The organism is Treponema saccharophilum DSM 2985 (assembly GCF_000255555.1).
GTDB lineage: Bacteria > Spirochaetota > Spirochaetia > Treponematales > Treponemataceae > Treponema_D > Treponema_D saccharophilum.
In genome coordinates this window covers 56,060-109,989 of the sequence record NZ_AGRW01000041.1, presented here as the reverse complement: position 1 = coordinate 109,989, position 53,930 = coordinate 56,060, and the positions used below count along the sequence as shown (strand labels likewise).

The 53,930-nt window shown below is 47.9% G+C and carries 63 protein-coding genes, 1 tRNA gene and 1 pseudogene (1 of these 65 cut by a window edge); 34 read left to right on the top strand and 31 right to left on the bottom strand.

What is annotated here, in order from left to right:
- Positions 1-21 precede the first annotated feature (21 nt).
- The gene (locus TRESADRAFT_RS05100) at positions 22-876 is read right to left on the bottom strand and encodes an NUDIX hydrolase (RefSeq protein WP_002703473.1); all 855 of its coding nucleotides are present in this window, start codon (positions 874-876) and stop codon (positions 22-24) included.
- 331 nt (positions 877-1,207) lie between these two features.
- Here TRESADRAFT_RS05100 and TRESADRAFT_RS05095 point away from each other — a divergent pair, with 331 nt between their 5' ends.
- Both TRESADRAFT_RS05095 and TRESADRAFT_RS05090 read left to right on the top strand, forming a co-directional pair.
- Complete coding sequence (locus tag TRESADRAFT_RS05095; RefSeq protein WP_002703471.1) at positions 1,208-1,753, top strand: HEPN family nuclease; 546 nt, start codon at positions 1,208-1,210, stop codon at positions 1,751-1,753.
- Between the two features lie 18 nt (positions 1,754-1,771).
- The gene (locus tag TRESADRAFT_RS05090) at positions 1,772-2,977 is read left to right on the top strand and encodes a hypothetical protein (RefSeq protein ID WP_141607172.1); all 1,206 of its coding nucleotides are present in this window, start codon (positions 1,772-1,774) and stop codon (positions 2,975-2,977) included.
- A 180-nt stretch (positions 2,978-3,157) separates the two neighbouring features.
- Here TRESADRAFT_RS05090 and TRESADRAFT_RS05085 read toward each other — a convergent pair whose 3' ends face one another.
- The 8 genes from TRESADRAFT_RS05085 to TRESADRAFT_RS05050 form a co-directional block, all read right to left on the bottom strand.
- Positions 3,158-3,586 carry a hypothetical protein gene (locus TRESADRAFT_RS05085; protein WP_002703465.1) on the bottom strand — a complete coding sequence of 143 codons (429 nt, stop codon included), beginning with the start codon at positions 3,584-3,586 and terminating at the stop codon, positions 3,158-3,160.
- 9 nt (positions 3,587-3,595) lie between these two features.
- Positions 3,596-4,231 carry a DUF3990 domain-containing protein gene (locus TRESADRAFT_RS05080; RefSeq protein ID WP_002703464.1) on the bottom strand — a complete coding sequence of 212 codons (636 nt, stop codon included), beginning with the start codon at positions 4,229-4,231 and terminating at the stop codon, positions 3,596-3,598.
- 318 nt (positions 4,232-4,549) lie between these two features.
- A complete protein-coding gene (locus TRESADRAFT_RS05075) occupies positions 4,550-4,774 on the bottom strand; it encodes a type III toxin-antitoxin system ToxN/AbiQ family toxin (protein WP_040842302.1) in 225 nt (74 codons plus the stop codon).
- 336 nt (positions 4,775-5,110) lie between these two features.
- Positions 5,111-5,842, bottom strand: a complete 732-nt coding sequence (locus TRESADRAFT_RS05070; protein ID WP_002703462.1) for a leucine-rich repeat domain-containing protein — start codon at positions 5,840-5,842, stop codon at positions 5,111-5,113.
- Positions 5,843-5,893: 51 nt separating this feature from the next.
- Entirely contained in the window at positions 5,894-6,556 is a 663-nt protein-coding gene (locus TRESADRAFT_RS05065) for a leucine-rich repeat domain-containing protein (RefSeq protein ID WP_002703461.1), read from the bottom strand.
- Positions 6,557-6,730: 174 nt separating this feature from the next.
- A complete protein-coding gene (locus TRESADRAFT_RS05060; protein WP_002703460.1) occupies positions 6,731-7,327 on the bottom strand; it encodes a 2'-5' RNA ligase family protein in 597 nt (198 codons plus the stop codon).
- A gap of 88 nt (positions 7,328-7,415) precedes the next feature.
- A complete protein-coding gene (locus TRESADRAFT_RS05055; RefSeq protein ID WP_002703459.1) occupies positions 7,416-7,829 on the bottom strand; it encodes a hypothetical protein in 414 nt (137 codons plus the stop codon).
- 157 nt (positions 7,830-7,986) lie between these two features.
- On the bottom strand, positions 7,987-8,352 hold the full coding sequence (locus tag TRESADRAFT_RS05050; protein ID WP_141607170.1) for a hypothetical protein: 366 nt from the start codon (positions 8,350-8,352) through the stop codon (positions 7,987-7,989).
- 149 nt (positions 8,353-8,501) lie between these two features.
- Here TRESADRAFT_RS05050 and TRESADRAFT_RS16800 point away from each other — a divergent pair.
- Both TRESADRAFT_RS16800 and TRESADRAFT_RS16590 read left to right on the top strand, forming a co-directional pair.
- Positions 8,502-8,747 (top strand): annotated as a pseudogene (locus tag TRESADRAFT_RS16800) (SbcC/MukB-like Walker B domain-containing protein); the annotation flags it as partial.
- A gap of 27 nt (positions 8,748-8,774) precedes the next feature.
- The gene (locus TRESADRAFT_RS16590; RefSeq protein WP_245534331.1) at positions 8,775-8,915 is read left to right on the top strand and encodes a hypothetical protein; all 141 of its coding nucleotides are present in this window, start codon (positions 8,775-8,777) and stop codon (positions 8,913-8,915) included.
- A 235-nt stretch (positions 8,916-9,150) separates the two neighbouring features.
- Here TRESADRAFT_RS16590 and TRESADRAFT_RS05045 read toward each other — a convergent pair whose 3' ends face one another.
- From TRESADRAFT_RS05045 to fucO, 8 genes are all read right to left on the bottom strand, one after another.
- Positions 9,151-9,453, bottom strand: coding sequence for a hypothetical protein (locus TRESADRAFT_RS05045; protein WP_002703456.1), 303 nt, complete (start codon positions 9,451-9,453; stop codon positions 9,151-9,153).
- 150 nt (positions 9,454-9,603) lie between these two features.
- Positions 9,604-9,861 carry a hypothetical protein gene (locus TRESADRAFT_RS05040; RefSeq protein WP_002703454.1) on the bottom strand — a complete coding sequence of 86 codons (258 nt, stop codon included), beginning with the start codon at positions 9,859-9,861 and terminating at the stop codon, positions 9,604-9,606.
- Positions 9,862-10,074: 213 nt separating this feature from the next.
- Positions 10,075-12,378: a coiled-coil domain-containing protein gene (locus TRESADRAFT_RS05035; protein WP_141607168.1), complete on the bottom strand. Its 2,304-nt coding sequence runs from the start codon at positions 12,376-12,378 to the stop codon at positions 10,075-10,077.
- A gap of 67 nt (positions 12,379-12,445) precedes the next feature.
- Positions 12,446-12,835, bottom strand: coding sequence for a hypothetical protein (locus TRESADRAFT_RS05030; protein WP_002703452.1), 390 nt, complete (start codon positions 12,833-12,835; stop codon positions 12,446-12,448).
- Between the two features lie 1,245 nt (positions 12,836-14,080).
- Positions 14,081-14,224 carry a CsgG/HfaB family protein gene (locus TRESADRAFT_RS15940; protein WP_141607165.1) on the bottom strand — a complete coding sequence of 48 codons (144 nt, stop codon included), beginning with the start codon at positions 14,222-14,224 and terminating at the stop codon, positions 14,081-14,083.
- A 12-nt stretch (positions 14,225-14,236) separates the two neighbouring features.
- Positions 14,237-14,494, bottom strand: a complete 258-nt coding sequence (locus TRESADRAFT_RS15935; RefSeq protein WP_141607163.1) for a hypothetical protein — start codon at positions 14,492-14,494, stop codon at positions 14,237-14,239.
- A gap of 6 nt (positions 14,495-14,500) precedes the next feature.
- Complete coding sequence (ppdK, locus tag TRESADRAFT_RS05025) at positions 14,501-17,191, bottom strand: pyruvate, phosphate dikinase (protein WP_002703451.1); 2,691 nt, start codon at positions 17,189-17,191, stop codon at positions 14,501-14,503.
- Between the two features lie 281 nt (positions 17,192-17,472).
- The gene (gene fucO / locus TRESADRAFT_RS05020) at positions 17,473-18,624 is read right to left on the bottom strand and encodes a lactaldehyde reductase (RefSeq protein WP_002703450.1); all 1,152 of its coding nucleotides are present in this window, start codon (positions 18,622-18,624) and stop codon (positions 17,473-17,475) included.
- 250 nt (positions 18,625-18,874) lie between these two features.
- Between fucO and TRESADRAFT_RS05015 the strand changes: the two genes are divergently transcribed.
- From TRESADRAFT_RS05015 to TRESADRAFT_RS04985, 7 genes are all read left to right on the top strand, one after another.
- Entirely contained in the window at positions 18,875-19,393 is a 519-nt protein-coding gene (locus tag TRESADRAFT_RS05015) for a GNAT family N-acetyltransferase (RefSeq protein WP_002703449.1), read from the top strand.
- A 37-nt stretch (positions 19,394-19,430) separates the two neighbouring features.
- Positions 19,431-19,730 (top strand): hypothetical protein, encoded by a 300-nt coding sequence (locus TRESADRAFT_RS05010; RefSeq protein WP_040842300.1) that lies wholly within the window; start codon positions 19,431-19,433, stop codon positions 19,728-19,730.
- 158 nt (positions 19,731-19,888) lie between these two features.
- The gene (locus TRESADRAFT_RS05005) at positions 19,889-20,635 is read left to right on the top strand and encodes a ParA family protein (protein WP_002703446.1); all 747 of its coding nucleotides are present in this window, start codon (positions 19,889-19,891) and stop codon (positions 20,633-20,635) included.
- Positions 20,635-20,991, top strand: coding sequence for a hypothetical protein (locus TRESADRAFT_RS05000; RefSeq protein WP_002703444.1), 357 nt, complete (start codon positions 20,635-20,637; stop codon positions 20,989-20,991). Before TRESADRAFT_RS05005 ends, TRESADRAFT_RS05000 begins: the two co-directional genes overlap by 1 nt.
- 5 nt (positions 20,992-20,996) lie before the next feature.
- Positions 20,997-21,521 (top strand): hypothetical protein, encoded by a 525-nt coding sequence (locus TRESADRAFT_RS04995; RefSeq protein WP_002703442.1) that lies wholly within the window; start codon positions 20,997-20,999, stop codon positions 21,519-21,521.
- Between the two features lie 479 nt (positions 21,522-22,000).
- Positions 22,001-23,305 (top strand): helix-turn-helix domain-containing protein, encoded by a 1,305-nt coding sequence (locus tag TRESADRAFT_RS04990; RefSeq protein ID WP_002703440.1) that lies wholly within the window; start codon positions 22,001-22,003, stop codon positions 23,303-23,305.
- A gap of 300 nt (positions 23,306-23,605) precedes the next feature.
- The gene (locus TRESADRAFT_RS04985; protein WP_002703437.1) at positions 23,606-24,262 is read left to right on the top strand and encodes an MmcQ/YjbR family DNA-binding protein; all 657 of its coding nucleotides are present in this window, start codon (positions 23,606-23,608) and stop codon (positions 24,260-24,262) included.
- Here TRESADRAFT_RS04985 and TRESADRAFT_RS16480 read toward each other — a convergent pair.
- Positions 24,238-24,435 (bottom strand): NUDIX hydrolase, encoded by a 198-nt coding sequence (locus TRESADRAFT_RS16480; protein ID WP_217169670.1) that lies wholly within the window; start codon positions 24,433-24,435, stop codon positions 24,238-24,240. The two genes, TRESADRAFT_RS04985 and TRESADRAFT_RS16480, sit on opposite strands and share 25 nt — an antisense overlap.
- A gap of 210 nt (positions 24,436-24,645) precedes the next feature.
- Here TRESADRAFT_RS16480 and TRESADRAFT_RS04975 point away from each other — a divergent pair, with 210 nt between their 5' ends.
- From TRESADRAFT_RS04975 to TRESADRAFT_RS04955, 5 genes are read left to right on the top strand one after another with little or no spacing between them, the layout of a single operon-like run.
- On the top strand, positions 24,646-25,152 hold the full coding sequence (locus TRESADRAFT_RS04975; protein ID WP_081478492.1) for an Eco47II family restriction endonuclease: 507 nt from the start codon (positions 24,646-24,648) through the stop codon (positions 25,150-25,152).
- Positions 25,149-25,652 carry a GNAT family N-acetyltransferase gene (locus TRESADRAFT_RS04970; RefSeq protein WP_002703433.1) on the top strand — a complete coding sequence of 168 codons (504 nt, stop codon included), beginning with the start codon at positions 25,149-25,151 and terminating at the stop codon, positions 25,650-25,652. The genes TRESADRAFT_RS04975 and TRESADRAFT_RS04970 overlap by 4 nt, the downstream gene beginning before the upstream one ends.
- A 59-nt stretch (positions 25,653-25,711) precedes the next feature.
- Positions 25,712-26,188: a GNAT family N-acetyltransferase gene (locus tag TRESADRAFT_RS04965; protein WP_002703431.1), complete on the top strand. Its 477-nt coding sequence runs from the start codon at positions 25,712-25,714 to the stop codon at positions 26,186-26,188.
- A gap of 19 nt (positions 26,189-26,207) precedes the next feature.
- Entirely contained in the window at positions 26,208-26,564 is a 357-nt protein-coding gene (locus TRESADRAFT_RS04960; protein WP_002703430.1) for an arsenate reductase family protein, read from the top strand.
- Positions 26,565-26,566: 2 nt separating this feature from the next.
- Positions 26,567-26,926 (top strand): arsenate reductase family protein, encoded by a 360-nt coding sequence (locus TRESADRAFT_RS04955; RefSeq protein ID WP_002703428.1) that lies wholly within the window; start codon positions 26,567-26,569, stop codon positions 26,924-26,926.
- A gap of 57 nt (positions 26,927-26,983) precedes the next feature.
- On the opposite strand, the gene TRESADRAFT_RS04950 is transcribed toward TRESADRAFT_RS04955, so the two are convergent.
- A complete protein-coding gene (locus TRESADRAFT_RS04950; protein ID WP_002703427.1) occupies positions 26,984-27,403 on the bottom strand; it encodes a (deoxy)nucleoside triphosphate pyrophosphohydrolase in 420 nt (139 codons plus the stop codon).
- The gene (locus TRESADRAFT_RS04945) at positions 27,400-28,806 is read right to left on the bottom strand and encodes an AAA family ATPase (RefSeq protein ID WP_002703425.1); all 1,407 of its coding nucleotides are present in this window, start codon (positions 28,804-28,806) and stop codon (positions 27,400-27,402) included. Before TRESADRAFT_RS04945 ends, TRESADRAFT_RS04950 begins: the two co-directional genes overlap by 4 nt.
- 305 nt (positions 28,807-29,111) lie before the next feature.
- On the opposite strand from TRESADRAFT_RS04945, the gene TRESADRAFT_RS14970 reads away from it, so the two are divergent.
- From TRESADRAFT_RS14970 to TRESADRAFT_RS04920, 5 genes are all read left to right on the top strand, one after another.
- Positions 29,112-29,552: an HU family DNA-binding protein gene (locus TRESADRAFT_RS14970; RefSeq protein WP_002703424.1), complete on the top strand. Its 441-nt coding sequence runs from the start codon at positions 29,112-29,114 to the stop codon at positions 29,550-29,552.
- A gap of 788 nt (positions 29,553-30,340) precedes the next feature.
- Positions 30,341-31,588: a DNA cytosine methyltransferase gene (locus TRESADRAFT_RS04935; protein ID WP_002703422.1), complete on the top strand. Its 1,248-nt coding sequence runs from the start codon at positions 30,341-30,343 to the stop codon at positions 31,586-31,588.
- Positions 31,585-32,670 carry a DNA (cytosine-5-)-methyltransferase gene (dcm, locus tag TRESADRAFT_RS04930; protein WP_002703421.1) on the top strand — a complete coding sequence of 362 codons (1,086 nt, stop codon included), beginning with the start codon at positions 31,585-31,587 and terminating at the stop codon, positions 32,668-32,670. Before TRESADRAFT_RS04935 ends, dcm begins: the two co-directional genes overlap by 4 nt.
- Before the next feature lie 5 nt (positions 32,671-32,675).
- On the top strand, positions 32,676-34,256 hold the full coding sequence (locus tag TRESADRAFT_RS16415) for an AAA family ATPase (RefSeq protein WP_002703419.1): 1,581 nt from the start codon (positions 32,676-32,678) through the stop codon (positions 34,254-34,256).
- A gap of 3 nt (positions 34,257-34,259) precedes the next feature.
- On the top strand, positions 34,260-35,549 hold the full coding sequence (locus TRESADRAFT_RS04920; RefSeq protein WP_002703418.1) for an LlaJI family restriction endonuclease: 1,290 nt from the start codon (positions 34,260-34,262) through the stop codon (positions 35,547-35,549).
- A 38-nt stretch (positions 35,550-35,587) separates the two neighbouring features.
- Here TRESADRAFT_RS04920 and TRESADRAFT_RS04915 read toward each other — a convergent pair whose 3' ends face one another.
- Positions 35,588-35,803 (bottom strand): hypothetical protein, encoded by a 216-nt coding sequence (locus tag TRESADRAFT_RS04915; protein WP_002703416.1) that lies wholly within the window; start codon positions 35,801-35,803, stop codon positions 35,588-35,590.
- 157 nt (positions 35,804-35,960) lie between these two features.
- Here TRESADRAFT_RS04915 and TRESADRAFT_RS04910 point away from each other — a divergent pair, with 157 nt between their 5' ends.
- From TRESADRAFT_RS04910 to TRESADRAFT_RS04900, 4 genes are read left to right on the top strand one after another with little or no spacing between them, the layout of a single operon-like run.
- Entirely contained in the window at positions 35,961-36,164 is a 204-nt protein-coding gene (locus TRESADRAFT_RS04910; protein ID WP_002703414.1) for a hypothetical protein, read from the top strand.
- Complete coding sequence (locus TRESADRAFT_RS04905) at positions 36,161-36,547, top strand: type II toxin-antitoxin system death-on-curing family toxin (protein ID WP_040842297.1); 387 nt, start codon at positions 36,161-36,163, stop codon at positions 36,545-36,547. The genes TRESADRAFT_RS04910 and TRESADRAFT_RS04905 overlap by 4 nt, the downstream gene beginning before the upstream one ends.
- A 9-nt stretch (positions 36,548-36,556) precedes the next feature.
- Positions 36,557-36,709, top strand: coding sequence for a hypothetical protein (locus tag TRESADRAFT_RS16475; protein ID WP_217169669.1), 153 nt, complete (start codon positions 36,557-36,559; stop codon positions 36,707-36,709).
- Complete coding sequence (locus TRESADRAFT_RS04900) at positions 36,696-37,037, top strand: phenylpyruvate tautomerase MIF-related protein (protein WP_002703412.1); 342 nt, start codon at positions 36,696-36,698, stop codon at positions 37,035-37,037. The genes TRESADRAFT_RS16475 and TRESADRAFT_RS04900 overlap by 14 nt, the downstream gene beginning before the upstream one ends.
- A gap of 191 nt (positions 37,038-37,228) precedes the next feature.
- On the opposite strand, the gene TRESADRAFT_RS15925 is transcribed toward TRESADRAFT_RS04900, so the two are convergent.
- Positions 37,229-37,426, bottom strand: coding sequence for a hypothetical protein (locus TRESADRAFT_RS15925; protein WP_141607160.1), 198 nt, complete (start codon positions 37,424-37,426; stop codon positions 37,229-37,231).
- A 25-nt stretch (positions 37,427-37,451) separates the two neighbouring features.
- On the opposite strand from TRESADRAFT_RS15925, the gene TRESADRAFT_RS04895 reads away from it, so the two are divergent.
- From TRESADRAFT_RS04895 to TRESADRAFT_RS04875, 5 genes are all read left to right on the top strand, one after another.
- Positions 37,452-37,691 (top strand): zinc-ribbon domain-containing protein, encoded by a 240-nt coding sequence (locus tag TRESADRAFT_RS04895; protein WP_002703410.1) that lies wholly within the window; start codon positions 37,452-37,454, stop codon positions 37,689-37,691.
- A 13-nt stretch (positions 37,692-37,704) separates the two neighbouring features.
- On the top strand, positions 37,705-38,220 hold the full coding sequence (locus tag TRESADRAFT_RS04890; protein ID WP_002703408.1) for a very short patch repair endonuclease: 516 nt from the start codon (positions 37,705-37,707) through the stop codon (positions 38,218-38,220).
- A gap of 174 nt (positions 38,221-38,394) precedes the next feature.
- Positions 38,395-38,577 carry a hypothetical protein gene (locus tag TRESADRAFT_RS04885; protein WP_002703406.1) on the top strand — a complete coding sequence of 61 codons (183 nt, stop codon included), beginning with the start codon at positions 38,395-38,397 and terminating at the stop codon, positions 38,575-38,577.
- A complete protein-coding gene (locus tag TRESADRAFT_RS04880; RefSeq protein WP_002703404.1) occupies positions 38,564-39,163 on the top strand; it encodes a 2'-5' RNA ligase family protein in 600 nt (199 codons plus the stop codon). Before TRESADRAFT_RS04885 ends, TRESADRAFT_RS04880 begins: the two co-directional genes overlap by 14 nt.
- A 107-nt stretch (positions 39,164-39,270) precedes the next feature.
- Positions 39,271-39,344: transfer RNA gene (locus TRESADRAFT_RS04875), tRNA-Ala, on the top strand.
- Positions 39,345-39,402: 58 nt separating this feature from the next.
- Here the strand turns inward: TRESADRAFT_RS04875 and TRESADRAFT_RS04870 are convergent.
- From TRESADRAFT_RS04870 to TRESADRAFT_RS04850, 5 genes are all read right to left on the bottom strand, one after another.
- Complete coding sequence (locus TRESADRAFT_RS04870; RefSeq protein WP_002703402.1) at positions 39,403-41,301, bottom strand: EAL domain-containing protein; 1,899 nt, start codon at positions 41,299-41,301, stop codon at positions 39,403-39,405.
- Between the two features lie 346 nt (positions 41,302-41,647).
- The gene (locus tag TRESADRAFT_RS04865) at positions 41,648-43,759 is read right to left on the bottom strand and encodes a methyl-accepting chemotaxis protein (RefSeq protein ID WP_002703400.1); all 2,112 of its coding nucleotides are present in this window, start codon (positions 43,757-43,759) and stop codon (positions 41,648-41,650) included.
- A 321-nt stretch (positions 43,760-44,080) separates the two neighbouring features.
- Entirely contained in the window at positions 44,081-44,380 is a 300-nt protein-coding gene (locus TRESADRAFT_RS04860) for a hypothetical protein (protein WP_002703399.1), read from the bottom strand.
- Between the two features lie 147 nt (positions 44,381-44,527).
- Positions 44,528-45,628, bottom strand: a complete 1,101-nt coding sequence (locus tag TRESADRAFT_RS04855; protein ID WP_141607155.1) for a TIGR04133 family radical SAM/SPASM protein — start codon at positions 45,626-45,628, stop codon at positions 44,528-44,530.
- Positions 45,615-46,004, bottom strand: coding sequence for a radical SAM-associated putative lipoprotein (locus TRESADRAFT_RS04850; protein WP_002703396.1), 390 nt, complete (start codon positions 46,002-46,004; stop codon positions 45,615-45,617). The genes TRESADRAFT_RS04855 and TRESADRAFT_RS04850 overlap by 14 nt, the downstream gene beginning before the upstream one ends.
- Positions 46,005-46,175: 171 nt before the next feature.
- Here TRESADRAFT_RS04850 and TRESADRAFT_RS04845 point away from each other — a divergent pair, with 171 nt between their 5' ends.
- The gene (locus tag TRESADRAFT_RS04845; RefSeq protein ID WP_050985033.1) at positions 46,176-46,820 is read left to right on the top strand and encodes a master DNA invertase Mpi family serine-type recombinase; all 645 of its coding nucleotides are present in this window, start codon (positions 46,176-46,178) and stop codon (positions 46,818-46,820) included.
- 3 nt (positions 46,821-46,823) lie between these two features.
- On the opposite strand, the gene arfB is transcribed toward TRESADRAFT_RS04845, so the two are convergent.
- Complete coding sequence (arfB, locus tag TRESADRAFT_RS04840) at positions 46,824-47,237, bottom strand: alternative ribosome rescue aminoacyl-tRNA hydrolase ArfB (protein WP_002703394.1); 414 nt, start codon at positions 47,235-47,237, stop codon at positions 46,824-46,826.
- Positions 47,238-47,405: 168 nt separating this feature from the next.
- Here arfB and TRESADRAFT_RS04835 point away from each other — a divergent pair, with 168 nt between their 5' ends.
- From TRESADRAFT_RS04835 to TRESADRAFT_RS04825, 3 genes are all read left to right on the top strand, one after another.
- Entirely contained in the window at positions 47,406-48,188 is a 783-nt protein-coding gene (locus TRESADRAFT_RS04835; RefSeq protein ID WP_002703393.1) for a ZIP family metal transporter, read from the top strand.
- A gap of 569 nt (positions 48,189-48,757) precedes the next feature.
- Positions 48,758-50,332: a peptide ABC transporter substrate-binding protein gene (locus TRESADRAFT_RS04830; protein ID WP_050985030.1), complete on the top strand. Its 1,575-nt coding sequence runs from the start codon at positions 48,758-48,760 to the stop codon at positions 50,330-50,332.
- 48 nt (positions 50,333-50,380) lie between these two features.
- Positions 50,381-52,495, top strand: a complete 2,115-nt coding sequence (locus TRESADRAFT_RS04825; protein WP_002703390.1) for a methyl-accepting chemotaxis protein — start codon at positions 50,381-50,383, stop codon at positions 52,493-52,495.
- 69 nt (positions 52,496-52,564) lie between these two features.
- On the opposite strand, the gene rbr is transcribed toward TRESADRAFT_RS04825, so the two are convergent.
- The 3 genes from rbr to TRESADRAFT_RS04810 all read right to left on the bottom strand — a co-directional run.
- Positions 52,565-53,101, bottom strand: coding sequence for a rubrerythrin (rbr, locus tag TRESADRAFT_RS04820; RefSeq protein ID WP_002703388.1), 537 nt, complete (start codon positions 53,099-53,101; stop codon positions 52,565-52,567).
- 76 nt (positions 53,102-53,177) lie between these two features.
- Positions 53,178-53,501: a hypothetical protein gene (locus tag TRESADRAFT_RS04815; protein WP_002703386.1), complete on the bottom strand. Its 324-nt coding sequence runs from the start codon at positions 53,499-53,501 to the stop codon at positions 53,178-53,180.
- Between the two features lie 17 nt (positions 53,502-53,518).
- Positions 53,519-53,930, bottom strand: the 3' portion of a protein-coding gene (locus TRESADRAFT_RS04810) for a M30 family metallopeptidase (protein ID WP_002703384.1). It continues 1,340 nt past the right edge of the window; the window shows 412 of its 1,752 coding nt (coding positions 1,341-1,752); its start codon lies beyond the right edge, outside the window; the stop codon is at positions 53,519-53,521.

Sequence of the window (53,930 nt, the reverse complement as noted above, 5' to 3'; positions counted from 1 at the left end):
ACACCTCTTGTCGATTTTTCGTCATTCCGAACTCGTTTCTGCCCCCATAGCTCTGGAGGAGCTGTCGTAGACATACTCCGCCGACATTTTTCCGCTCGTCATGGATTTGCGCTTTTCGCCGGTCGCCCGGATTTTGTCCGCCACCATCGCGCGGAAATTCGTCTTGTAGAGTTTTTTTCCGAGGACAAGCTCGTAGAGCGACTGCAAATCCGGAAGCGTGAAGAAGTCGCCAATCATGTTGAACGCGAGGTCGGAGTTGTAGAAGTTCGATTTCAGTTTGAGGAGGGATTCGATTACGATTTCGATGTGGTCGAACGCGAGTTTTTCGCCGCCAGAACTTTTCGCGACCCAGTTTTCGTAGCGGATTTTTCCGTTCTGGAAGATTCCCCGCTCGATTTCATAGAAGATTTCCACACCGCGCTCGGCCGAGAAAATCCTGATTCCGCTTTCGCTCACGGTCATGTCGAACCACGCGGCATCCGCTGCGTCGTCGCTTCCCGCCACATCCTCAAAGCCGCAGACGAGCGCGAGATAGGCGATGCTCATGACGCGCGTCCTGGGGTCGCGGCGGGGGTTCGTGAAAGCGTAGATTTGTTCGAGATAGACGTTTTGAAGCCCAGTCTCCTCCGAAAGCTCCCTCGCCGCCGCCTGGTACGCGGTCTCGTCTTTCCTTATGAACCCGCCGGGAAGCGCCCACGAGCCGAGGAACGGATGTCCGCCCCTCTTCACGAGAAGAATCCTGAACCCCGAAAAATCCGAGTTGGAACCGAGCACCAGAATGTCCGCCGTGACCGACGGCTTGTCGTACCCTTTGTCGCTGTACCGCGCAAGGAATTCTTTTTCGGTAAGCCCGTTCTTGTCTTTAAGTTCTTCCATAAAGCACCTCGGAAGGATTCTACCATTTTTCCCGCCATTCCGAACCAGGTTCGGAATCATTCGTCCATAATCGACCAAAATCCGCAACTTGTACGGTTGAAACGTACAAAAATCGCCATAGGCTCGTTTTTTTTCCGCTCCGCCAGACCGCGCCCGTGGCGCGCACTAATGGTATACCATTAGTGCAGTTGACTAGACTGCACTAATCCGATTTTCTGCGCTTCGCTCGAAAATCGGATTAGAAAAAGGCGTTTTTTTGACGGGTTTTAACTTTTGAAAACAGCAAAAGTCAAAACATCGCTTTTTTTAAGTTACCTTGAGCAAAAAAAGTATGATTACCGAGAAGCTATCTGAAAACTACGCGAAAGAATTTATCTCTCGAACAGAAACTATACTTTCACAGTACAACGAAATCGTAGCAACAAAATTGGAAGCGGAACATAGAGAAAGTGAATTTTATGATGTTTCGCTTTTTATAAACTGCCTGTACGGGCTTTTGATGATGCCCTCCAAATTAAACAAATCAGTTTTGGAAAAATATGAGAATGCAACAGATTTCCTTTCAGAACATGGTTTTTCCGATGCGATTTTCTTTACAACAGAACCGAAAAGAGAAATTAACCTTGAAGAATTCGTGCGCTCAATCAGAAACGGCATGGGACATTGGAAGGAAGACGAAATAGAGAAATTGAAGAACCAGGGATTTGACTACGAGCCAAAAACAGAAGGTGCTCTTATTGAAAAAATAATCATCCATGGCTCTTTTGGATATAAAAGTAAGACTATTCTTACTACGACGGTGTTGAATATCGCTTCAGAAGCAAACAGAAATAAAATTTTAGGATTCCTAAAATTTATATATAAAACAGAAAAATAGAAAAGGAAGGTAGACACAATGACAAAATGTGCTTGGTGCGGAAGAGAATTTGAGGGTAGCGGGTATGGCAGGTATGATTCTACAGGGCTGACTATAGCGTCTATGTTTCTAGGAGATCCTTGGTGTTCAAGAAGATGCTATGAAGAAAACATGGCACAAAACAGTGCAGACAATGCTGCTATTGCAATTCGCCAGCAAGAAGAAGAAGAGGAAAGAGAAGCCAAGCGGGAGGAAGAAGAAAGAGAGCGAAGGGAATTTGAAGCGTATCTGAGAGAGGAAGAAGAAAGGGAGCGAAGGGAAAAAATCGCCAAACTCGACCGGCTCGATAATCAGGCTCAAAAAGAGGGATTTAAGTCTCATTTTGATATGAACGAAAAAGCATTCCAGAAAGGGTATAATGAGTTCATTGCAAAAATCAAAGAAGAGTACAAGCAGGAGCTGGAAGAAACAAGCAAGGAAGAGGCAGATTTCCGCCTTGCATCATTTTTTGAGAAGGCAGTAAACAATTCCAGCAAGCAGTATAAGCTTGCAGAAGCCGTTTTTTTGGAACATTCGTCTGATATATCGTATTACCTTGCAAAATACAGCAAGGGACATTTTGATGCACCCGTGGGTATCAGAAATTCAGATGTTGAATTTTTGTTCGCCTATTATCCGTCGCTCGTTTCTTTCAAGAATGAAAACGACAGAACAGAACTGGATTGGGACGATGGAAAATGCTACTATGCGCTTTCTTTCAATAAAGTCCATGAATATCTCAGCCGTGCCGCCGACAAGGGCAACTCAAAAGTTATGGAAGTTCTTTTGAGAATCGTAGCTTGGTATAGGGCAAAAACGAAGGCTGCAAAAATCATGAAAATCACCGGCGCCGCAGTAGGTCTTACGGTCGGGCTTTTGCTAGGCTTGATTCTTGGAAGATTCCTCTTCAATCTTCTTATGACCTCGCCGGATGCAAAAGATTATGTAACGGGAACATTCGGGCTTATCGGCATAATCGGCGGTTTCTGTGTCGGAAGTATTGTGGGCGCAATCGGAGGTCTTATCATACTCGGACTGATTGGTCTGGGACTCGGAAAGATTTTTACTGCTTTTCTTTTTGAACTTCCTTTGCCTTTGTTCGGCTACATCCCAATTTCAGTCGGCTCGGCAATCCTGACTATTCTCCTAGCAATCGGGCTTTGTTTTGCGGGCAAGGCAATCCTTAAAGACAAGAAAGTCGGCTAAGTGCCAAGGATTCATCGTCTTAAAAGCCTTACGGTTTTGCACATGGTATAAACACATATCGGGAACGAAGCAACTCGTTCCCGCTTTTTTTTGCGTCTCCGCATTTTGACAGGCTGGGCGCACTGTCGCTTCGCGTGGAAAAACAGAAGCGGTGAGAAACCGACATTGGCTGGATGCTGCTCAAAGGCTTGAGGACATATTCTTAAAAACTTTTTCGACAGCCAAATCCAAATCCAAATCATGCAGGCCTGCATAGGCGGCAATCATGAAATCTGGGGGAACAAGCGAAACCAACTTTGCGCTGGAAATATTTTTCTGCCACTGGCTCCGGGCATAAAACTGGCCTATCCAGTCCGGCGCAAAGCCTGAAGGCGAATCGCCTTTTTTAGGGGTGAATCCGTCAATCCTGCAAAAATAGTCAAACAATTCTTTTTCATCAAGATTGCTCAAATAGGCATCCGCCCTATCCAGATAGCGGCGTGTTTTTCCTGTCATATATCGTTTGACAAAATCATCAAAATCAACGGAAGTCATATCGGCAACAAGCTCAAACAGTTTTCCCTGGGTTTCCACAATCTCATTTACATAACATTCAAGATAAGCGTTCATAGTCTCCCCCTAAACAAGCGTGCTAAAGACTTTTTCGACATTGTTCTTGTCAGAATCAATCAGAGCCATCATGTTGATTCTTGCTTTTGAGTCTCGCTCGTTGTATTTAGCGTTGAACTCGTGATAGTCCACAGGAATGATTTCATCAAGATTCTTCAAATGCGCATACGCCTTTTCCGACTTGAGGCACCATTGAATGCCAAGTCCGCCAAGCTGCATGAGCTCCTCAAGAATATCAATATCAACTTCGTCACGAACAAAAGCCTTCGCAATATAGAAATATGACGCATTTGCCCGCCAGCCTTTTATGACATCAGCATAAGAAGTGTCCCTTCCGTATTTTGCGATGAACTTTTCAGCAAGGACCCGATATCGTTTTGAATCTGCGGCTGCACGATGCTTCATAAGTTCGCTGAGCCAGCACAAGATATTTTCTTTCTCAAAATCGAAAATTTCCAGGCCGTCTGTATCCAATTCAAAAGAATGGACGAATCCACTTTCCGATTCTGGACGGCAGACTGCCCATTCCTTGGCAAGGTTCAAATCCGCGGTCAAATAAAAGCCCTTTCCATAATCGTGGCGTTCTTCACCAAGACCGAAAGTCGGAACAACGATTTTATTGGGACTGCCGTGATACAGAATCATAATTCCACCTCGCTCTAATTTAACATGCGCACCAACTCTTGTCATTCCGCCCCAGATTTTTTTTGCGTCTCCGCATTTTGCTAGGCTTCACCCACAGTCGCTTTACGGGCAAGGCAATCCTCAAAGACAAGAAAGTCGGCTAAGTGCTGCGGATTAATTTTTTGCACATACTATAACCACAAAATCGGGAACGAAGCGAATCGTTCCCGACTTTGAATTCCGGCGAAGCACCTTGCCGATGAACCGGGATTCAGCCGTTGTCATTTTTCCTCGATTTCTGGCACGACAAACTACGATATTATCGGCATTGAACCTTTGTTAAGTTTTATTTGCAGGAATTTTATATTCCTTACACTTTTCTTCTAATAGCTTAAAATCATTGCAACGCTGGCTTAGTTTAGATTTACCATCATTCGTCATCTTGTGGTTATATACAGCTTTTGCATTGGTTATAATCTGTTCTTCTTTTTGTCTGATAATACGAATTTCGTTATTAAGCAAGGTTTTGTATTGAATATCAGATTCTTCTGCCGGATTTTTCAAAGTAAATACACCGTCTATAATATGTATTTTCCTGAATAGTTCTGAGTTATTTTTGCATTATGAAACAGATGCTCAGAAAATTTAGAGAGAAAATCTATATATTTGTTGTCAATTTCGTAGAAAAGTAACTTGTCCATAAATAAAAACGAGGCCGTAAGAAAACTTACGACCTCCGTATAACACTCGCGATTAAAGGCGCGATTTCCTTATGCTCAAAATCTATACGTATATAGCATTGTCAATATAATAAAAACGTTCAAAAATTGCGAGCTTGACATGCTGGCGACACAAAATGAATCCCAAAAATCCGCTCCGGCATGTTCTCCTCGATATTTCCTACAACTTGACTTTTCCGTCCGTGCATATCACGCTCTTTGCAGGAGAATCTTTGTGCCAGCCCCGTCCTTTATTGACTGATTTCCATTCCGCTATTGTTCCTCCGAACTTCACATCCGAAAGCGTTTCGCACTCACGGAACGCATCCTTGCAGATTTCCGTGACGCCCGACGGAATCGAGAGCGACGAAAGGGAATTGCAACGGACGAACGACGACTCGCCGATTTTCGTGACGCTTTCGGGAATCGACACGGACGAAAGCGAGTGGCAATCAAGGAACGCCTCCTTGCCGATTTGAGTGACGCCTTCTGGAATCACCACCGACGTAAGATAGTAGCAATGCAGGAACGTCTCCTTGGGGAGTTCCGTGAGGTTTTCCGGAATCGAAACCGACGAAAGCGAGTGGCAATAATAGAACAAACTTGTGCCGAATTCCACGACGCTTGACGGAATCTCCACGGCTGTAAGAGACTTGCAGCTAAGGAACGCGTAATTGCCGATTTTTGTGACGCTCGTCGGAATCGAGAGCGACGAAAGCGCAGCGCAGTTATGGAACGCAAACCTGCCTATTTCCGTGACGCTTTCCGGAATCAGCACCGAAGAAAGAGAGGTACAATCCTTGAACGCCTTCTCTCCGATTTGTGTGACGCCGTCTGGGATTGTCACGCTCGTCGCGCCCTTGTCCGTGCAACTTATCAGCACGCCGTTTTCAATCTGCAAAATCCCTTCCATCGTTTATTCTCCTCGTATATTTTTCACCTAACTTCACCGACGCAAGCGCATCTAAAGACGGACTTTTCCGTCCGCGCATATCACGCTTTTTGCGGGAACGCCACGACGCCAGCATCGTCCTCTTTTTATTGATTTCCATTCTGCTTTTGTTCCGCCGAACTTCAACTCCGAAAGCGCCACGCATTCCATGAACGCGCCCTCGCCGATTTCCGTAACCCCGCCCGGAATCGTCACGGACTCAAGCGATTTGCAATAGCCGAACGCATACTTGCAGATTATCGTGACGCTTGGCGGAATCGAAAACGACAAAAGCGACTCGCAATCCCAGAACATCTGGTAGCCGATTTTCGAAATGCTTTTCGGAATCGACACCGACGAAAGCGAGGTGCAACCGTAGAATGTACCTGCGCCGATTTCCACGACGCTGTCCGGAATCGACACGGATGCAAGCGACTTGCAGCCGTCAAGCACATAATTGCCCATTTTTGTGACGCTTTCTGGAATCGAGACCGACGAAAGCGACTCGCACTTCATGAACGGGTCATCGCCGATTTCCGTGACGCCCGACGGAATCACCACCGACGAAAGCAGATTGCAAAAATGGAACGCAAAGTTCCGGATTTTTATGACGCCGTCGGGAATCGTCACGCTCGTCGCCCTTCTGTCAAGGCATTCCACTAGAACGCCGTCCTCAATCTGCAAAATGTCAGACATTTTTCTCCTCTCTTCTGCTTTTTAAAAATGCAATATGGTAGCGTAGCACGGACAGAGATTTTTCTCACTCGACTTCGAGAATCACGATTTCAGGGCGATTGAAGAATCTCGGGAGCGGAGTGCTTTCCCGCGCAAGGCCGCGGCTCACGACGAGGATGCTTCCGTTGTCGCTCTTCAAAATGTAGTTCGGAGCGTCGTCGTATCGGACGATGAAATCGGAACCGTGGCAGCCGCCTCCCACCTTCCGCCGTTCCGCTCGAAAACCGTTATCCCGTCGACGGGGAATTCCTCGCGCAAGCCCATCCCGTTCAGCGCCTCGAGCGCTTTCGTCGATGCGCCTTCCGGAATGTCCCGGTTCGCGACCGTCGCGTGCGGCTGGAACGGACGACTGTCCTTTTTCGCGCATCCCGGGCAGACGCGCAGGACGCATTTCAGCGTCTCATCGCGGAGATTCGTCCATTTCTCCCCGCAAACGACCTTCGCGAAAATCGTCCTGTCGCCGAACGCGTCGAAGTTGTCGATTTTCGCCGCAAAGCCGAGCCCTTTCGTCGCGACGGTATCAGCAATCGCCTCCGCGATGTCGGATGTCGAATACTCTTTTGGAAGGCGGAACGGCGGGACAAGCGTGACGTGGACAGGAGTCCCGTATCCCGATTTGCAGCCGTAGGATTCGCGCATGTAGCGCCGGCAATCCTCAAGCGTAAGCGTTATGTCTTCTGGAAGCAGCACGCCGATAAAATGCGTCTGCTCGGAAAAAGTGTTTCTCTTCATTTTTCGGTTCGGCAGTTTCTGCAGATGCCGCTGCGAAATGGTGCAGGGGAAACGCGCGTTTCCCCTGTTTTTAATTGCGGAACGGATTTCAGTCGTATTGCGTGTCCAAATCCTTTACGAGCTCGTAAATCTCGGCTTTGGACGGCAGTTTTTTTCCGGTGCTGAAATACGAGCTTCCCGCATACCACGAATCCTGCTCGCGCTGATACCCTCGCATGCTCGGGTTCGGGGGCGGTGCACTGTCACCGATACCGTCATCTGGCGGAACATAGCTGCTCCACGACTCCGCAGAAGCAAATCCGTCCGAAAACGCCGAAATCTTCATTTCCTCGCGATTGGTGTACGTTTTCTTCACCGCCATTTTCTTTTTGCTCGTCGCAGATTTCTCGGCAGGCTTTTTCTGGAGTTCCTTTTTCTGAACAGCCTTCGGAGCGGCGGCAACCGTCATGCCCGCAAAAAGCGACAGCGCGACAAAAGCCGCGACAACCTTGAACCTCTTCATGCGTTCCTCCTTTTTTTACCGGATTTTCATCCGTATGAAGTGCGAAAGATGATATGCATTATAACACGGTTTCGCGGCAAACACGGGAAAATGCGATGGATGCCGAAACACACACCTGGCGGAAGCGTTCGGCATGACAATTTTTCCGGTCAACCTGCTATTCCGCTCCCCCTTTCTTCCTGCCTGCGCCTACCTCGAAAAAGTCGCGCATGAACGAGCCGATGTCGTAGGACGCGTGGTTGTATTCCCCAACCATCTTTTCAAGAACGCGGTATCCGTCATGCAAAGTCGGATTTTCGAATTCCTGCATGAGCGCATCGAACTCCGAAAACCAGGCGGAATCCGCGCTTTTCGAATCCGAAAATATGTCGGGGCTCATCTGCCCCAAAATGATTCCGAACGAATTGTATTTTTCTTTGTCCGAGAAATACAATTCCTCCATTTTTTTGAAAATCTCTTTGTAAATTCCAAAAATCCGCTCCGGCATTTTCGCCTCGATTGTGTCAAAACTACTCGCGCTCATCGGCAAAGTTTATTGCAATCCCCGGCATTTTTTCTACAACCTGACTTTGCGGGAATGTTGCGGTGCCAGCCTCGTCCTTTTTTGATTGATTTCCATTCCGCTTTTCGGAATCAGCACCGAAGAAAGCAAAGCGCAAGTTCGTACTTGATATTCGTAACTGGTTCTCCTTTGCGGCAAGCGAAAACTACTCTTTCGACAAAAGCCAAAAGCAGTACTATTCCGACAGTGCTAGTCTTTCTGGTGGAGAAAAGGCAAAGCTCACTTATACAATTCTTGCTTCCGCTATAGCCTACCAGTTTGGAATCAACAACGGAAAAGGTTCTTCTTTCCGATTTGTCATTGTTGATGAAGCATTTAGCAAAAGCGACTCTTACAACAGTGAATATGCAATGCGACTTTTCAAGCAAATCGACTTACAGCTTATGGTTATTACTCCTCTCGACAAAATTAACATCGTCGAAGATTATATATCATCGGTTCACCTCACCGAGAACAAGAACACCCATAATTCCCGCCTCATCTCTATGACCATAGACACCTGCAAGGCAAAACAACAAGAATAGCCTGTATTATAACAAAAAGGGCAGTTAAAAAGGCAAATTACAAAACCTTTTGAACTGCCCTTTCTTTATATATCTATATAAGCGATGTAAGGCGGCTATTTTTTTTGCTCTCACGCTATGTTTGCGAAAAGAGGCGCGCACAAATCGAACTGATAAAAAAATTGCGCTAAATATCGTCGCTGATAGTACAAACACAACGCAGGCTCTTTTTGCGCAATTTCAACATATTTATGTTTTAACTCAATCGCACCTTTTTACTATTGGTCGAGAAAAATAAATATTTGCCATCAAATTTCATATTAGATAAGTAATTCATATCTATTTGAACATTTCCAAGATAATCCCTAACAATATCGTTCATAAAAACAAATGTAAAATCATCCTTAGGAATATTATTTTCTATAATTAAATCTGTCTTAATTGGAGTCCAATTATTAGCAATATTATGAATTTCTAACTTAACCTTAAATTCAATTCCAAAAGTTGCATTCTTATATTGCATAAATTCGCTAACAACATTTGCTTTGCTAAAATCCATAAAAACACCTCATGTTTTGTTTTAAAATTTTTCAATAAAAACTCCCCTTTTTATAGGGGAAGTTTGTGAATAAATTACATGTGAGCAATGCTAACATAATAGCACTGCTCACATGACTGATTGTTGAATATTACAGCTATAGTATGGTAATTACTGACCTGCAAGTCGTTTTGCTAAATCGATAAATTCGTTTGCATTTCTTCTGTAATTTTCCCAATTTGTCCTTTTTATTGAAGATGAGTTTTTTAAATCTTTGCAATTCTGAATAAACAATTTTATCGGAGCGTATAGCTCATTGAAGACTTCAACTTCTGATTTTTCATTGTTTAACCCTTCTTTTACAATTATTCGAGCCAAAATTAAAGAAGCAATCTCATACGCTTCGCCTGCTTTTTCAATGTCTTTCATTTTTTTTCTCCATTTTTATAGAAATTTATAGAATAATAAAAAACGCCACACTTTACATATTGCCCACCTCCCAAAAAACTCTTTTTTCACCATGCATCAGCACTCGCAGAACAAAAAGCCCCCTTGTTCCGCGACATTGAAGTGCACTTCAACATTATCCACAGAACAAAGAGGAAATATTCTAAAGCAGACTTGTTTTTCTGTCAACTTTCTTTAATAATACCGATAATACCGATATTTTTCTAACCACCGTTCCAAACCGCTTAATCCAACATTAAAACGAATTCCCAATGTGACAGAATGTACATTTTCCAATTCAGAAGAAAAAGGCAAGTATAGTTTGTACTTTAAATCTATCGCAACAGCTTCTTTAACGATTGGAAAACTTGCCCCAATTGCATGAACTTGTGTCCAACTGCCATCAGCACCGTATGTTACACTTTTAGAACTTGAAGAAGAATATAAGTAATAAGTGGTGTATAAGTACCCCATATCAAAGTTGTAGTAAAGAGCCATAGGTGATGCAAAAATTGGAATATTAAATCTTTTGTTGAGTCCTAGTCCCAAAAAAGCACCAAAAGATAATCTCCTATCGTCTTCGTATGATTTATTTAATCTATAATCGTCTTCGTATGATTCATTGTAGTATCTGTAGGTTTCATAGTTGTAATCTATATCCATACAAGACGAACCAATTGGTGTTGATATATCGATAAACAGCCAATGTGTTATAGCTATATTGACATGCGGGTCAAATACAAACTTCCAATTCCAGACTCCAAAATCAAAACATGCCCCTGCCATGCTGTCTTGTTCTGATATTGATTTAAAAAACGCTGTTCTTGCCTGTTTTATAACTTCCTTTTTTTCTGCTTTTATCATTTCCTTTTCTATACGCCAATCCACCAAAGTTGGAGAACGATAACTAAAAGTGCCAACATAATTCGGAGAGTTCGTTCGTATAGTTTTGTTATTCTGCAAGTTTATAAACTTAACGCTGTCAACAGAAACAATATATTCAGATGGTCTTTTTACATCGGCTGCCTTTATAGAATATGCCAAAACCACTCTTATATACGGAACATTCAAACGGAAAAAACTGTCATAAGCCTCAACATTATCAAGATATTCATTATATTTGTCTTTTTCCTCGATTGAAGGAACAGAATTTCCTGTAATCTCGTTGTAGTTTAAAGTTCCTTGCTCTGAAAATATCTCGATTCCTGCAAATATAAATGACAGATTATAAAGCCAAGCGTTTTGCGAACCGTCATAATTTCCTACTCTAAAGCAGCAATCTATATCCTGCAATGAATCCACTGTAACTTTATTTGACTCAAGTTTTTCTAAGTCTTTTATAATTTTTTCACGCAGATTTTCTTGAGAACTTTTCGCGGATTCTCGTAGTTGATTTTCATTGTCGATTTTGATTTTTTGATGTTTTAAAGTAATTTGCTCAATGTCGCTTTCAAGAAGTTTTTTCGCTTCAGATGTCATATTCCCTGATGCATCTTTTTCGGCTGTTCTAAGAGGTCTTTTCTTTCTTTCAGCAATTTCTTTATTACAAATAGCGTCTTGATTTTCATTGAATAAAGAAATGCTTTTTTCAATTTCTTTTTCATTAGCTAGAAGAACTTGTTTTTCATTTTCGATTATTTCAATCTGCTGCAATATTGTCATATTTTCGATTTTCTGCGACCTTATTTTTGCCGCTTTTTCTTCGATTTCTTTTGACAAGTCTATAATCTTTTTCTGCGCTTCCGCGCTTCTCTCTTTGCTTATGCGTTCCTCTTCTGCTTTTCTTTTTTCGTCTTCCAAAAGCCGTGCAAGGCGTTGCTCTTCATTCTTTTGCTGTTGAATAAGAGTTGCTTTCTGAATTTCAATTCTAGCCCGCATTGCTTCTCTTCCAATTTCTGTGGTATTTTTTTTAAGCATATCCATTTGCTCTTTTTCTATTCTTGCAAGTTCGGCTTTTATTGCTTTTAGATTTTCCTCTGATTCCGTTGCAGTTGCTGTTGTTTGCGAAACCGAGCCATATTTTAGGATTCTCTTTCCAGCAGCGGTGAGTTTTACACCAAGTGTTTCAAGAAGTTTTTCTGTCGCTTCGCCATGAACTTTTTCCAAAAATTCGTTGTCGCTGTAAAATTGCGATGAAAAACTCCCCTCTGTCGCTCCTGTTTCGATGTTTGTGATTGTTGCCGAGAGGCTTATTGAATTTTTCATTCTATGGCTGACAAGTTTTATATATGATTCTGCTTGAATCGCTTTTCCCAGTTCAATCGGGTTTTCTCCTGAATAGTATTCGTTCTCTGAATCCTTCTGTAGATTGATGATTGTAGTTTTTTCATCCGAATCAATAACATTGATGTTTGAAAAACTGACGAAATCGTCTATCAATCGTCTTTTTATTAAATTTGGAATATAGTTGTCTTCCTTTTTTCCATTTTCAATTGTTGATGTGTGAAAAAGAACTCTTCTGCCTTTTCCGCCATCGCCAATAAAATATCCGTTGTCCACGGCAAATACCAGCGTCTGAGCAAAAGAAAGACAAAAATAAAAGCAGTTTGTATGTGTTTTTTCATGATTAATTCCTGGTAAATGTAATAGTTTCGCCTGATGCCGATACAAAAATTGCGGTTTTGGCATCCCAATTAGCAATTGTTAAAGTTCCAATCAATGTACTTTTGGAAGAATCGGTAAGTGTTGCGGTATATCCGCTACCATTTTTTGTTACACTGCTCTTGAAATCGTGATTACCATAACCAGAGTTTTTTGAATAAGAATAGTATTGTCCATAAACTCCTGATTCATAAAAATATATATTGTATATTTCGTAAGAATCGTTTTTCCATACGCTTTCAGAAAACACCACTTCGAGATTAACTTCTTCAACGGTACATGAAATTAGGGTTGTTCCAAATGTCATTGCAAAGAAACAAAGCAATATCATAAGAACAGTTAGTTTCTTCTTCATTTCCTCTTCTCCTCAAAAAAGCGAAGCCGAAAACGCAAAAATTCCGTTATGAAAATTTGATATTTCAACTTCGCTCTCTTGTCTATACTGAACTGAACTGAAAATAGTTTTTCCGAAATTTCCCCGCATTTTTTTCGTTAGCTCCGCAGTTAAGATTGCTTTCATTAAAAAATGACATAGCAAACGCAAGCGGTTTTGCAATAGGAGAATCAGGAAGCATAGTTTCCTCAACAAAAAAAGAACGCCAACAGTTTCCGCCTCCCCTCTCGGCTAGATATTTTCCTGCATCTTCAAATTCATCAAATCAAAAAACATAAGTTGAGTAGGTTTATCATCTTGTTTTGTAAGAAACTCAAATCCGTTTTTCTCATAAAAAGGAACTGCGGCAGTGTAGGACTTCATTTTTTATAAAGTCGTCTAAGTCCTCATCCTCACAGTTGAAATCACCAGTCGGTATGTCGCTCTCGAATTTCTGAATGTTTTATTTTTCAAAGAAATCAAATGTCACTTTGGCGCAGATCCTGATTTTTCTGAGAAACGAACTTTTCTTGCCGCTTCCCCACGTTCAAGAGCAGCCAAAACTGAATTGTAATGAGAATACATGAGTGCATACTGTTCTGGCGCAACTGTACATTTTGCATTACGCATTTTTTCTTCAAAACGCCTGTCTTACTAAAAACTCAAGAGCCTTGCTAAACTTTTCAATATCAAACTGCATTTCTATTTATCCTTCTATTTTATTATAGGACTTACACTGCAGAATTTCGCATTTTTGAGCACAAATATTCCCATTTTTCTTTCATTTTTTACTATGCCACAAAAACACAAAGATTTTTTATAAATTACACAATCACCCTACTGTTACAAAACGTCTCCGTGCTAGAAGAGCGAACAAGATTCGCAATCATTCCAGATTCTCTGCCAAAGCAAAAAAAAAGCGCTGATGAAAAACTCACCAGCGCAAGCACCGACACAAAACTCGCTCAGCCGCAATGCAGTTTTACGCGCCGAAGCAAAAATTGAGAATAATTCGTCGCAATTTTGAACTCTCAGCATTTCTCTTTTATATTAAAAAAGTCGGCAGCAGGCTGCCGCATTGAACTGACAGGGACAGGCGTCCTATCGGGGATTTCGGGCTCGGCAGCTGCCCAAGGAGCGGGAGCTGTCATTTTCGCCGGCGGTCGTCTTTGTCTCGCCTGTCTCGATGTCGATGGTATTGAACAGCAGGGCGTAGCTCGCGCTTTTTCATGTAATTGAGCCTGTGACGATGAGGCGGGCATGCGCCAAGTTCCCGAGCTCTATTGCGTCCTCGTCTGAATAAATCGGGCTTTCTCCGAATTTCTGCTCTGCCCGAACCATATCGTCGTTCTGTCGGTCTATGATTTTCAAGCCAGAATACTGCTAGAAGTTCGACGTAATCACGCCCTGCACAAAAAACGGAATCCACTCGTTGCCCTCGCCGATATTCACAGCTTTCGGCGCAGGAACTGCAATCACGTTGTCCGCCACAAACGCGCCCGTCAATGCCGAGATGCAAAGCAGCAGAACACCTACTATTTTTTCATCTAAGAGAAACAAGGAATTTTCACGCTTCCAGATTCCCCACAAAAAAACTCCCCGCACCTTTCCGGCACGGGGAGTTTCCAAGTCATGCGTCAAGACGCATTATTTTGAAGCCTTGATGACGGCCTGCGCACCGGCAAGGCGGGCGAGAGGCACGCGGAACGGTGAGCATGAAACGTAGTTCAGGCCGATTTTGTAGCAGAGCGCGATTGAAGCGGGGTCGCCGCCGTGCTCGCCGCAGATTCCGAGGTGGAGGTCGGCCTTCACGCCACGTCCCTTTGCCTCGGCGATTTCCATCAAAGCGCCCGGACCATCAGCGTCGAGCGTAGCGAACGGGTCGTCCTCAAGAACGCGCTGGTCGAGGTAGGAGTTAATGAACTTGCCGTAGTCGTCGCGGCTGAAGCCGAACGTCGTCTGCGTGAGGTCGTTCGAGCCGAAGCTGAAGAAGTCGGCGACGGAAGCGACCTTGTCGGCAGAAAGAGCCGTGCGCGGGAACTCGACCATCGAGCCAATCTGGAACGCGAGGGAAGTTCCGCAGTCCTTGTTGACGGCGGCGATGACGGCCTCCGCCTGGGCGCGAATCTGCTCGACTTCCTTGTATGTGACGACGTTCGGAATCATGATGCGCACGTCGTGCTTCACGCCTTCCTTGTCGAGCTGGGCAGTCGCGCGGGCAATCGCCTCAACCTGCATCTCGTAGATTTCAGGATAAGTGATTGCGAGGCGGCATCCGCGGTGTCCGAGCATCGGGTTGTGCTCGTCAAGGGCGGCAACCTTCGCGACGAGGGCGGCTTTGTCCATGCCAAGCTTTGTCGCAAGGGCGGCTGCAGCTCCGTCGCTCTCCGCCTGAATGAACTCGTTGAGCGGCGGGTCGAGGAGGCGGATGGTGACCGGACGTCCTTCCATCGTCTTGATGATTTCGTAGAAGTCCTTCTGCTGGTACGGAAGAATCTTCGCGAGGTTCTCTTTTCTCTGCTCGGTCGTGTCCGAGACAATCATTTTCTGGAACGCGGTGAGCTTTGGCTCGTCGAAGAACATGTGCTCGGTGCGGCAAAGACCGATTCCCATAGCGCCGAAGCGGAACGCGTCCTTCGCATTCTGCGGAGTGTCTCCGTTCGCGAGGACGTTGAATCCCTTGACGGTCTTTCCGCTCGCGGTCGTGCGTACGGAAGCATTGCGGACTTCATCAGCCCAGCCGAGGAACGTCTCGAGGTCGCCTGAAATGGCGGCCGGTTTTACCGCAACCTGTCCCTCGAAGACGCGGCCCGTAGCGCCGTCAATCGTGAGGAAGTCACCCTTCTTGTATTCCTTGCCTTTCACGACAATCGTGTTCTCGTCCTTGAATGCGACGTCAGCGCATCCGCAGACACAGGGCGTTCCCATTCCGCGCGCGACGACAGCCGCGTGAGAGGTGCGTCCGCCCGTTGAAGTGAGGATTCCCTGAGCAACAGCCATTCCGGCGATATCGTCGGGAGAAGTCTCCTTTCTGACGAGAAGAACTTTCTTTCCGTCCTTTGCCCATGCCTCAGCCTCATCAGCTGTGAAGACAATCTGTCCGCAACCGGCTCCCGGAGAAGCGTTCAAGCCGCTTGCAATTTCGATTGCCTTTTTGACGGCATCCTTGTCGAGCTGCGGGAGGAGAAGCTGGTTGAGCTGCTCCGGCTCCACGCGAAGGAGCGCCTGCTCTTTTGTGATGAGACCCTCGGCAACCATGTCGACGGCCATCTTGACGGCAGCAGCGCCCGTCCTCTTTCCGTTGCGGCACTGGAGCATGAAGAGCTTTCCTTCCTCGACGGTGAACTCCATGTCCTGCATGTCGTGGTAGTGCTTCTCAAGGCGGTCGCGGATTTCGCAGAGCTGGTCGTAGATTGCCTTGTTCGTCTGCTCAAGCTGAGAGAGTTTCTGCGGAGTGCGGATACCGGCGACGACGTCCTCGCCCTGCGCGTTCATAAGGTACTCGCCCATGAACACGTTCTCGCCCGTTGACGGGTCGCGGCTGAAGCAGACGCCCGTTCCGGACGTCTCACCCTTGTTTCCGAAGACCATCGCCATGACGGAAACAGCAGTTCCCTTGAGCGCGCCTTCCTTGATGTTGTTGAGCTTGCGATATTTGATTGCGCGGGGGTTCATCCAAGAACCGAAGACGGCGCCGATAGCTCCCCACATCTGCTTTTTCGCATCCTGCGGGAAGTCCTCGCCCTTCTCCGCCTTGTACATCGCCTTGTATTTCTCGACGATTTCCTTGAGGTTCTCCGTCGTAAGCTCGGTGTCTTCCTTAACGCCGGCCTTAGCCTTCACCTCGTCGATGATTGCCTCGAATTTGTCGTGGTCAACGCCCATAGCGACGTCGCCGTACATCTGGATAAAGCGGCGGTATGCGTCCCATGCGAAGCGCTCGTTGTTCGTCTTCTTCGCCAATCCGACGACAGCCTTGTCGTTGAGACCGAGGTTGAGGATTGTGTCCATCATTCCCGGCATAGAAATCGCCGCACCGGAGCGAACCGAAACGAGAAGCGGGTCGTTCTCGTCACCGAGCTTCTTTCCCATCGCCGCCTCGAGCTTCGCGAGATACTCGTCGACCTGTGCGGAAAGTCCCTCAGGATAGTTGCGGTTGAGCTTGTAGAATTCCTGACATACGTCCGTCGTAATCGTGAATCCCGGCGGAACAGGAAGGCTCAACGGAGCCTTTGCCATCTGCGCAAGGTTCGCACCTTTGCCACCGAGCTCAGCGCGCATCGACTCATCGCCGTCCGCGTCTCCATTTCCAAAAAAGTACACATACTTAGCAGCCATTTCTTCTTTCTCCAAAAGATTTATGATTTTTAAAAATAACGTTATTTTATCGACGTGTCAATCAAGAAGAACGGTATTTTAAAAAAGTCATGCGGTTTAGGAAAATGGAAGCAAAACGGGATTCCGATGCAGAAAACATGGCGGGCGCCATAAGCATATAATATAGAAGAAAAGCGCATCCCGAAACAAACGCGCCCCAAGCGGATTGCAGAAAAAAAATCCCGGGAATCTGGGCAGGCTCCTCCAAATTCCCGGGGAATAATTCAAAAACCGGACTGAAGCTACAGAACCGATTTATAAATCTCGACTATATCCGCCTTGCTCGGATCGCGCGGATTTCCGGGCGTGCAGGCATCTGCCATGGCGCTCTCCGCAAGGAAATCGATATCCTTCTCCAGGACGCCCTCCCCTCCTATCGTACGCGGAATCCCGACCTCGTCGGCGAGCTTCTGGATGGCATCAAGCGTCGCGTTCCTTGCGTCGGCAAGGCTCATCGACTCGATGCCGCAGACGCCCATCGCCTTTCCGATGTCGCGGTACCGCTCGCCCGTGCACTCGGCATTGTACTTGAGGACAGGGCAGAGAAGCATCGCGCAAGCCTTTCCGTGCGGGATGTCGTACAGCGCGGAAAGCGGATGCGCCATCGAATGGACGATTCCAAGCCCGACATTGCTGAATCCCATTCCGGCGATGTACTGCCCGAGCGCCATTTTCTCGCGCGCCTCGATATCTCCCTTGACCGATTTTGGAAGCCAATGGCTGATTATCTCGATTGCCTTGAGATGCATCATATCTGTCATCTCCCAGGCGCCTTTCGTGATGTATCCCTCAATCGCGTGCACGAGGGCATCCATTCCCGTCGAGGCGGCAAGACCAGCCGGCATCGAAGCGACCATATCGGGATCGACGACGGCAACAACGGGAATATCATGCGGATCGACGCAGACGAACTTGCGGTTCTTCTCGACATCGGTTATCACGTAATTGATGGTGACCTCCGCCGCCGTGCCTGACGTCGTGGAAACGGCGATTATCGGGAGGCAAGGATTCTTCGTCGGCGCGACGCCCTCAAGGGAGCGCACGTCCGCGAATTCCGGGTTCGTTATGATGATTCCGATTGCCTTTGACGTATCTATCGCAGAACCGCCGCCCACAGCGACAATCACGTCCGCGCCCGCTTTTTTGCATGCCTCGACTCCGTCCTTCACGTTCTCTATCGTCGGATTCGGCTTTATCCTGTCGTATATCTCATAGGCGATCCCCGCCTTGTCAAGAAGCTCCGTTATCTTTGTCGCGACCTTGAATTTTATGAGGCTCTCGTCCGTCACGAGAAGCACTTTCGAGCACCCGCGGTTGCGCACCTCATTCGGAATCTCCGAAATCGCACCTTTCCCGAACCAGGACGTCTGGTTCAACATGATTCTGTTCGCCATTTGTACCTCCAATCCCCCACCGGACGAACGGAGGAGGAAAAACGTTGTTGTTATGATTCCCATACTACCACCGGAGAAGCATCGGACAATGACAAAAACTGCCAAAATTAGCACAATCCCGTCATTTAATAAGAAAAGACAAACCTTGCCGATTTCCATAAAAAATGGTTTACTTCCGGAGCAAAACAAGCAACTTTCTTCTATATATTGGCACTTATACGGCGCCAATTGCGACAAACGGAGACGAAAAATGGAAAAGCGAATCGAAATAAGGCGCGCGACAGAAAACGACATCGCGCCCATCGCGGCAATAGGCAGGCAAACGTTCGAGGAGACGTTCAGCGACACGAACACCGAGGAGGACATGCGGAAATACATATCCGAAAATTTCACCGAGGAAAAAATCGCCAAAGAGATTTCAGGCAGCGAATCAATTTTCCTCATAGCGCTCCACGACGGGACGGCGGCGGCTTACATGAAGCTGAACACCGGCAGCGCGCAGACGGAAAAACAGGGAGACGCGCTCGAAATACAGCGGCTTTACGTCGCCGCCTCAAAAAAGGGAATGGGAATCGGAAGGCGGATGATTGCATCGGCGGAAGAAATCGCGCGCGTCCGAGGACTTTGCAGGATATGGCTCGGCGTCTGGGAGCACAACGAACCGGCGCTCGCGTTCTACAAAAAATGCGGGTTCAGAGTGTTCAGCTCGCACGATTTCGTCCTCGGAACGGACAGGCAGACGGATATGCTCATGGAAAAAAACATCTGACCCCCCGCCATCTCCGCATCCGGATTTCCGGCGGACAATGATTCCGGTACTTGCCGAGATTCAGAATCCCGCCCGCATCGAACAGCTTCTTCCTTTGTTTTTGCAGGCGGGACAAGACAACGTCCAAAAAGGGTGGAACAGCACCCCGAGTCCTCGCGCTGCTGTTCCGCCCACCCATTTTTTATCCGCGAATGCAAAAAAAACAGACCGCCGCGGCGCGACGCGCACAAAAAACGCCAAAAAACAGAATGCCCTATACCCGCATAAAAACGCCCGCCATTGCGTCGATGCCCGAAAACAGGTAATTACCCAAAAAATCAAAAACGACGCGTCCTAGCGCGTTCTCGTCGTATAGCGCATTTATTAGAAATCTAATACATTTTATAATAAGAAACATATATATTTTATTATAAAACTGCTAGCATATTTCTAATAAATATTAGAAATATAATATTTTCGCTTGCTTTTATATTATAAATAAGCTATAGTAACAGTATGAAACGAATCACAGTAGCTTTATCGAAGGGCGGGGTCGGAAAATCCAGCCTTTCTCTCGGACTTGCGGCAGAGCTTGCGAAAACGCACAAAACAGTGCTCCTCGACTTCGACTTTCAGGGAAACTCGTCGAGCACGCTGATAAAAAAGGCTGACTTCGACATAGCCGACGTTCTTTACGGAAAGAAGGCGGTGGCGGACGTCGTGCAGGCGACGGAGATAGAGAACCTGTCGGTCGTCCCGATGATAGGAACGAAGCCCGACTTCAGAATGTACAAAAAAGAATACGCGGCGGCCGAGCCCGAGATAATCGTCGAGCTGACGAAGCAGCTTGCCGGGATGGGATTCGAATTCTGCATAATGGACACCTCGAGCGCGTTCGACACGTTCGAGGAGAACATCATCCGTGCGACGGACGAGATAGTGACGGTCATGAACCTCGAGCCGTACGCCCTTGACGGATTCTTCATCTTCTACAACAATCTCATGCAGTTCGGAAAGACAAACGGCATCCATTTCAAATGCGACAAGATTGTGCTCAACAAGGTCGACAACAGGCTCGCCGTCTCGAAAAACATAGCGGCGGAAGTGCACAAGAATTTCAGCACATTCAACATATACACGATTCCGGCGGACCAGAATTTCAACAAGTGCATAAACCTGAGGACGCCGGTCCAGTACATGAAGAACACGAAAATCGAGACGCTCTCGACGCTCACGCAGATAGCGAAAGGATTGGCAGACTGATGCCGCTCATAAAGAATACGGCGGAGCTTTCCGAGGACACGCTGAGGCAGCTGGAGGGCGCGCGGAACATCCATCCGATAACGCCGTCCGCCCCGCAGCCCGCAGCCCCCGAGCAGACGGCGGCGTCGGAAACGGAGCCACAAAAAAGCTCGAAACCGAAGGGGAATGCCGACGCCGTTCTGGTAAGGCTTTCCAGGGGGAAGCGGAACGAGTTCAAGTCGTTCTTCTCGGAGCACGGACTTGACATGACGAGCGGATTCGAGATGTGCGTCGAGTTCGCCATGGAACTTGTCAGGGACGGAAAGATTAGGATTTCGAAAGCGGGAATACGGCAGCAGCGAGAGGTGGCAGGCTGAATCACATGGACAACAATACGGGCACGCAAGAGCGGAAGAAGATAGTCATAATCCGTCACTCCGCGAAACCGGCAGGAAAGCGGAAACCCCGCCCGCACCAGTACGCGGAGGTCGTAATGAGAGGCTCCCCGTTCGGGGAGGACACGACCGGCTGGAAAAGGCGGAAGACATACAAAAAAAACGGCAGGAAAAGACGGATGCAGGACGAGCTCCGCAAGGAAATTCACAAGAACTACATGTACCTGCACGGGCGGTTCATAAAATACTTCCTGAGCTCGCCTGCCGTAACGGTCCTGAAGGTCTCGTTCTCCAGACGATGCCGGACATGCGTCAGCTTCGATTTCGGGGGCGTCGCGATGGAGGCGGCAATAGAGAGCGAGCACGACGACAAGGAAATCAGGAACACGATTGATTTTGCTGCGGCAGGCGAAAGCGGGAACCGCAGGATATCGTGCAAGGCGATGAGCTTCCTGATAAAAAAATACCTCAAGGGAGGGAAGCTCCTGAAAGAGAAGCGCAGCATCCTGTAGACGCGCGGCGGAAAAAAAAGGAGGAAAACCATTGGCAGCCGAACAGCAGCTCGGCTGATTTTCAGCATGACGGAACAAATCTGCACGAATAGTTTTATTTTCTGCTTGACTTTTTAAAGGAAATACCGATAATTGATTATGAGTAGAAACTAAACTACTTGCAGATATGATTCCATGATGATTAGCTATCGAAAACCATAAAGTGTGGGCATTTTGAGAAAATGCCCTCTAATTGGGGTTTAATGTTAAGACAGTCTTGTTCATTGTGGGAGATTGTCTCGCAGACCGTAGTGGGTTTGGCATAAGGAACTTCAAAAAGTGCTCACACTTTATGGTTTTTTTATGTCCTTTCCGGCGCGGCGTTACAGGAAAACCACAATGGAAAGACATTCAAAAAAAGTCGAGAAGCCGGCAAAAGGTCGGCAAAAAACACATAGAAGAATAAGGCGCCACACCACCATGATATCGGGAGGCGCACTATGACCGAGCCGAAGGAAACGGACTTCTGCATCATACAAGGATGGATGCTGCGGCTTGGCCTCAACGCCACCGAACTTTCAATCTTCGCAAAAATATACGGATTCACGCAGGACGGGGAGGGGACATGCAAATCCTCCGAGGAATACCTTTCCGCATGGGGCGGAAAAGTCGACAGGAAAACCGTCTACAACGCGCTCAAATCGCTTGAGGAGAAGAACCTCATACGAATCTCGCACTACACCGTCAACGGCAGGAAGAGGAACAAGTACACGCTCGGGACAATCCCGCCGGAGACAGACGACAGCAGCTTCGCCGTCAAGAACAAAAGCTTCTGCACGATACAACACTGGCAGCTCGGGCTCGGGCTCAAGTCAAACGACCTCAGGATATACGCGATAATACACCAGTTCTCGCAGGACGGCGTTTCCGTCTGCACCGCCTCCCACAAATACTTCATGGAATGGTGCGGCTGCGACAGGACGACCGTTTTCAGGACGATAAAAAAGCTGGAGCAGAAAGAACTGATTAGGGTAAACAGGAAGACAAAGGTCGACATCGAATACTGGTCGTCGAAATCGAGGGAAGGGGAGAGAGGGCAAAGAATGTTGCAAAATTCCCCATGCAATGAAAAACAGGATGTTGCAAAATTCCCCAACAGGATGTTGCAGAATTCCCCATGTGATGTTGCAAAATTCCCCAACAGGATGTTGCAAAATTCCCCTTTAAATTTAAGCAGTAATGAAAGAGTAAATTTAAGCGGTAGTAAGCGCACCACCGCAAAAACCACAAAAGAAATAAAAAAGCAGATTGTCAAATGTCTCGACGGAACGAGGTTCAAGTTTCTGTCGCAGGATCCGTTGTTCCTTTCAAAAGCAGAGGAATGGGCGGACGAGCGGAAAATAGACTGCACGAAGCTGTCGTCATATTTATCGGGCGTCATAGAAAAGATGGGCGGCAAAGACGACCCTGATTCGCTCGCGCTTTTCAGGCACATATTCTTCTCTGAATCGGACTGGCTGAAATTCTCAGAGCACTACGATGAGGAATCCCGCAAGAAAGCCGATTCGGAACGGAACATCAGGATGAATACCGTGATATGCCCGGTCTGCGGGAAATCGTTCACCAAATACAAGGGCTTCGGCTACTGCGACTGCGGCCTAGAGGAGAAGGACTTGGAGAACGAGGACATAATCACCGAGAAAATCAGGATAAGGAGCATGAGCGAAGGCGACAGGAAAAGACTTGAGGAGGAACTGATACGGAACCTCCTTCCGGCAAAGAATCTTATGAGGGGCGTATCATGAAGGAGGAATGAAAAACGTTCTGTCGGCAAAACGGCGATGTGTTTTTGCCATGCACCTGCCGAAAATCCGGACAGGGCGATGAAAAATGTTTCACGTGTGAAACTTTCACGAAAAAGAGAAATGAAGGCGGCAAAACGTTTCGCGCCGTTTTCTGGATGATTCCGGGCGTTCTTTGATAGTATGACAGGCAGATTTCGGCTGCATATGGTGTTTTTTGCTTGTGTTTTCTATACTTATGAAAGGTCTTTCCGCAAAAAGCGGATGCTCGGTCAGGATTTTTTGTTCATAAGAGGGGGCTGTATGAAATACACGATGCGGGGCGGAGAGGCAAAAATCAGGGAGATGGAGGCAATTGGCTTCGTGCGGCGGGACGGGCTTTATGTGCTCAGGAAAAATTTGCCAAAAAGCGGTTTTTTTGCGGAGCTGGCGTTCTTGCCGGGAACGGATTCGCTTGACGTCCGGGTCTACGAGAAGACGAGCGGCGAGCGGTACGCGATTTTTGACATGCCGGGAGCGTCCGGCCCGTTCGTAAGTGCGATGCGCGATGAGGTGCGGCGCATCGTGGATGATGTTTCCGGCAGATGCGTCGGGAACGCGGACATACGGGAAAAATACGTTTCTTACGTCGAGGAGGCTTTTTCCTGCAGGGCCGACTATCCGTGGGAGAATACACCCGATTACTGCGTCTTCCGTTGCGGAAACAGGAAATGGTTCGCGCTCGTCATGCGAATCACTTTGCGACAGCTTGGGCTTGAAGGCGACGGGAATGTTTCCGTCGTAAACCTTAAGGCGGACGCGGAGAAAATCAGCGCGGGGCTCGTCGACAGAAAATCGGTTTTTCCCGCATACCACATGAACAAGAAGTATTGGATTACAGTCCTGCTGTCTTCCGCGACCGATTTCGATTTTTTGTGCCGCCTGACGGAACGCAGCTATGGGCTCGTCTCGAAAAGATGAAGGGGCCGCGTCATTTTTTCGAGAATCAGCTCGTCGGCAGGAAGCCTCTTTGCAGCGTCATGCTCAAGAAGCCTCAAATCGCCAGAAACGACAGAGCGGAGAATGCAGTGCATCGTGATGTGGAACGTCGGATAATCGTATCCGACGCCGCCGAGCGTCTTTTCTGCGCTCACTTCCGTCAAAAGCTCTTTTTTGATTTCTCGGACGATGCAGTCTTCGGGAGCCGCGCTGGGTGGCGAACACTTCTTTTTGGTGCGTTTCTTGGTTCGTGCGGAGTATTACAGCTTTGCTCACGGTGATTTTTTTCATACTCTCATTTTGCTTCTTTGAATAGGCAAGCGTGAAGTATCGATTTTTTCATGCTTCCGTAATATAATCCTTCCGTGAAAAATTACGATTTAGGATTTGTAACGAGCGAACAAATTTTTTTGCATGCAAAAGAAACTGTGGAAAAATATCGCTATCATATCGACCTTGCGGAATTCAACAAAAATCCCATAGACCCGATAAAACTTACTTTCGACTCAAAAGTTTGCAATCAAATTATCCAGCAGACTATTGAAGCAGAATGTATCCGCCGAATTGGCAAGACAAACACAAATCACATCGGATGTTTTCATCAGAATATGTTCAAGCTCGCCGGCAATGGTTGGGAGGTTCCGAAAAATGGAGCAGACGGCGCTTTTTATGTTGCCAGCCATAAAAAACACATTTTCTGCGAACTCAAAAACAAGCGCAACACAATGAATTCAGCATCTTCTCAGAAAACTTATATCGAAATGCAAAGCAAAATTCTTGAAGATGACAAAGCCGTATGTTACGAGGCGGAAGCAATCGCGGCAAAATATAAGGACATTCCGCGGGCGAAAAATAAATGGGAGGAAAAATGACTTACCGACTTGCAGCAGAATCTGATTTGGACGAAATCTGCTCGCTCATAAAATCTGCGATAGCCAAAATGGACTCATGCGGAATTCCTCAATGGGATGAAATTTATCCGACTCGCGAAGATTTTTTGAATGATATAAAATCAAATTCGCTTTTTGCAGGCGAAGTTTTCGAAGACGGAAAAAATCGGATTGCTGTGATTTATGCTCTGAATAAAGATTGTGACGAGGAATATAAAAAAGCTGACTGGCAGTGCAGCGGTGATTATCGTGTGATTCATCGTCTTTGCGTTCATCCTGATTTTCAGAATCGTGGAATTGCGCGGAAAACAATGGAGCATATCGAAAATCAGGCGGAGGCTCTTGGAGCAAAATGTTTAAGGCTTGATGTTTTCAGCAAAAATCCATTTTCGCTCAGGCTTTATGAGCACGCGGGCTACTACAAAACAGGCGAAGCGAACTGGCGCAAAGGGCTATTCTATCTGATGGAAAAGAAGATTTAAAGAATGTGTTTGTAGACAAGAATTTTTGCCGGCTGGGAATTTTGTGGAGTCTGGCTAACATGCAGATAACAGAAATCACTCAAAATAAAAAAGATTTTCTTTCTCTTCTTTTGCTTGCAGACGAGCAGGAAAGCATGGTTGACCTTTATCTTGACCGGGGCAGGATGTTTGTTCTTGATGACGGCGGCGTAAAAGCTGAGTGCGTCGTAACTGACGAGGGCGAAGGAATCCTTGAAATCAAAAATATTGCAACTGAGCCGAACTCTCAGGGAAAGGGCTATGCCCGTGCCTTGTTGGAATTTGTTGAAGAAAAGTTCCGTGATGAATTTACCACTCTTCAAGTAGGAACAGGCGACAGTCCGCTTACGATTCCTTTTTACGAAAAATGCGGATTTACCCGCCATCACGTAATCAAAGATTTTTTTACAAAAAATTACGCTCGTCCTATAATTGAATGTGGCGTTCAGCTTGTGGACATGATTGTGCTGAGGAAAAAATGCGAAGGAAAGACCGTGAAGCTACATGTGAAGAAATAAAATTTTAGGAGAACTCAAAATGACCAAAATCTACTGCTACGAGCGATGCACGACCTGCAAAAAAGCGTTGGCCTGGTGCGATTCAAACGGCGTGAAATACGAAAAAATCGACATCAAAGGCGACCACCCCGACGAAGCGACTTTGCGGGAATTGCACAAAAAAAGCGGGCTTCCGCTCAAAAAATTCTTCAATACAAGCGGAATGCTCTACCGTGAGCAGAACCTTTCGCAGAAATTGCCGGACATGAGCGAAGACGAGCAGTTCAAAATCCTTGCAAGTGACGGAATGCTTGTAAAAAGACCGTTGCTCGTAACGGAAAGTTCAGTCTGCACAGGCTTTAAAGAAGCCGAATGGAAGAAAATTCTTGGAGTATAAAAATGATTCAGATTTTTGGAACTAACAAATCTTTTGATACGAAGAGCGCGCAGAGATTTTTTAAGGAACGGCGGATTGCTTTTCAGTTCGTTGACCTAAAAGAAAAAGAAATGAGCGAAGGCGAATTCGACTCGGTTGCGAGCGCACTTGCCCGAACAGAAGGCAGTCGTGCAGAAGCGATTGAGGCAATGATTGACACAAAATCAAAAGATTATGCTTCGATTGCATACCTTGACGACAGCGAAAAAGAAGAAAAACTCTTTGAGAATCAGGCGAAGCTTTTGAAGCAGCCAATTTGCCGAAACGGCAAGACCGATGCCACGGTTGGAATGGCGCAGAAGACTTGGGAAGGCTGGAAGTAGATTTATAGCAGCTTATTGATTTTATTGCGCAGGAAGCGGGCAAGTCTTGCGACTTGCCTACGAGTTTTTGCTGCGTAATAAAATCGCAATCTTATCCAAAATCAATTCATCTGCTGGAAGCCAATTTACGGATTTAAGGGTCTCTTTCGTGAGCCAACGGGAATTTTCATGCTCCAACAGCTCAAGCTTTCCGCTCAAGATTGTGCACAAAATACAGTGCATTTTGAGGTGAAAGGCAGGGTAGTCGTATTCGATTGTGCCTAGAACTTTTTCAGCCTTTACCTCGGTAGCAAGCTCCTCGCGGATTTCTCGGATAATGCATTCCTCAGGGCTTTCTCCTTCCTCAACTTTTCCGCCGGGAATTTCCCACCAGTCTTTGTATTCTCCGTAGCCGCGCTGGGTGGCGAACACTTCTTTTTGGTGCGTTTCTGGGTTCGTGCGGAGAATTACGGCTCCGCTCACGGTTATGGTTTTCATGATTTTTCTTCCTCATCCTCAAACACAGGAACTCCGCCCCAAACGTTGTCCATGTAGTTCTGGTCAAGCACCTTGTCTATTCGGACCTGCTCGTCCTCAAGGCTGAAAAGCTTCGTGCTGTCGTCGTCGTTTTTGTCAGCAATCCAGATTTCGTCCCGGCGCACAAGGTCATGGCTCATGATGCGGCTTTCGTGTGTGGTCGTTACAAGCTGGATTCTTCTTTCCTTTGCGTTTGCAAAATATTTTTTTACAAACTGAACGGTCAGCTTTGGATGCAGGCTGCGGTTTATTTCATCCATTATATAGACTTTTTCTTTTTTGCTTATGAGAATTTCCAGAAGCTGGAAGAGACGGTGGGTTCCGTCGCTCTCGCTTTCCATGCTGAACTCAATTTTCTTTCCGCCAAGGTTGTGGACGAATTTTATCGCATAAAAATGAAAGGCACCGTCTTTTTCCAATGTGATTATGAAAATGTTCCTTCGGCTTCTGATTACGGTCGAATAAAAATTTTTTTTCTGTATTTGTGTATTCTGCGAAAGCCCTAAAGAAGTCGGTAATTTGGCAATCTGAACAAGCGGACTTACAAAAGCCATCTCCAGGTTGAGCTTCTGTTGGGTGCGCAAATCAAGGGTCTCAAAAACCTTTTCCTTGCTCACAGGCTCAAGCCTTATTTCCTCGATTCCCGTGTCAAAATTCTTCAACAGCTGGGCAAACTCATCCTTGCAGATTTCGTACTGAAGAAGCGAAGTCTCCTGCAGAGGCTGGTCGGGGAAAATAACCTCAAGAGTGTCCTTGAACCAGAGGAATGTTTTTTGAAGGACAAGGGCCTGTGGATTCGTTGCATAAAATCCCGCCGTGTTGTGGTTGATGCTGAAAAGAAAGGGCTTCCCGCTCATGGCAAAAGTGCGGCTCAAAACCTCAATGTCCTTGTGCTGCCCCTTTATTGAATGGTGAAAAATGTAAGGGCTTTCGGCATTTTCTTTATAGAAGATTTTCGTGTGCCGGTTTCCGACAATATGAACCAGCTCCTCTTTTGTTATGATTCCGGTCGAAAGAACAGTCGAAATTTTGTATTCGTAAAGGTTTTTGTCGGCAATAAAAGTTATTTCAAAGTCAGACGGCTTACTTTCGTTTTCCTCGCTGATTTTGCACCAGAGGTCAGCGGCGCGTTGTGGAAGTTTTCCTAAAAGCACAAAGCCCCGCAAGACTGCCATAGCCCTTATAAAGTTCGTTTTTCCCGCACCGTTTTTTCCGAACATGGCGGAAAACTTCAGAAGACTCTTGCCTGTTTCGCCGTCCGAAAGCAGATGGTCTGTTTTTTTTGTGACGCGTCCGCTTTCCATCTTGAAGGTTGTCTTCTGGTTAAAAGACAAAAAGTTTGTGACGCTGAAATTTACTAACATCTGTGTTCCTGATTGATTAAGAATCTCTCGCCTTTGGCGAAATTATATAGTAATTATCGGCACGTTTCAATTAAAACTTGCATAAACAGGAGAAAAAATCGAATAAAAATTTGACTTTAAAATCAGTTTGTTGTATATTCAAACTATCAAAACGGGTGAAAATATCGAATGAAAAGCTTAGTTTTGACATGGTAAGGCTGGATTTTGCAGCTAAAAACAGTGCAAGTCGAATGTTCGTCGAACTAGATTGCGCTGCCTGCTCCAGGGAGTGCAAAACAGCCGGAAAGATAAAAGGAGATATGCTTATGGCAGTACCATTTATTAGCAGAAAGCGGCTTAACCCGCAGAAGTTGGAAGCAGAAGGCAAGTTTTATCCAGCCCCTGCTTATATCGCAGAAGTCGGTGTGAACCAGCTCGCCGAAGAAATTTCCCAGAGCACGACTCTCACACCAACGGAAGTAATCGGAGTAATCCGGGGACTTCTTCTTACAGTTCCCAAGTACATGCTTTTGGGCTACAAAGTTCGCCTCGACAGCTTCGGAATCTTTAAGCTTGGCCTTAAGAACAAGACAAGCTGCAAGGGCTACGAAAAAGCTAGTCTTGTAACGGCGAACGACATTGAGGGAATCAAAGTGATGTACACGCCAGACGCAATGCTCAAGGCAAAACTCGAAAAGCCTGAGTATGTAAAGCTCGACGCGAAATACATTACAGATGAAGAAGAAAACACCTCAAACGGTGACTAAATGAAAAGAGGGTAGCGGACTTGAATAACGGCAATCCGCTCACAATAAAAGCCTGCGAAGAAGCGGAAAGGACATCCGTTATGAATACATTGATTTGGGAGACCTGCATCTTTTTTAGCGTGCAGGCCTCCTTTTTTTTTATCCGGCTTTTAGCAAGATTTTATCCCGAATTTACGGCTTTTTATGCGTGTTTATCGGGATATTTTTTTGATTTTATACGGATAAAATTGGTGCGTTTGTCGGGATGAACGGAAAACTCCGTGCGGATGGATGCGGGCCGGGGATACGGATGGAGGGGATAGGTTTATGCGGATGGAAATGCGGAAAAGGTGGTACGATTTGCCTGATAATATCTTTGTGCAGGTTTATAGAAAGAAAGTCCTGCAACATTTCCAAACAGCGTAAATGCGTAATTATTCGATGATTATATATGCAAAAAATCATCGTTTATGATATTGCACCTTTTTACTGATTTGAGAAAAATTATTTATCGTGACATTCTATGTCCGGGAACAGCTCGATGAACTCAGAAACAATTTTGTTCTGCAAATTGTTCGGATTGCTTTCTCGATGCTGAGGGTCGCGGCTGATTTTGTACGGCGCGAAAAGCTCTCTTGAGTCGCACCCTTTTGAAAAGTATTGTACGGTATGGACGGTGCGTTTTTAGAGTGCCAGCTTTTTTTGCATGCTCGGGTGCTATGGAAAAGGAGCGTTTTTTGTGCTATTTTTAATGACAATTTTTTCAGCGGAAACAATTCACTTATATATAGAAGAAAGGTTAAAAAACAATGGACTTTGAAGAAAACAAAAGCGGAAAGGATGCCACTTTAAACGCTCGTTTTAAGGATACCGGAAAAAATCTCCAGAATTGCCACACGGATTCGATTTCGCTAACGCGAAATCCATCTTTCACTTTTATAGATTTATTTGCAGGTGCTGGAGGTCTTTCTCTAGGCCTGGAACAAGCAGGTTTTACTCCAATATTCGTAAATGAAATTGTTCCGCAGTTTAATGAAACTTACAGAAAAAACAGAAATCTCTCCGATGACCAATATTTTGTAGGCGATATAAAGGAACTCAATGAAAAAATTGATGAATATCTTCCTCGTTTTAAAGACGCTGATTTAGTTTGCGGGGGTCCGCCTTGTCAAGGCTTCTCAATGGCAAATCGCCAGAGAATTATTGATGACCCAAGAAACCAACTCTATAAAGAATATCTAAAACTTCTCTCTGTTGTTCGTCCCAAGTTTTTCATTATGGAAAACGTTCGTGGAATGAGCAAAAAATGGGAGGAAATAAAAGAAAATTTTGAAACATATCTAAACGCAAATCAGAAAGAATCTTATCAATTTTCTTCTCATCTTTTATATGCAGAAGATTTTGGTGTTCCTCAGCATCGTGAAAGATTTATCGTAGTCGGTAACAGACTCGGTATAAATCCAGAAGCAGTATTTGATGAAATTTTCAAGAGTAAACAGAAACCATTTGTTCTAAAAAATGCCCTTGAAGGACTTCCGAAACTTGGAACAAAAAAAATCAAAGGTAAAAATAATGTCGAAGATTCTGATACTGGTTTTACGGAATGTGATTTTGAATACACAGAAAATGATTTCTATCACTTTATAAATGGTAATAAAAAATTACACAAACTTTATAATCACAAAAATCGTTACAATAATCCTCGCGACATAGAGATTTATACTCGGCTTCCTCAAGGTGCAAATTCTTTGCATGAATCCATTGCGGACATAATGCCATACAAAAGTCGCAATGACATTTTCAAAGATAAGTACTTCAAACTTGAAGAAGACAAAATCTGCAAAACAATAACTTCTCACATGAGATTCGACTGCAATATGTATATCCACCCTTGGTGCAGTCGAGGTCTTAGCCCAAGAGAAGCAGCACGAATTCAAACATTTCCAGATGATTACATTTTCTATGGTTCGCAAAACAGTTGGTATGCACAGATAGGAAATGCCGTTCCCGTAAAACTTGCCTATGCAATCGGCAAAGGAATCGCAAAATTCCTATGAACCATGTAGAACTTTTTTCCGGAATTGGCGGATTCAGACAGGCATTAAATCTAATTCAAAAGGATTTTAATATTCCTTTTAATTGTGTCGCATTTTCTGAAATCGAAAAGAACGCCGTCGCAACATATAAAGCAAATTATGACACAACAGGCGAAATTGAAATGGGCGATATAGTTGCCTTCAATTCTAACGAAGATAACATTCGCAATTTACATTTTGATTTACTGACAGGAGGTTTTCCTTGCCAACCGTTCAGCATGATGGGGGAACAGCTTGGTTTTTCAGATACTCGCGGAACGATGTTTTTTGAAATTGAAAAGATTCTCAAAATAAAAAAGGAACAGGGAGAACAAATTCCCTTTGTTGTGTTGGAAAATGTTAGAAACCTTTATACACACGATAAAGGAAATACTTTTAAAACAATAAAAGCTCATTTAGAAAATCTTGGTTATCACTTTTTTTCAAGCATTTTCAATACAGAAAATTTTGCACTCGCTCAAAAACGAAACAGAATCATCATATTTGCGACAACCAAAAATATTCCAAATGGATTTGATTTTTCGGCTGAAAATATAAAACAAGTTTTTGATGCCCATATTGATGAGATGAAATCAATTTATAAGCAGCAAACAACGCTTGATGTTTTAGAGAAAGAAGTTCCTGCAAAATATTTTCTTAGCGAAAAGATAAAACCCACAATTCTTTCAAACGGAACTGCTGGATTTAAGTCTAATTCAAAAATTAATCTTCTTACGGCGCGTCCGTTATGCGCAACAATGCACAAAATGCACCGTGCTTGTCAGGACAATTATTTTAGTCAGGAATTTATCAGTTCAGAAAATCCAATTGCGTATCTTAAACAGAAATACACAAAAGAAGAAGAAGCAACTCACCACATTAGAAAATTAACTCCAGAAGAGGCATTTAATCTTCAGGGCTTCCCAAAAGAATTTTGCAAGAAACCTCATGAATTAAAAATGTCAGACGGAGCTTTGTATAAACAGGCAGGAAATGCAGTAAGTGTAAATGTCATTTATGCAATTATGTACTACTTATTTGTAAATCAAAGGCTAGGAGCATAAAAATTATGGAAAAAATCGAGTGGCATATTAAAAATCAAAATGCGAAATATAAATTCTCAGAAAATCTTTCAAAGGAATCAAGCATAAATATCTCCAAAGAAATTTTTGATTTTCTAGGAGCGAAGCAAAATAATGACATTATAGTTGTAATTCTTAGAAAAAATGATTTTCTCCTTGCTTTTTCAAAACTGATTTCTAGTTTACCGTTATATTATTACAGGAACGGTTCTCAAAAGGCAGAATTCAATTCAAACTTTTTTGAATCAAATTACAGTGAGATTGTAGAGCATTTTGGTGATAACGAAAGAATACAATATCAAGTTAGACTTAGAATTAATGATGAATCTACAACTCGTTATTATCTTTATAGAATGGATGGAGCTAAAAATTTCATTCTCAGAGATTTTTTGATTGGAGAAAATTCAATCTTAAATTTCATAAAAAATGACAACAGTGAAATCATAATCGAGCCAGTAATAAAAATCACAAATAAAGATGACTCTTTAGAAAACTCTCCTTCAAATAAAGATTATATCTCGCCCCCCACACAAACCATCTTCTACGGCGTCCCTGGCTCCGGCAAATCGCACAAAATAGACGAGGAAACAAAAGACTTGCCAGAAGACCAGAAAATGCGCGTCGTCTTCCACCCAGAATACACGAATGCGGATTTCGTAGGGCAGATTTTGCCGAATAATACAGACGGAACCATTTCCTATAAATTTAAGCCAGGTCCATTTACGAAAATCTTGAGAAGGGCTTACTTAAATCCTTCAAAAAAATATTATCTCATCATTGAAGAAATAAACCGGGGGAATGCCGCTGCTATCTTCGGAGATGTGTTTCAGCTGTTAGACAGAATAACGGACGGCAAACCTGAAACAACTGGCGGTTATTCTTACGGCAATGGCTGGAGCCGTTATTCAATAGAAAACGACTTTATGAACTGGTATATCCGTGAAAACCTTTATGCGGACACAAACCACAAGTTGCAGAACGAGGATGACGGAATCGCAACAAAATCAGCGGACGAGTCGCAGAAGGCAATCGAAATCGGAGAGCTTCATTTTTCCGCGCTTACAGGAATCCGCCTTCCTCCAAATCTTTCGCTTTTTGCAACGATGAACACAAGCGACCAGAATGTTTTCACACTGGACAACGCGTTTCAGCGAAGATGGGACATGAAACTTGTGGAGAACAAGTTTGAAGGAGAAGACGCGGATGCACAGCGCAACGCAAAAATCGGCGGAACAGAAGTCACTTGGGAAAACTTTCAGACTTTCATAAACAAAAAAATCAGCGAGAGTTCGTCCTCTGTGGGAATGAGCAGCATGGAGGACAAAAGGCTTGGCTGCTGGTTTGTGAAGGAAACAGATGGAAAAATCTCAAAAGAAAAATTTGCAGAGAAGGTCTTGAAATATCTTTGGGACGACGCGTTCAAATTCAATCACGACGACATTTTTAACATTCAGGAAAACGCTTATTTTGAAAGCATCGTCGAAAAGTTCAAGGGAAAAGAAAATGAGAGTTGTGACTGGAGTATTTTCAAAGACACAAGTTTTGTTCAATCAGCGAATGAGCAATAGAATATGAACGACAAAGAAGAGTTTTCATTTTCAAACCTTTCTCTCAAAGATATATGTTTTTATGACGCAAAACTTTCTGGCGATGACTTTGTCGGTATCAAACACGAAAGCGGAAAACTTCGTGTTCAGTTTCCGCTCGGCTACAGGAAGGCTGATGATGAAAAAGAAATCCGAAAGGACATTTTGAATCTTATTTCGGTACTTTCCACTTTTTCGGACAATGAGGACTCCTATATTCTGAACGACGCACAAAAAGCGCAGTCGAAAGCATTTCCGATTCATGCCTACATGTTTCTCATAAAAGATTTCCTTCAAAACGGCTACTATTCGGAGCGAGAGACGGTCTACAGCCGCGCTTCCTCAGGAAAAATAAACTGGGGGAGGACGATAAAGCAGGTAAAGCCGCAGTTGGTGGAAGGTTCTTCCGTGTATCTCGAATTTGTCACGAGAAAGACGAACCACAACGAAAACGAACTGATAAGCCAAATACACAAAACGCTTGTTTTCGAGAGCTTCTTAAAAATCGGGTGGATTTTCTCTTCGTTCGCTCCGCAAAAGGGCGCGCTCAAATTCAACTCGAATCTCTTCCGTTCCGTGCTCAATTCAAAAATATCGCAAACATTTGAGGAAAAAAAACTTCTGCTTTTCAAGAACATGCTCGCCATAATCGACTACATGGACTCTTCTTCCGAAGAAAAGTCGTTTTATTATGGAACAGAGCATTTTGAAAGCGTTTGGGAAAGACTTGTCGATACAGTGTTCGGAGAAAGCGACAAGGAAAAGTTCTACCCGAAATGCCGCTGGATTATTGACGGCAAAGGCGAAGCAAATTTCGGAAACGACATCTACAAAAAATATTCCCTCCGGCCCGATACGATTATGATTACAGGCAGAGGAACACAGAAGCAAAAAATTTTCGTCCTTGATTCAAAATACTACAAATACGGCGTCTCAAAACGCGACTACGATTTGCCGGGCACAGGCTCAATCGTGAAGCAGATTGCTTACGCGGAATTCATCGAAGGAAAGCCCGATTCTCTTCCTGGCGACGTGAAAAATGTCTTGAACGAAAAAGAGATATACAACGCGTTCATTCTTCCCGGAAAATCAAGCGTACTCGGCGGAGAGCTCGAATATTTCGGATATTCGTGCGCGGATTTTAAAAATGAAACAGAAAAGGCTTACAATAAAATCTACGGCATTTTCCTAGATGTCCGCACCCTTATGTACCGTCACATTCCCCACGACAAGGATATGATAAGTCAACTTGCAAATGTTATTGGAAATACCTAAAAGCAGGACCTTGCGGGGCTCTATGTCTTTCCCCCACGTTACCCCCGCATCAGTTCCATGAGTCCCGCTAGGTTTGCGCCTGTGTCGAGCTGGTTTTTGCTGATGAAAAGTTTTACGGTTTTTCTGTGGGTGCCGTACAGTTTTGCCATTTGGTTCACGCTTATCCCTGCAAGTAGCATTACGCTCACTTCAAGTTCTGCGCCGTCAAGTTTGCTTTTTTTGCTGGTGATATAAAGAACTTTGAGGAACTGCACCGTCGCTTCCTGGAAGAAGAATTTTCTGTATTCAGTGATGTTTGCAGGTTAGGGTAAAGACTTCAATCCGTGGACAAATCAACAAACGCTCATGCTGAATAATACATGACGACAAATTTGCAGTATTGTAGTATACTTTTTTCAGGAGGCAGGAAAAATGTACGCAACTACAGGAATAATTCAGGGAAATATAGTTTTAACAGATGATTATACTCTTGAAAATTACAATGGGAAAAAAGTAATTATTACTGTTTTGGATGACGAAAATCAGTTTTCCACTGTTTCTGATGAAAAACTTTTTTCTGTTTCAGACTCTTTAATTAATCAAAATATTGAAGCGTACAAGGAACTTGCAAAATGATTTTTTTTGACTATGAGCAAGTTGTAAAAATCCATAGCACTCTTATTGCAAGAACAGGCGGCATAGACGGGGTTCGTGATAAAAATCTGTTGGACTCTGCTTTAAAAGCGCCTTTTCAAACTTTTGGCGGAAATGAACTTTATAAAAGTATTTTGGATAAAGCTTCCCAATTTTGCTATTCACTGATAGAAAATCATCCTTTTTTAGACGGAAACAAAAGAATTGGTGTGCATCTGACTTTATTGTTTCTTAAATTGAATGGTGTTGAACTTTCCTATTCTCAGAGTGAATTAATTGAATTTGGACTAAATATTGCTTCTGGAAAACTGAATAAAGATGATATAAAAAATTGGCTTAATTCTCATATAATCTCTGGCAAGTAGGATGGCTTCATGGAAAAATCAAACATCACTTTTTTGCTCTGTCATAAAATCCGAAAGTCTACTGGCGCCTTAATGGAAGTTCAAAAGCGCTTGGCCGCAAAAAGCGCGGTTTTGTGCTATACTGAGGGCCGTTCAGGAGGAAAATCGTATGCCGATGATTGAAGCGAAGGTGACGGTGGAGTTGCCTGCAGAAAAAAGAGACGTTTTGAGGGCCGAATTTGGAAAGGCCATCAGCCTGATGGGAAAGCCGGAATCATATCTGATGGTTAATCTGCTTGACAAGCAGGACCTCTACTTTGGCGGGAAGAAGCTCGATAAAGGCGCTTATGTTGAAGTGAAGGTACTCGGAGGCGTTGACGGCGGCGCAAGCGGAAAAATGACCGCCCGCTTGTGCGAGATTCTGCAAAAGGAACTTGGCATCCCGGGAAACGCGGTGTACGTTTCCTATTGGGGAACTGCCAACTGGGGATGGAACGGCGGGAATTTCTAGCGCCGCTCCCTTTCCCTTCCCCTGCCAGGTGCGGCAGGGGATTTTTTTTGCTGTTCGCTTGCTTCGCCTGAATCACGGCATCGGAAGAATGGCTAAGGATTTCTTTGAATGCTTGAACCTCAGCCCCCCAAAAAAAACAGGGCCCGTCTTGCACAGGCCCTGAAGAAAAGAAGGATTGGGTTTAGGATAGATTAATTTTTGCCCTCAGGATTTGGCTCCGGAGCTTTCTCCGGCAAGGTTTCGGGCGTTTCCTGCCAGTTGTCAATTATCTCCTGATAAATATTAGGCTCTTGTACCGGCTTTACTGTCGGTATTGCGTTGGAAACATCCGGATAGCTTGTTGCATCGCAGTTGACACTTTTTTCCCGTTTCGATGATAATTTTCCCAAGCAATGAAAATATTCGGAGGAGAAGATGTTTTTTCTTGTCGGCGCTCAGACGTACAGCCATGAGCTTGGATTCTACAAAAAGGAAGGGACGTGCCCGGGGTGCGGGCGCACGATAAACCTCGGGATTGCGCGCTATTCGGCCTGGCTCACGGTGTTTTTTGTTCCGTGCATCCCGCTTTCGATAAAATACTACAAATACTGCCCGGACTGCGGGATTTCGGCGCAGATTACGAGGAAAGAGGCGAAATCCCTCCTCGGACAATAACGCGGAAGACATCATGGCGCGCCTGACAGAAGAGCAGCGGCACAAAAACATGTCCCGGATACGGAGCACCGGCGGAAAGCTTGAGGTCGCGCTCCGCTCCGCGCTTTTCAGGTTCGGCTTCCGGTTCCGGAAAAACGACAGGCGTCTCAGGGGAAGCCCCGACATCGTTTTCCCGCATTACCGCGCGGTCGTCTTCATAAACGGCTGCTTCTGGCACGCGCACGGCTGGATGAGCGGAAGCTCGCTCGTCCAGTCGCCCGTCCTGGAAGAAAGCGCGCTTTATTCTCTCGGCTGCGCGAAATTCAGGATGCCCGCGACGAACCGCGAATTTTGGGAGGCGAAGTTCGCGCGCAACAGGGCGCGGGATTTGGGCGACATCGCGGAGCTTCTGTCGCAGGGCTGGCGTGTCGGAATCGTCTGGGAATGCTCGATTCTCGGGAAGAAGCGAAAGGAAAAAATCCGCGGAGTTGCGGAAAGCATATCGGCGTGGCTTGAGGAGGGATTCTCCGAGCCGTTCCGCACGTTCTGATTTGATGTATAATAGACCTGAGCGGTAGCAATGGTGTCGCTCAGGTCGGCGAGTCCAAAAACGCGCAGATAGCGCGTTTCTGAACATCGCGTTTCGGGGTAACCTGTTCTGAAATTGCGGTTTCCGAACAGGTTCACTGGTGCATTCGATATTTTTTTTGCGGAGATGATGCGCATGGCTGACGGAAAGGAAGATTTGCGGGAAAAGAACGGGGAGTCCGAGCCTTTGAGCGGGCGGTACGAGGAGTGGCGCGTGCTTCAGGGGCGGGAGGACGCGGAGATGCTTCAGGAAAAATCGTCCTCGTGGAAAAACGAGCGCGACTGGATGGAAAAGCACGACCGCGATGATTACGAATGAGCTTTTTGGGGCGGGCTTGGCGCATGGCGGCGGGACGTATGCCGTCTCGCTGAAATTCAGCTCCGGCTCGTCGGAGGAAATATCTTCGGCGGTCGAAAGCATGGCGCGCGTTACCGGAAATTCCGCGCTTGCCGGAAAAAACGCGCCGCCGCATCTCACGCTCGGGATGTTCCACGTTTCCGGCAGCGATGTTCCCGTGCTTTTGAAATCGTTCTCGGAATTCGCGGAATCGCAGCGCTTTCCGATTGAAATCGAATTCGGCGGGATTGACGGCTTTCTGACGAAGGTGATTTTCCTTTCTCTGAAAAGCGGCTCGGAGTCGGAGAAGCTCGTCAGAAAGCTCAACGCGGCGCTCCACGGCATTTTCCTAGGCCATTTTGAGCCAGGTGGAAACAGAAATTACCTTCCGGAGCGTTTTTTTCCGCATGTCGCCCTTGCGCTGAAGCTCGGCGCGGACGGATTCAAAAAGGGGATGGAATTCTCGCGGGCAGTTCCCGTTCCGGAAAAAGCCGCCGCTGTGTCGGTTTCGCTCGCGCGGTGCCGCCCGTACGAGGAGATTGGGTCGTTCCCGATTTCATTTGCCTAGAACAGATGCCGCAGCGGATTGGCCTGAAAAAATCGTCATGCTGGGCGCTTTTTTTTTGCAAAAGTGTTGACACAATCGGGGCGTTTGCATATACTAGTTCACGTTTTGGGGGCGTAGCTCACCTGGCTAGAGCGTTTGAATGGCATTCAAAAGGTAGTCGGTTCAAGTCCGATCGTCTCCATCAGAGACCCGCTTTTTGCGGGTCTTTTTTTTGCCCGGACGGCGAACATGTGTTTTTTTCAGCGTTCGGGCGTGTAGCGCGCGGCGAATTCCTCGGCGGGGATGGGGGCTGAAAAATGGAAGCCCTGCAGATAGTCGCAGCCGATTTCCGTCAGCGCGCGCGCCATTTCCTCGTTTTCGATTCCCTCCGCCGTCACGCTGAAATTCATCTTCTTGAACATCTGCACGAATGTCGGAATCGTGTCGTCGCGGCTCGCGTAGTAGTCGCGCACGAGCTCCATGTCGAGCTTCACGTTCACGAACGGGCATTTCCTGAGCCGCGTCACGTTCGAGTAGCCGCTTCCGTAATCGTCGAGGACGAACTGGAAGCCCGTGTTCCGCATCAGCTGTATCTGCTTCTGCAGAAGCGCGTAGTCAATCATCGACTCCTCCGTTATCTCAAGATGGATGAGCTTCGCCTCGACGCCGTATTTTTCGAGGATGGCGGAGAAACGCTCGTTGAGGTCGCGGCGGAGGAACTGAATCGGGGAAAGGTTCACGTTTATCCACGATATTCCCATCGCCGCGATGTCGTGGTTCCGAATGAAGGCGCATGTCTTCTCGAACATCTGCTCGCCGAGCATCGTTATGCGGCCGTTCTTTTCCGCAATGGGGATGAATGCCGTCGGGGATATGAGCGAGCCGTCTGCGGCACGGATGCGCGCGAGGGCTTCCGCCCCCTCGATTTTTCCCGTCCTCGTCCCGAACAGCGGCTGGAGGAATAGCTCCACGGCATTGCTCTCCACGGCATGGACGACGGCGCGTTTTATTTCCGTCGAGCTGTCGATTCTCGCTATCGATTCCTCGTCGACGACGACGTTCCCGCTTCCAATCGTCCTGACGCTGTTCATCGCGGCGAAAAGCCCGTTCGTAATCTTCTCCGGGCAATCAATCCGCATTTCCGGCTTCACCTGCACGAACGTTATGTCAACCGATATGTCGACCTCGGCGCCCGCGTTCCACGGTTTCTTGAACCGCTCGCCGATTTCCTCCATGAGCCGCCCTGCATCTGCCTCTTTTTTTCCGATTATCGCGAACCTGCCGTTCAAAAGATAGAAGGAAATCAGCGACGGATACGATTTCGCGAGGAACTGGCCGATGAGCGCGATGCCCCTGTCCATTTGCGTGCCGCTGTATATCTCGCGGAGCTCCCCGTAGTTGTTGAGGACGAACCCCAGAATCAGGCGGCATCTTTTCCCGGAAAGCTCGCTGAGTATGTCCCTGAGCGCTTTCTTGTTGAAAAGACCGCTTCTCGGCTCGACGTATATCGCGGAATTCTCGAACGAGAGGCAGATTATGACGATTGACAGAAGGCAGAAGCTGTCCATGATGAGGAATTTCGGGAATACAATCCGCATGAGCGTCCCTATCAGAAGCACGATGTTGAATGCGCACGAATTGAGGAAGAACCCGTCCGGAACGCGGCTCCTGTTCGCGAAGAGCGCGGCTATTGATGCAAATATATAGAAGAAACTGCATACGTAAATCGCGTTGTAGAGGAAGCATTTCGCGTACGCGCCGGTCTCGCTTATCGAGAAAATCGTGTCGAAGAACATGTTCGCGAGCGCTATCGCCTCGCATACGATTGCGATGCCTAGGAGCGCGAGCTGATGCGCCGCCTTCATCCCGTTGCGTATCTTCATGATGTCGAGCGTGAACATGAAGAACATCGCCGCGCGCATGATGAAAAGCGCGAAAAACAAGACGTTTATTATCCTGAGGAAAACGTGCGGGATGCTTTTGCCGCTTTCAAGGGCTGCCGATGAGGCGACGTCGATTGTGAGGACCGCCATCTCGATGAACAGGATTTTGAGGAATGATTTGTTCAGCTTTATCGGAAGGCGCGGCCGCGTGAAGTAGAAAACGAGAAACGTGGACAGAGCGATGAAGTTTGGAAGCACGAAGCTGTAATTCCACATTGAAAAACCTCCTGAAAGCCGCTCCTGGCTTGCGCAATCTGAGCCGCCTGCCCCGGGAAACGCATGTCCGGAGCGGGCTGTATAATAAAACAGATTACTTTGAACTCGTCGACCTGAGCGATAACGAAGTTGTCGAACATGTCTAATTATGTTGCAACAATCGCGTATAAACAAGAAATTTAAGAGGAAGTTTTGCCGGCGGGAGAGGATGGCGCGGGCATGTTTCTTTTGCCCGCGCATGTAGAAAATTGACAAGAAAAAAGATTTCCATGCCGAACGGCTTTCGCAGGAAAGCTTGTTTCGGCATCTCTTGTATTACAGCGCTTCTAAGGGGGGCGGCGTGCGGTTAGACGCGGAACTGGTCTATCTGCGAGCCGATTTTCATAATCGATTCGCTCATTTTCCCGGAAAGCTCGCTCAAGGATGTGCCCGTCTCCTTTATTTTCCGCGCGCCGAATCCCATGTCGCCCATTCCCTCCTTTATCGTCGTCGTCGCGTCCTGGAGGTTCCGTATCTCGGCGAGGATTGCCTTGTTTCCCACGGTCATCTCCGCGCTCGCGTTCCTTACCTCCGTCGTGCCGTCGTTCATCGTGTGGAGCGATTCGCTTATCTGCCGGGAGCCTTCGTTCTGCTCGTCCATCGCTTTTTTTATCTGGAGGACGAGCTCGTCCGTCACTTTTATGAGATGGCTGACCGTCTCGAACGCGGAATTCGAGCCGTCGGATGATTCGACGACGCGCGCGATTGACGATTTTATGTTGGAAAGCTGCTCGCCTATCGTCTTCGACTGGACGGACGATGTTTCCGACAGCTTGCGGATTTCGTCCGCGACGACGGCGAATCCCTTTCCCGCATCGCCGGCGTGTGCCGCCTCGATTGCGGCGTTCATCGCCAGGAGGTTCGTCTGCTCCGCTATCGCCTGTATCGCGGAATTCGCCTCCTGGAGCATGACCGACTGCGCCTCGATTTTCTGAATCTGCTCGTTCACGTCCTTCTGCTTCTCGATTCCGTCCTGCGAATTCATGCGGAGCTTCTCGAACGACGACGCCATCTTGTCGACGGACGACCTGACGGAGCCGATGTTCCCAATCATCTGCTCGACTGCCGCGCTTGCCTGCGCGACTCCCGCCGACTGGCTCTCTATCATCCGCTCCAGCGATTCGATGTTCGACGCGATTTCGTTCACCGCGCTCGCGGTCTGCTCGACGGACGAGTCCTGCCTGAATATCTGCTCTTGCATGTGCTCGATGTCCTCGATTATCTGCGTTATCGCGCACTCAGTATCCGCCGTGCTCGCGGAGAGGTCCTCGCCGACGAGGCTCAGCTCCGCTTTTGACGATTTGACGTCGGCGATTATCGCGTTGAGCTTCGACGCGAAATCGTTGAATCCTCTGACGACGGAGCCGATTTCGTTGTTCGACTTGAATTCAATCCTCTTCGTGAGGTCGGCATCCCCCGCGGCGATTCCCGTTATCGCGTTTTCCACGACCCGCAGCGGCTTTATCATCCCGCGCGTGAGAATCCCGATTACGGAAAGCAGGATGATGACGATTGCGAGGCTCGCGACCGCCTGCGTGCGCTCAATTTTCTTTATGAGGCTGAAAACCATGTCCTCCGGTATCGAAAGCGCGAAACCCCATGTCGTTCCCGGAATGTGCTTGTACACGGCGAATTCGCGCCCGTTCCCGGAAAGCGAGTCCACCCACTGCGCGCCCGCCTCGCCGATGGCAAGCGAGTCCGCGACTTTCCTCATCCCGCTTCCTGCCGGGGAGCTTGTCTGTATGTTCCGGCTCATGACGAGCGATTTTTCCTTGTGCGCGATTACGATTCCGTCGCCGTCGATAAGCCATCCGTAGCCGCTTCCGCCGATGTCGATTTCGTTGACCTCGGAAATGATGCCGCCGATGTTGACGACTCCGGCAATCAGCGCGATGTTGTGCCCGTTCCGCCTGATTGCGCGCGCGACGTGGACGACCGGCTGGCCCGTCGCCTGCGAGATTACCGGGTTCCCGACGAATTTCTGCTTTCCGCGCTTCAGTATCGCGTCGAAATAGGGAAGGGCGCTTATGTCCGTCCTTTTGCCGATGTCGCTGTAGGAGTGTCCGTCCTCGCCGCAAAGAATTATGTAGTCGAACGACGGGCTTCTGATGTCCTCGTGCGCGGTGAGCCATTGCGCTATCTCGGCGATTGTCCCGTCCTTCATTATGTCCGCATTCAGGTACGAGTCCAGCTCCTTGTGGAAGCCGTCGATTTTGTTTTCGAGCGAGGCGACATAGCCGTCCGCGACGATTTTGTAGTCGTTCTTCGTCTCCTCCTCGATGTCCTTGCTTACGATTGTCGTCGTTATCGCAAGCTGCGAGAAATTCAGCGCGAGGATTACGATTCCGGCGGCGACAGTAAGCCTCGTTATTATGCTGGAGCGCCGCTCTGTTTTTGTTGATTTCATCTTTATTTTCATATTTCAGGCTCCTTTTTAAATATTCAGCGTTTTTCGGATGGATTCTATGACGAGGCAACCTGCGTTAATATCACAAAATTTTCAAAAACTTCATTTTTTGGAGGTGTTTTTGCGCCTCCTCCTCCTTTTCCGCGGATTTTTTTGTCAAAACTATGAAGGATTCCATAAATTTATGCTTTTTTTATGATATGACCGCGCCCCTCCAACCCCGGAAACTGGCGGCCGACGGAAAAATTATGCGAAGTGCCCCGCAATGGCGCCGTGCGCGCGCAAAAAAAAGCCGGCCGGATGACCGGTCGGCTTTCGTTTTTTTTCATTTGCTTATCGGATGCGTTTTTTCCCGTTTTGCGGGAACGCGGGCTGCCGGCTTTCATGCGCGGCCTGGGCTTCCTCAATCGTCTTTTTCATGAACGCCACGACCTGGTTGAACGCCTCCGCGGGAGTCACGCCCGGCGGAAGCCTCCCTTTGAGAATCGTCTCGGGAATTTTCGTCCCGTTAAAATCGCCCCCGAACCCCGCGACGACGACTCCTGATGAAAGCGCTGCCTCGTATTTTCCCCTGTTTGCCATCATGTCGGAAAGCTGCGCCTTCATAAGCGCGATTTCGTCCTTTCTTTCCATGCCGTTTCCTCCTTTTTCCGCGTGCTGTCTGGATTATAGGGCGTTTTGCCGAATCGTCGGGATTTTTTTGAGCCGCCCTGTTTGAAAAAGCGGTTGGTTTATTTTTTATGGCGCCTGAAACCGCGACAGAATTTTTGGAAAAGCGCGTCACCGTTTTCGGGTCAGAAGCTCAAGGTTGCATCTTGAAGGCTCCGAGCAGGCATTTTCGTGCAGGTGGAGCCCGTTTCCGAGGCAGTTTTTCCACTCGCGGCATTCGGCGCATCTTCCGGTTTTTGCCCAGCTCCTGTCGCGCATGTTGCCGTAGCGGCTGTTCCACATGCGCATGAATTCGAAATCTTCCTTATAAATGTTTCCCTGTATGAAATCCGGCGCGCGTACGGAAAGGCATGCCGAGACGGAGCCGTCGCACATCACGCTTCCGACGTTTATCCCGCCCCTGCAGAAAAAGAAGAAATCCCGCGCCTTGAGCTCGTAGTCGCCGAGGTATCCCTCGCACGAATAGTTGAGGCGGATTGATTTTCCGTCTTTTTTGTACGCGCGCGTCTCTGCGATGAAGTCCATGAGGTTCCGGTATTCCTCGGGCGAAAGCGCCAAATCGTTTTTCGCCGCGCGTCCCTCGGGAAAAATCGAGAAAATCCTCCATTGCGGAACGTCCATGGAGAGCAGAAAATCGCGGAAGCTCCGGAGCGTCCCGATATTGCCTTTGTGGACGCACGTAATCACGTCGAACACGAGCGCGCCGGGAAATTTCCGGCTGAACGACGATGCCGTCCGTATCGCCTCCGTCGCCTTCGCGAACGAGCGCTCGTTCTGCCTCAGCTCGTTGTGTTCCTTCTCGAAACCGTCGAGGCTGAAGCTTATCGACGACAGCCCCGCATTGACGAGCGAGTTGAACCGCTCCCGCGTCATCGCTAGCGAATTCGTGACGATTCCCCATCTGAACCCGCGCTTTATGATTTCTCGCCCAGCCTCCTCCAAATCCGCGCGCAGCAGCGGCTCGCCGCCCGTTATGCAGACCGTGAGGTTTTTGTACGGGTTGTTTGCCCGTATGTCGTCGAGAACGCGCGCGAAGTCGGCGACAGGCATGTCCGGGACTCCGCTCGTCGAAATGCAGTCGCTCCCGCAGTGGCGGCAGCGCAGGTTGCATCTGAGCGTGCATTCCCAGAAAAGGTAGCGCAGCTCGTGCTTTTCGGTCTCGCGCTTCCTGTAGAGGCGGAAGATTGCCTGCTTGATTCTATTCGGCATCATTTTCCAGCGTTATTTCGCCGAGGTCTTTGTCGTCCTGAAGAATGACGTTTCCAATTTTCTTTTCCGTGAAAGAGCCGTGTTCCGTGCCGTCAACGTCCTTCAGGGTAATCTCGTATGTTCCTTCCAATTCGCTCTCGAACGCGAATTTTCCCGAGGAATCCGTGTGCTCTGTTCCGTAATAGCCGTCCGAATCGCATACTCTCACCTCGATTCCCTCTATCGGTTGCGTGATCCCGTCGATTTTTCCCGTTACGGTTCCTTTTATGCTGTAATAGTTCTCCGGCATCCCGTAGCACGATGTCAGCGTTCCGATGCCGAGAACGCCGAGTATCGTTCCTGCGATTTTCTGCCATGTCCATCTGATTCCGCCTTCCATGTTTGACTCCTGAAACTGAAATTCAAAAGCCTGCTCGGGGACGGTGTCCGGGGAATCCGTTTCCGAGCAGGTTTAATGAATAAAATTATATTTCCTGTGTCGGTTCCGGTCAACGCCGTTTCCTGCTCCTTTTTTTTTGCCGGAATGCTTTTTCCGGCCTATCATTTTTTCATGACGTACGGATACATTCGCGTTAGCACGAGCAGGCAGACCGTCGCGAACCAGAAATTCGAGATTTCGGAATTTTGCGTGCGGAACGGTCTGGCTGTCGATTCGTGGATTGAGGAGACGATAAGCGGGACCGTCGACCCGAGCAGGCGCGAGCTCGGCAGGCTTTTGTCCGACATAAAGCGCGGCGACATCATCATCTGCTCGGAGCTTTCCCGGCTTGGAAGAAGCCTTTTCATGATTATGTCGATTCTCAACATCCTCATGGAAAAAGGCGCGCGGGTGTGGACGATAAAGGACAACTACAGGCTCGGGGACGACATACAGAGCAAGGTGCTCGCGTTCGCGTTCGGCATCAGCGCGGAAATCGAGCGGAACCTCATAAGCCAGCGAACGAAGGAGGCGCTCGAGCGGAAGAAAAGCGAGGGTGTCAGGCTCGGTCGTCCGCCCGGCTCGGCGTCGGAAAAGAGCAAGCTCGACGGCGCTGAGCTTTCCGTGAGCGTGATGGTTTGTTCGGGGACGAGCATAAACAGGATTGCGAAGCTGCTCGGGACGCACCGGAAAACGGTCAAGCTTTTTATAGAAAAAAAGAACCTCGCGTCGGAAACGGGTATGGAGCGTGTCCGGGCTTTGTGGAGCGCGCCCTGAAAGCTATTCTGTGACTCGGGCGCGGTTTTTCTTTATTTCCGAGCGGATTTTTTTCAGTTTCAGCTTTTTCTCCTTGCTCGCGCGCGTCGGCTTCGTCTTTTTCCGCTTTTTTGGGACGCGGAGCGCGGTCTCTATTCTGTTTTCGAGCCGTGCGTAGGCGATTTTCCTGTTGAGCTCCTGGCTCCGCTCGTCCTCGACGCTGATTGTGATGAATCCGTCCGCGTTTATGATTGGCGAGAGCTTTTCGCAAAGCCGCCCGCGCTCCTCCTCCGTGATTCCCGCGACATCGGAGACGGAGAGCGCGATATGGACTTTCGTGTTCACTTTGTTGACGTTCTGCCCGCCTTTCCCGCCGCTTCTGGAAAAAGTGAGCTGCGATTTTTCGGTTATCGATTTCCGTAGTTCGGTTGTGTTCATAATCATTTCCTCCGACGCGATTCTACATCGATTCGGTGTTTCCATACAGGCATACTTTATGGAAGGAATTGCTTTTTCTTGTGCGGAAAAAATATCAGCAGGCGTGCTTTTTGTGCGGGACCCGCGCTGTGATGGTATAATAGGATTGTCTGTTTTTCGGAGGCGCGTATGGTTCGGTTTGTCTTTCTGGGGCTTCTGATTCCCTTTTTGGGGACTGCTCTCGGTTCGGGATGCGTTTTTCTTATGAACGGAAGCCTCGGGGATTCCCTGCGGCGGTGGCTTTTGGGATTTGCGGCGGGCGTGATGGTCGCGGCTTCCGTATGGTCGCTTCTTATTCCGGGCATGGAGCTGTCCTCCGCGATGGGGCGGCTCGCGTTCGTTCCTGCATTGACGGGTTTTCTTCTCGGAATCGCGTTCCTGTTCCTCCTCGACAGGATTGTCCCCCATCTTCATGCGGCATCCGAGAAGCCCGAGGGAATAAAGGCGCGGATTTCGAGGACGATGATGCTCGTTTTTGCCGTCACGCTCCACAATATTCCCGAGGGAATGGCGGTCGGCGTCGTGCTTGGCGCGATGGTCAGCGGGATTTCCGATTTGTCTGTCGCGGACGGGCTCGCGCTTTCCATCGGAATCGCAATACAGAATTTTCCGGAAGGCGCGATAATCTCGATGCCGCTCAGAGGCGAGGGGAATTCGCGCGCGAAGTCGTTCTGCTTCGGGGTTCTGTCCGGGATTGTCGAGCCGGTTGCGGGCGCCGTCACGATTCTGCTCATCGGCGCCGTGCAGTCGGTTCTTCCGTACCTGCTCGCGTTCGCGGCGGGGGCGATGATTTACGTTGTCGTTGAGGAGCTCATTCCCGAGGCGACGAGCGACGAGAAGACGGATGTCTGCACGATAGGATTCGCGGTCGGGTTTGCCCTCATGATGGTGCTCGACGTCGCGCTCGGCTGAGAATCGTGCAGGCGGATTACGTAGTCGCGCTCGGCTGAAAGCACCCGGCTGTCCTGCATCAGTTCCTCGACAATTGCGGAATTCTCCGCTTCCGTCAGGTTCCTTCCTGCTGAAAGGACGCACATCTTCATCGTGTTCATGATGTAGACGACGCGGAGTTTGTGCTTTTGCGCGAGTGCGCGTGCTGTTTCTTCAGTGTCGCCGTCCCCGATGGCTATTATGAATGTCGATGACGAGAACTCCCGCCCGTCGTTGTCTACGATTGTTGCGGGGGGATTCTGTTTCGTGGCTGTTCCTGCTTGCGACGCGCATGAAAGGAACATCGCCGCCGAAAGAACTGCGGGAATAATAATTTTTGTCATGGGTTCCTCGTTTTTGGATAAAATTGACCTGAAATAACAATATTTTATTCAGGTGGACTTTTTGCGGGCTGCATTTATGCTTCCATTTTATTCTATATTTTATATAATTTAAATGAGAGGTAAGTTATGCGAGATTTTTCATTTTTTGGAGTCGTGGCGCTCGCCGCATCGCTTTTGTTTGGCGGGTGCGATGGGACTGGGAAAAAGATGAGCAGGGGACCCGTTCCGGACAAGTCTGTTTCCGGAAAAATCCTCAATATCTCTCTTGATACTTCCATTGATTCGCTTGACCCGCAGAAGGCCGTCTACGCGTCTGCTTTTGAGCTTATCGGCAACATGATTGACGGTCTTATGCAGATGGATGACGACGGTTCCGTCAAGAAAGCCTTGTGCAAGGAGGAGATTGTCTCTTCCGACGGCCTCCACTACACGTTCAAGCTGAGGGATGACGTTTATTGGTCGAACGGTGTTCCGGTGACTGCCCACGATTTCGTGTACGGCTGGCAGCGGGCGATTGACCCCGCGACGAAATCGGAGTACGCGTTCATGATAAGCGACATCGCGCAGGTGAAGAACGCTACCGCAATTCAGGCGGGACAGATGGACGCCAACCAGCTCGGAGTCCGCGCGGTCGACGACTATACATTCGAGGTCGAACTTCAGGTTCCGGTGTCGTATTTCGACCAGCTCCTCTATTTCTGCACCTTCTATCCGGCGAACAAGGCATTCGTCGAGTCGTGCGGCGACTCTTATGCGACAAGCCCCGAGACATGCCTTGCGAACGGCGCATTCCTCCTCACCGAATATTCGTCGTCCGGAAAAACGCTCTCATTCATAAAGAACACTGCCTACTACGATGCTTCCGTCGTAAAGCTCGGCGGGCTTCATTATGAGGTCATCGAAAGCAGCGACGAGAAACTCCGGAAATACCAGAGCGGTCAGCTCGATTTCGTCGAGATTTCTGGAGATACCGTTGCGAAGATGCGCGGCTCGCCCGATTTCCGCTCGGTTGATTCGGGATTCCTCTATTATGTGACGTTCAATTTTGACGACAAGAATTTTGCGAACAGGAACTTGCGGCGTGCCTTCACTTTTGCCGTTGACAGGGAAATTATCGCGGATGAGCTCGCCGACGGTTCCGCGCCGGCGTATGCGGCAATTCCGCGCGGGTTCGCGTTCTCACGGTCGGGGCAGGACTTCACGGCGAGCGGCATCGAATTCCCCGAGCACTGCTCGTACAATCCGGAGCTTGCGAGAAGGCATTTTGACGAGGCGAAAAGGGAGCTGGGCGTTTCCTCTCTCAACCTGACGCTCCTCACTGCCGACGGCGAGGCGCAGGTCATCGCTGCGAATTCGATAAAGCGGCAGATTGAGTCCCTTTTCCCGGAAGTGAGCATATCGATTGACAAGGTTCCGAAATCGCAGAGGCGCAAGCTTATGAGCGCGGGAAAATTCGAGTTCGGGCTGAACAACTGGGGCCCGGATTACGCTGACCCGATGACCTATCTTGCGATGTGGGTGACGGGAAACGACAACAATCAGGGAAATTACTTTAACCCGAAATACAACGCGCTCATATCAAGCTGCACCGACGGCGACTTGTGCACGAAACCCGACGAGAGATGGAAGGCATTGAAGCAGGCGGAGCTTATGGTTATGGACGATGCCGTCATAATGCCAATATATCAGAAGTGCAATGCGGACCTCATAAATCCGTCCGTCAGGAACATTGCGTTCCATGCGGTTGCCATAAACAGGATATACAAGAAAACGACGAAGTGATTCGGCGCTTTCTTTCGGTTGCGATTTTTAGTTCAGGGGATGCAAAGTATGGGAAACAATAACAGCGCTTCGCGTTTGGCAAAGAAGAAATTCGGACATCTTGCGGTTCAGTTTTCGGTGAAGCTTGTCTCGATGCTTCTTGTCCTCTTCGTTATCCAGGGCGTGTTCATCGTGCGTACCGTAAGGAATTCGACGAAGCAGGATTATTCGGATTTCAGCTCAAAGGTTATCGGCGAGGACGCCGGAAAAATCCAGAACTGGAATGATGTGCTCGTGAACGATTTGAGGATTTATTCCGACAACGATGTCACGAAAACGGGCGATACGGACAGGATTCTCGGATGGCTCCTCTCACATGAGTCGATAAAGAATCCGCTTTTCAATTACATCGTGTTCTGCACTCCCGACGGCGTGGGGCATTCGAGCGACGGCAAGACGATAACGGTCATATCGAAACCTTTCTTCCGCTCGATAATGAAGGACGGGAAAGACCATTTTGTCTCGAACATCGATTTTCAGCTTGACGGCACCGTCTGCTATTACATAGCTCGGCCCGCCTACGATGCGTCCGGCGCGCTTATCGGCGTTTTTGCCGGCGCGGTGAAGCTCGACGAGATTGACAAGATGATAGGCGAGCTTTCGATGGGAAAGGCGGGAAGGGCAATCCTCGTCGGAAGCAACGGCGTGCTCATCTCCCATATGCACGGGCAGGCTAAGTATATGGATTTGTCGTACAGCGACAAGGCCGGTTTCTCAGGTCTTACCGACATAGCCCGGCATGCGTGCGCGGGGGAGACGGGCGAGGGATATTATGTCGACCCGAACGGCGTGCGGACGTTCTCGTCCTTCGTGCCGGTTCCGGGAACGCCGTGGACCGCAATCCTCACGATTCCGCTGTGGCAGATTGACGAGGCGGGGAATTCGCTCCGCGCGATGATTATCGCGATAAACATAATAATCGGTATTCTCGTTGCGCTCGCGGGCATCGTTTTCCTTTTCATCGCGATTCAGCCGCTCCGCGTTGTCCGCAACAGCATAAACCAGATTGCCTCGGGGGACGCCGACCTCACGCAGCATGTCGTCGTGAAGAGCAACAACGAAATCGGCGCGCTTGGCGAGGGATTCAACATCTTCATGACGAAGCTCCGCACCATTGTCAGCGGCGTCAAGGAGTCGAAGACAATGCTTGAGACCGTGAACATCGGTCTTCAGGACAGGATTGAGGAGAACGGAAAATCGATTCAGGAGATAATCTACGACCTGAACGATATCGGCGCGCAGGTTCAGAGCCAGGCGGCGAGCGTCTCGGAAACGGCGAGCGCGGTTGAGGAGATTTCCAAGAACATCGAGTCGCTTGAGCACATGATTGAGACGCAGTCGAGCGGGGTGACGCAGGCGAGCGCGGCGGTCGAGGAGATGATAGGGAACATCAGGAGCGTGAATGTTTCCGTCGGGCATATGGCGACTTCTTTCGGCGGCCTGACGAAGAACGCGGAGGACGGAATCGCGCGTCAGAACGACGTCAACGAGCGCATCAGGAAAATCGAGGAGCAGTCGAAAATGCTTCAGGACGCGAACAAGACGATTTCGGCGATTGCGTCTCAGACGAACCTTCTGGCGATGAACGCGGCAATCGAGGCTGCCCATGCCGGAAGCGCGGGACGGGGATTCTCCGTCGTCGCAGACGAAATCAGGAAGCTTTCGATAACGTCGTCGGCGCAGTCGAAGACGATCCGCGAGGAGCTCAACAAGATTCAGGGCGCGATAAACGAGGTCGTGAACGCGTCGCAGGCTTCGAGCGATTCGTTTGCCGCCGTCAGCAGCAGCATCAGCACGACGCAGCAGCTTGTCCTCCAGATTCAAAGCGCGATGGAGGAGCAGCAGGAAGGCTCGAAGCAGATTGGCGAGGCGCTCAAACTTATGAACGACAACACGTCCGAAGTGCGCGCGGCGTCGCACGAGATGGCGGAGGGAAACAAGGCGATTCTCGTGGAGGTCGACCAGCTGCGTGACACGACTTCCGTCATCAAGGCGAGCATGGAAAAGATATCGGACAGCGCGGGAAGAATCAGGGAGTCGAGCGATTCGCTGAACGAGATATCCGGATCGGTCCACGAGACTGTCGAGAAAATCGGCGGTCAGATAGACCTTTTCACCGTCTGATTTTCGATTTCCGGGGACAAAAAAGCCGTTCCTTTTTGAGGAACGGCTTTTTTCTTGGAAGATTTCGAATCAGTAATTGTCCGCCTTCACCTGGAAGAAGCTTTGCGGATGGCTGCAGACGGGGCACACGGCGGGCGCTTTCTTTCCGACGCAGATGTGGCCGCAGTTCGCGCACTGCCATACGACGTCGCCGTCCTTCGAGAACACGAGGTCGCCTTCGATGTTGGCGAGAAGCTTCTTGTATCGCTCTTCGTGCTCCTTTTCGATTGCCGCAACTCCCTCAAAAAGGGCGGCAATCCTGTCGAATCCCTCCTCGCGCGCTTCCTTCGCGAATTGAGGATACATTTCCGTCCATTCGTAGTGCTCTCCGCCGGCCGCTTCCCTGAGGTTGTCCAGCGTCGAGCCGATTCCTCCGGAAAGAAGCTTGAACCAGATTTTTGCGTGTTCCTTCTCGTTCGCGGCTGTTTCCTCAAAAAGTGCGGCTATCTGCTCGAACCCGTCTTTCCTCGCTTTTGAGGCGAAGTACGTGTACTTGTTCCGCGCCTCGCTTTCTCCTGCAAACGCGGCGAGCAGATTCTGCTCCGTCTTTGATCCTTTCAGCTCCATGTCAGCACCCCCTAAAGTTGGATTTATTTTTTTAAACCGGAAAAAACTTCCCGGAATTTCTCCCGACAACCTGCCCTCATTCCACGACGGTGAATTTCGAGATGACGAACCGCCCGTCCTTCAGCGTCTCGAATCCCAGAAGCTCCTTCCTGTTCACGATGCCCTTGAGCCTGAGCATGTGCCCCTGCTTCTCTGTTATGTCCCGTATCGTGAACGCCGCGTCGTGCGCCACGTCGAGCGTGTAGTTCTCGCCCTTGTCCGTGACGAACCCGACGAACGTGTGCGGCTCGGAGCCGTATATCTGGATGTAGCCGGTTATGCTTTTCTTCCCGAAGAACGGGAACGCCGAGGCCGCCGCCGAAATCATGACGGCAGCGACAAAAAGTATCGTCTTCCTCATTTTTTCCTCGTGCGCCTCTATTTCAGCGTGATGAAAATCTTCAGGGTGTTCGCGCCGCTCTTCGTGAACTGCACCGTGTCGCTCGTCGTTCCCGAGCCGTATGTCCCTACGGCGTGCATCTGGATTCCGTAGTTCGGGCGCAGGTCGATGTTGTATATGTCGTTGCTGAATACGAACGGCCCGCTGTAGCCGCTTTTGTATCCGTCATACGCGGCTTTTCCGTATGAGTATGTGTAGCCATCGATGTTTTGTGGCGAGTAGGTGTCGCTGAAGATGTCGATTCTGCTCATCGGATAATAGTATTGCGTTGAATATTCGTGGTATTCCTCTCCTCCTTCTGCGTCCTTGTTCAGCGTGTAGTTGGAGTCGCCGTGGAGCGCGCGGAGGAACTGCCCGAACAAATCATCGAACGTGTACGATGTGCCGTTC

Coding starts and splice junctions, on each gene's coding strand:
- TRESADRAFT_RS04955 (WP_002703428.1), top strand. CDS start 26,567: ATGATTCAGATTTTTGGAACTAACAAATCTTTTGATACGAAGAGCGCG.
- TRESADRAFT_RS05005 (WP_002703446.1), top strand. CDS start 19,889: ATGAAACGAATCACAGTAGCTTTATCGAAGGGCGGGGTCGGAAAATCC.
- dcm (WP_002703421.1), top strand. CDS start 31,585: ATGAACCATGTAGAACTTTTTTCCGGAATTGGCGGATTCAGACAGGCA.
- TRESADRAFT_RS05100 (WP_002703473.1), bottom strand. CDS start 876: ATGGAAGAACTTAAAGACAAGAACGGGCTTACCGAAAAAGAATTCCTT.
- TRESADRAFT_RS04910 (WP_002703414.1), top strand. CDS start 35,961: ATGTACGCAACTACAGGAATAATTCAGGGAAATATAGTTTTAACAGAT.
- TRESADRAFT_RS05095 (WP_002703471.1), top strand. CDS start 1,208: ATGATTACCGAGAAGCTATCTGAAAACTACGCGAAAGAATTTATCTCT.
- rbr (WP_002703388.1), bottom strand. CDS start 53,101: ATGGAGCTGAAAGGATCAAAGACGGAGCAGAATCTGCTCGCCGCGTTT.
- TRESADRAFT_RS04855 (WP_141607155.1), bottom strand. CDS start 45,628: ATGATGCCGAATAGAATCAAGCAGGCAATCTTCCGCCTCTACAGGAAG.
- TRESADRAFT_RS05060 (WP_002703460.1), bottom strand. CDS start 7,327: ATGAAGAGAAACACTTTTTCCGAGCAGACGCATTTTATCGGCGTGCTG.
- TRESADRAFT_RS04935 (WP_002703422.1), top strand. CDS start 30,341: ATGGACTTTGAAGAAAACAAAAGCGGAAAGGATGCCACTTTAAACGCT.
- TRESADRAFT_RS05040 (WP_002703454.1), bottom strand. CDS start 9,861: ATGAAAGACATTGAAAAAGCAGGCGAAGCGTATGAGATTGCTTCTTTA.
- TRESADRAFT_RS05000 (WP_002703444.1), top strand. CDS start 20,635: ATGCCGCTCATAAAGAATACGGCGGAGCTTTCCGAGGACACGCTGAGG.
- TRESADRAFT_RS04965 (WP_002703431.1), top strand. CDS start 25,712: ATGCAGATAACAGAAATCACTCAAAATAAAAAAGATTTTCTTTCTCTT.
- TRESADRAFT_RS05080 (WP_002703464.1), bottom strand. CDS start 4,231: ATGATTCTGTATCACGGCAGTCCCAATAAAATCGTTGTTCCGACTTTC.
- TRESADRAFT_RS05070 (WP_002703462.1), bottom strand. CDS start 5,842: ATGGAAGGGATTTTGCAGATTGAAAACGGCGTGCTGATAAGTTGCACG.
- ppdK (WP_002703451.1), bottom strand. CDS start 17,191: ATGGCTGCTAAGTATGTGTACTTTTTTGGAAATGGAGACGCGGACGGC.
- TRESADRAFT_RS04885 (WP_002703406.1), top strand. CDS start 38,395: ATGGCTGACGGAAAGGAAGATTTGCGGGAAAAGAACGGGGAGTCCGAG.
- TRESADRAFT_RS04960 (WP_002703430.1), top strand. CDS start 26,208: ATGACCAAAATCTACTGCTACGAGCGATGCACGACCTGCAAAAAAGCG.
- TRESADRAFT_RS04830 (WP_050985030.1), top strand. CDS start 48,758: ATGAGCAGGGGACCCGTTCCGGACAAGTCTGTTTCCGGAAAAATCCTC.
- TRESADRAFT_RS04905 (WP_040842297.1), top strand. CDS start 36,161: ATGATTTTTTTTGACTATGAGCAAGTTGTAAAAATCCATAGCACTCTT.
- TRESADRAFT_RS04845 (WP_050985033.1), top strand. CDS start 46,176: ATGACGTACGGATACATTCGCGTTAGCACGAGCAGGCAGACCGTCGCG.
- TRESADRAFT_RS16475 (WP_217169669.1), top strand. CDS start 36,557: ATGGAAAAATCAAACATCACTTTTTTGCTCTGTCATAAAATCCGAAAG.
- TRESADRAFT_RS04870 (WP_002703402.1), bottom strand. CDS start 41,301: ATGTGGAATTACAGCTTCGTGCTTCCAAACTTCATCGCTCTGTCCACG.
- TRESADRAFT_RS04860 (WP_002703399.1), bottom strand. CDS start 44,380: ATGGAAAGAAAGGACGAAATCGCGCTTATGAAGGCGCAGCTTTCCGAC.
- TRESADRAFT_RS04880 (WP_002703404.1), top strand. CDS start 38,564: ATGATTACGAATGAGCTTTTTGGGGCGGGCTTGGCGCATGGCGGCGGG.
- TRESADRAFT_RS04890 (WP_002703408.1), top strand. CDS start 37,705: ATGGCGCGCCTGACAGAAGAGCAGCGGCACAAAAACATGTCCCGGATA.
- TRESADRAFT_RS05055 (WP_002703459.1), bottom strand. CDS start 7,829: ATGAAGAGGTTCAAGGTTGTCGCGGCTTTTGTCGCGCTGTCGCTTTTT.
- TRESADRAFT_RS05085 (WP_002703465.1), bottom strand. CDS start 3,586: ATGAACGCTTATCTTGAATGTTATGTAAATGAGATTGTGGAAACCCAG.
- TRESADRAFT_RS16415 (WP_002703419.1), top strand. CDS start 32,676: ATGGAAAAAATCGAGTGGCATATTAAAAATCAAAATGCGAAATATAAA.
- TRESADRAFT_RS05015 (WP_002703449.1), top strand. CDS start 18,875: ATGGAAAAGCGAATCGAAATAAGGCGCGCGACAGAAAACGACATCGCG.
- TRESADRAFT_RS04865 (WP_002703400.1), bottom strand. CDS start 43,759: ATGAAAATAAAGATGAAATCAACAAAAACAGAGCGGCGCTCCAGCATA.
- TRESADRAFT_RS05050 (WP_141607170.1), bottom strand. CDS start 8,352: ATGAGCGCGAGTAGTTTTGACACAATCGAGGCGAAAATGCCGGAGCGG.
- fucO (WP_002703450.1), bottom strand. CDS start 18,624: ATGGCGAACAGAATCATGTTGAACCAGACGTCCTGGTTCGGGAAAGGT.
- TRESADRAFT_RS05045 (WP_002703456.1), bottom strand. CDS start 9,453: ATGGATTTTAGCAAAGCAAATGTTGTTAGCGAATTTATGCAATATAAG.
- TRESADRAFT_RS04985 (WP_002703437.1), top strand. CDS start 23,606: ATGAAATACACGATGCGGGGCGGAGAGGCAAAAATCAGGGAGATGGAG.
- TRESADRAFT_RS05010 (WP_040842300.1), top strand. CDS start 19,431: ATGATTCCGGTACTTGCCGAGATTCAGAATCCCGCCCGCATCGAACAG.
- TRESADRAFT_RS04900 (WP_002703412.1), top strand. CDS start 36,696: ATGCCGATGATTGAAGCGAAGGTGACGGTGGAGTTGCCTGCAGAAAAA.
- TRESADRAFT_RS04920 (WP_002703418.1), top strand. CDS start 34,260: ATGAACGACAAAGAAGAGTTTTCATTTTCAAACCTTTCTCTCAAAGAT.
- TRESADRAFT_RS04945 (WP_002703425.1), bottom strand. CDS start 28,806: ATGTTAGTAAATTTCAGCGTCACAAACTTTTTGTCTTTTAACCAGAAG.
- TRESADRAFT_RS04850 (WP_002703396.1), bottom strand. CDS start 46,004: ATGGAAGGCGGAATCAGATGGACATGGCAGAAAATCGCAGGAACGATA.
- TRESADRAFT_RS04995 (WP_002703442.1), top strand. CDS start 20,997: ATGGACAACAATACGGGCACGCAAGAGCGGAAGAAGATAGTCATAATC.
- TRESADRAFT_RS04815 (WP_002703386.1), bottom strand. CDS start 53,501: ATGAGGAAGACGATACTTTTTGTCGCTGCCGTCATGATTTCGGCGGCG.
- TRESADRAFT_RS05065 (WP_002703461.1), bottom strand. CDS start 6,556: ATGTCTGACATTTTGCAGATTGAGGACGGCGTTCTAGTGGAATGCCTT.
- TRESADRAFT_RS04825 (WP_002703390.1), top strand. CDS start 50,381: ATGGGAAACAATAACAGCGCTTCGCGTTTGGCAAAGAAGAAATTCGGA.
- TRESADRAFT_RS04990 (WP_002703440.1), top strand. CDS start 22,001: ATGACCGAGCCGAAGGAAACGGACTTCTGCATCATACAAGGATGGATG.
- TRESADRAFT_RS04835 (WP_002703393.1), top strand. CDS start 47,406: ATGGTTCGGTTTGTCTTTCTGGGGCTTCTGATTCCCTTTTTGGGGACT.
- TRESADRAFT_RS04950 (WP_002703427.1), bottom strand. CDS start 27,403: ATGAAAACCATAACCGTGAGCGGAGCCGTAATTCTCCGCACGAACCCA.
- TRESADRAFT_RS04895 (WP_002703410.1), top strand. CDS start 37,452: ATGTTTTTTCTTGTCGGCGCTCAGACGTACAGCCATGAGCTTGGATTC.
- TRESADRAFT_RS05030 (WP_002703452.1), bottom strand. CDS start 12,835: ATGAAGAAGAAACTAACTGTTCTTATGATATTGCTTTGTTTCTTTGCA.
- TRESADRAFT_RS14970 (WP_002703424.1), top strand. CDS start 29,112: ATGGCAGTACCATTTATTAGCAGAAAGCGGCTTAACCCGCAGAAGTTG.
- arfB (WP_002703394.1), bottom strand. CDS start 47,237: ATGAACACAACCGAACTACGGAAATCGATAACCGAAAAATCGCAGCTC.
- TRESADRAFT_RS16590 (WP_245534331.1), top strand. CDS start 8,775: ATGGTTATTACTCCTCTCGACAAAATTAACATCGTCGAAGATTATATA.
- TRESADRAFT_RS05090 (WP_141607172.1), top strand. CDS start 1,772: ATGACAAAATGTGCTTGGTGCGGAAGAGAATTTGAGGGTAGCGGGTAT.
- TRESADRAFT_RS04970 (WP_002703433.1), top strand. CDS start 25,149: ATGACTTACCGACTTGCAGCAGAATCTGATTTGGACGAAATCTGCTCG.